The 50,369-nt window shown below is 73.6% G+C and carries 40 protein-coding genes; 11 read left to right on the plus strand and 29 right to left on the minus strand.

Going from position 1 to position 50,369, the window contains the following annotated elements; genetic code table 11:
- Positions 1-66 precede the first annotated feature (66 nt).
- The 19 genes from H9652_RS12975 to dacB form a co-directional block, all read right to left on the minus strand.
- Positions 67-402 (minus strand): histone-like nucleoid-structuring protein Lsr2, encoded by a 336-nt coding sequence (locus H9652_RS12975; RefSeq protein WP_030144065.1) that lies wholly within the window; start codon positions 400-402, stop codon positions 67-69.
- Between the two features lie 91 nt (positions 403-493).
- On the minus strand, positions 494-688 hold the full coding sequence (locus H9652_RS12980; protein WP_191796620.1) for a hypothetical protein: 195 nt from the start codon (positions 686-688) through the stop codon (positions 494-496).
- A gap of 115 nt (positions 689-803) precedes the next feature.
- Positions 804-2,315, minus strand: coding sequence for a lysine--tRNA ligase (gene lysS, locus H9652_RS12985; RefSeq protein WP_191796652.1), 1,512 nt, complete (start codon positions 2,313-2,315; stop codon positions 804-806).
- Positions 2,316-2,439: 124 nt separating this feature from the next.
- Positions 2,440-3,360, minus strand: a complete 921-nt coding sequence (gene nadC, locus H9652_RS12990) for a carboxylating nicotinate-nucleotide diphosphorylase (protein WP_404822026.1) — start codon at positions 3,358-3,360, stop codon at positions 2,440-2,442.
- Positions 3,361-3,525: 165 nt separating this feature from the next.
- Positions 3,526-5,289, minus strand: a complete 1,764-nt coding sequence (locus tag H9652_RS12995; RefSeq protein ID WP_191796621.1) for an L-aspartate oxidase — start codon at positions 5,287-5,289, stop codon at positions 3,526-3,528.
- Positions 5,286-5,714: an aspartate 1-decarboxylase gene (gene panD, locus H9652_RS13000; protein WP_030144060.1), complete on the minus strand. Its 429-nt coding sequence runs from the start codon at positions 5,712-5,714 to the stop codon at positions 5,286-5,288. Before panD ends, H9652_RS12995 begins: the two co-directional genes overlap by 4 nt.
- A 53-nt stretch (positions 5,715-5,767) precedes the next feature.
- A complete protein-coding gene (gene panC / locus H9652_RS13005) occupies positions 5,768-6,772 on the minus strand; it encodes a pantoate--beta-alanine ligase (protein WP_191796622.1) in 1,005 nt (334 codons plus the stop codon).
- A complete protein-coding gene (locus H9652_RS13010; RefSeq protein WP_191796623.1) occupies positions 6,772-7,740 on the minus strand; it encodes a Rossmann-like and DUF2520 domain-containing protein in 969 nt (322 codons plus the stop codon). Before H9652_RS13010 ends, panC begins: the two co-directional genes overlap by 1 nt.
- A complete protein-coding gene (locus tag H9652_RS13015) occupies positions 7,724-9,361 on the minus strand; it encodes a PH domain-containing protein (protein ID WP_191796624.1) in 1,638 nt (545 codons plus the stop codon). Before H9652_RS13015 ends, H9652_RS13010 begins: the two co-directional genes overlap by 17 nt.
- Positions 9,358-9,948 (minus strand): PH domain-containing protein, encoded by a 591-nt coding sequence (locus H9652_RS13020; protein WP_191796625.1) that lies wholly within the window; start codon positions 9,946-9,948, stop codon positions 9,358-9,360. The genes H9652_RS13015 and H9652_RS13020 overlap by 4 nt, the downstream gene beginning before the upstream one ends.
- 57 nt (positions 9,949-10,005) lie before the next feature.
- Positions 10,006-10,512 carry a DUF3180 domain-containing protein gene (locus H9652_RS13025; RefSeq protein WP_191796626.1) on the minus strand — a complete coding sequence of 169 codons (507 nt, stop codon included), beginning with the start codon at positions 10,510-10,512 and terminating at the stop codon, positions 10,006-10,008.
- Complete coding sequence (folK, locus tag H9652_RS19845) at positions 10,512-13,136, minus strand: 2-amino-4-hydroxy-6-hydroxymethyldihydropteridine diphosphokinase (protein ID WP_318244164.1); 2,625 nt, start codon at positions 13,134-13,136, stop codon at positions 10,512-10,514. The genes H9652_RS13025 and folK overlap by 1 nt, the downstream gene beginning before the upstream one ends.
- Positions 13,133-14,107 carry a dihydropteroate synthase gene (gene folP / locus H9652_RS13040; protein WP_225228211.1) on the minus strand — a complete coding sequence of 325 codons (975 nt, stop codon included), beginning with the start codon at positions 14,105-14,107 and terminating at the stop codon, positions 13,133-13,135. Before folP ends, folK begins: the two co-directional genes overlap by 4 nt.
- A 79-nt stretch (positions 14,108-14,186) precedes the next feature.
- Complete coding sequence (gene folE, locus H9652_RS13045) at positions 14,187-14,798, minus strand: GTP cyclohydrolase I FolE (protein ID WP_404822027.1); 612 nt, start codon at positions 14,796-14,798, stop codon at positions 14,187-14,189.
- Between the two features lies 1 nt (position 14,799).
- Entirely contained in the window at positions 14,800-16,854 is a 2,055-nt protein-coding gene (gene ftsH / locus H9652_RS13050) for an ATP-dependent zinc metalloprotease FtsH (RefSeq protein WP_191796627.1), read from the minus strand.
- Between the two features lie 234 nt (positions 16,855-17,088).
- A complete protein-coding gene (hpt, locus tag H9652_RS13055) occupies positions 17,089-17,643 on the minus strand; it encodes a hypoxanthine phosphoribosyltransferase (RefSeq protein WP_030144051.1) in 555 nt (184 codons plus the stop codon).
- A gap of 5 nt (positions 17,644-17,648) precedes the next feature.
- A complete protein-coding gene (gene tilS / locus H9652_RS13060; protein ID WP_191796628.1) occupies positions 17,649-18,809 on the minus strand; it encodes a tRNA lysidine(34) synthetase TilS in 1,161 nt (386 codons plus the stop codon).
- A gap of 7 nt (positions 18,810-18,816) precedes the next feature.
- A complete protein-coding gene (locus H9652_RS13065) occupies positions 18,817-19,938 on the minus strand; it encodes a zinc-dependent metalloprotease (RefSeq protein WP_191796629.1) in 1,122 nt (373 codons plus the stop codon).
- A gap of 123 nt (positions 19,939-20,061) precedes the next feature.
- Positions 20,062-21,468 carry a D-alanyl-D-alanine carboxypeptidase/D-alanyl-D-alanine endopeptidase gene (dacB, locus tag H9652_RS13070; RefSeq protein WP_191796630.1) on the minus strand — a complete coding sequence of 469 codons (1,407 nt, stop codon included), beginning with the start codon at positions 21,466-21,468 and terminating at the stop codon, positions 20,062-20,064.
- A gap of 274 nt (positions 21,469-21,742) precedes the next feature.
- Between dacB and H9652_RS13075 the strand changes: the two genes are divergently transcribed.
- Positions 21,743-22,246 carry an inorganic diphosphatase gene (locus H9652_RS13075; protein WP_056645206.1) on the plus strand — a complete coding sequence of 168 codons (504 nt, stop codon included), beginning with the start codon at positions 21,743-21,745 and terminating at the stop codon, positions 22,244-22,246.
- 105 nt (positions 22,247-22,351) lie between these two features.
- Here the strand turns inward: H9652_RS13075 and H9652_RS13080 are convergent, their stop codons facing one another.
- Entirely contained in the window at positions 22,352-23,791 is a 1,440-nt protein-coding gene (locus tag H9652_RS13080) for a C40 family peptidase (protein ID WP_191796631.1), read from the minus strand.
- Positions 23,792-24,240: 449 nt separating this feature from the next.
- Between H9652_RS13080 and H9652_RS13085 the strand changes: the two genes are divergently transcribed.
- The 6 genes from H9652_RS13085 (at position 24,241) to H9652_RS13110 (ending at position 30,377) form a co-directional block, all read left to right on the plus strand.
- A complete protein-coding gene (locus H9652_RS13085) occupies positions 24,241-25,605 on the plus strand; it encodes a bifunctional o-acetylhomoserine/o-acetylserine sulfhydrylase (RefSeq protein ID WP_191796632.1) in 1,365 nt (454 codons plus the stop codon).
- Between the two features lie 73 nt (positions 25,606-25,678).
- Entirely contained in the window at positions 25,679-26,890 is a 1,212-nt protein-coding gene (metX, locus tag H9652_RS13090; protein ID WP_225228198.1) for a homoserine O-acetyltransferase MetX, read from the plus strand.
- Between the two features lie 167 nt (positions 26,891-27,057).
- Entirely contained in the window at positions 27,058-27,771 is a 714-nt protein-coding gene (locus H9652_RS13095) for a maleylpyruvate isomerase N-terminal domain-containing protein (RefSeq protein ID WP_191796634.1), read from the plus strand.
- 151 nt (positions 27,772-27,922) lie between these two features.
- Positions 27,923-28,855: a 2-phospho-L-lactate transferase gene (cofD, locus tag H9652_RS13100; protein WP_318244165.1), complete on the plus strand. Its 933-nt coding sequence runs from the start codon at positions 27,923-27,925 to the stop codon at positions 28,853-28,855.
- Entirely contained in the window at positions 28,852-29,709 is an 858-nt protein-coding gene (gene cofC / locus H9652_RS13105; protein ID WP_191796635.1) for a 2-phospho-L-lactate guanylyltransferase, read from the plus strand. The genes cofD and cofC overlap by 4 nt, the downstream gene beginning before the upstream one ends.
- Before the next feature lie 95 nt (positions 29,710-29,804).
- Positions 29,805-30,377, plus strand: a complete 573-nt coding sequence (locus H9652_RS13110; protein WP_191796636.1) for a GNAT family N-acetyltransferase — start codon at positions 29,805-29,807, stop codon at positions 30,375-30,377.
- 9 nt (positions 30,378-30,386) lie between these two features.
- Here H9652_RS13110 and H9652_RS13115 read toward each other — a convergent pair whose 3' ends face one another.
- The gene (locus H9652_RS13115) at positions 30,387-31,148 is read right to left on the minus strand and encodes a nitroreductase family protein (protein ID WP_191796637.1); all 762 of its coding nucleotides are present in this window, start codon (positions 31,146-31,148) and stop codon (positions 30,387-30,389) included.
- 182 nt (positions 31,149-31,330) lie between these two features.
- Here H9652_RS13115 and gadC point away from each other — a divergent pair, with 182 nt between their 5' ends.
- Positions 31,331-32,848, plus strand: coding sequence for a putative glutamine/gamma-aminobutyrate antiporter GadC (gene gadC, locus H9652_RS13120; RefSeq protein ID WP_318244166.1), 1,518 nt, complete (start codon positions 31,331-31,333; stop codon positions 32,846-32,848).
- Here gadC and H9652_RS13125 read toward each other — a convergent pair.
- The 4 genes from H9652_RS13125 to H9652_RS13140 all read right to left on the minus strand — a co-directional run bounded on the left by H9652_RS13125 (position 32,845) and on the right by H9652_RS13140 (position 39,807).
- Entirely contained in the window at positions 32,845-35,697 is a 2,853-nt protein-coding gene (locus tag H9652_RS13125; RefSeq protein ID WP_191796657.1) for an FAD-binding and (Fe-S)-binding domain-containing protein, read from the minus strand. The two genes, gadC and H9652_RS13125, sit on opposite strands and share 4 nt — an antisense overlap.
- A 325-nt stretch (positions 35,698-36,022) precedes the next feature.
- On the minus strand, positions 36,023-36,586 hold the full coding sequence (locus tag H9652_RS13130; RefSeq protein WP_191796638.1) for a dihydrofolate reductase family protein: 564 nt from the start codon (positions 36,584-36,586) through the stop codon (positions 36,023-36,025).
- Positions 36,587-36,754: 168 nt separating this feature from the next.
- Positions 36,755-38,848 (minus strand): YhgE/Pip domain-containing protein, encoded by a 2,094-nt coding sequence (locus H9652_RS13135; protein ID WP_191796639.1) that lies wholly within the window; start codon positions 38,846-38,848, stop codon positions 36,755-36,757.
- Positions 38,845-39,807, minus strand: coding sequence for an ABC transporter ATP-binding protein (locus H9652_RS13140; protein WP_191796640.1), 963 nt, complete (start codon positions 39,805-39,807; stop codon positions 38,845-38,847). The genes H9652_RS13135 and H9652_RS13140 overlap by 4 nt, the downstream gene beginning before the upstream one ends.
- A gap of 205 nt (positions 39,808-40,012) precedes the next feature.
- Between H9652_RS13140 and H9652_RS13145 the strand changes: the two genes are divergently transcribed.
- A complete protein-coding gene (locus H9652_RS13145) occupies positions 40,013-41,053 on the plus strand; it encodes an NAD-dependent epimerase/dehydratase family protein (protein ID WP_191796641.1) in 1,041 nt (346 codons plus the stop codon).
- A gap of 13 nt (positions 41,054-41,066) precedes the next feature.
- Here the strand turns inward: H9652_RS13145 and H9652_RS13150 are convergent, their stop codons facing one another.
- From H9652_RS13150 to H9652_RS13160, 3 genes are all read right to left on the minus strand, one after another.
- Positions 41,067-41,507 carry an OsmC family peroxiredoxin gene (locus H9652_RS13150; protein ID WP_030144035.1) on the minus strand — a complete coding sequence of 147 codons (441 nt, stop codon included), beginning with the start codon at positions 41,505-41,507 and terminating at the stop codon, positions 41,067-41,069.
- 104 nt (positions 41,508-41,611) lie between these two features.
- Positions 41,612-42,244, minus strand: a complete 633-nt coding sequence (locus H9652_RS13155) for an amino acid kinase family protein (protein ID WP_191796642.1) — start codon at positions 42,242-42,244, stop codon at positions 41,612-41,614.
- A 113-nt stretch (positions 42,245-42,357) separates the two neighbouring features.
- The gene (locus tag H9652_RS13160) at positions 42,358-42,675 is read right to left on the minus strand and encodes a YbjQ family protein (RefSeq protein WP_030144034.1); all 318 of its coding nucleotides are present in this window, start codon (positions 42,673-42,675) and stop codon (positions 42,358-42,360) included.
- Positions 42,676-42,864: 189 nt separating this feature from the next.
- Here H9652_RS13160 and H9652_RS13165 point away from each other — a divergent pair, with 189 nt between their 5' ends.
- Positions 42,865-45,624: a cation-translocating P-type ATPase gene (locus H9652_RS13165; protein WP_225228199.1), complete on the plus strand. Its 2,760-nt coding sequence runs from the start codon at positions 42,865-42,867 to the stop codon at positions 45,622-45,624.
- A 69-nt stretch (positions 45,625-45,693) separates the two neighbouring features.
- On the opposite strand, the gene H9652_RS13170 is transcribed toward H9652_RS13165, so the two are convergent.
- The gene (locus H9652_RS13170) at positions 45,694-46,383 is read right to left on the minus strand and encodes a hypothetical protein (RefSeq protein WP_191796644.1); all 690 of its coding nucleotides are present in this window, start codon (positions 46,381-46,383) and stop codon (positions 45,694-45,696) included.
- 332 nt (positions 46,384-46,715) lie between these two features.
- Between H9652_RS13170 and H9652_RS13175 the strand changes: the two genes are divergently transcribed.
- Complete coding sequence (locus H9652_RS13175) at positions 46,716-50,345, plus strand: S8 family peptidase (protein ID WP_191796645.1); 3,630 nt, start codon at positions 46,716-46,718, stop codon at positions 50,343-50,345.
- Positions 50,346-50,369: the final 24 nt, after the last annotated feature.

The raw sequence follows: 50,369 nt of genomic DNA on the forward strand, positions 1-50,369 counted from the left end.
GTCCTGACCCGACCTCCGCGGTGCGGAGAACGGGTCAGGACGCCCCTGACGAGAAACGGCGAAGAATCAGTGCGCTGCGTCGTAGGCCTGCTGGACGTCGGCCGAGATGCGACCGCGCTCGCTGACCGTGTGACCGTTCGCGCGCGCCCATTCACGGATCTCCGTCGCCCGCGACGGACCCGCTGCGGAAGAACGCGCCTTGCGCGCTGCGGGACGAGCACCGCCGCGCGTGACCTTGCGTGCGTGACCGACCCACGACGCAAAAGCGTCACGCAATTCCTGGGCGTGAGCCGAGCTGAGGTCGATCTCGTAGGAGACGCCGTCGAGAGCGAACGTCACGGACTCGTCCGCCACTCCACCGTCGACGTCGTCGACGAGAATTACCTGGACCTTCTGTGCCACTGTGCTACCTCGCGTCTTCGAGAATTGTTGCTGGTATCTCGAAGTGTGCCATTACGAGGGAATGACGTCAAAGTCAAAGAGCGTGTCGCGGCTACGCAGAAGTCGGCGAAGAATCCCCCGCGGTCCGTGCAGCGATCTCGGCCTGCTCCGCCTGGGCGTCGAGCTCGGCCATGGCGAGGCGTTCGTTACGGTCGGCACGGATGATGGCGCGCATCGCGAAATAGAAGAGGATGCCGACCCCGATCGAGGGGATCAAGGCATAGACGGCCGGCCAGAAATCGCTCATGCGGGCCAGTCTACGACCGCCGGACGCGTGCGGGGTGCCGACCGTTCGGCCGGCACTCCGCACGCCGTCCGCACGGTCCGCGTCGGTGCTCCTCGGGCGGTGACCCGCCCACGGTTCACTGCGCGGGCTTGACCAGCGGGAAGAGGATGGTCTCGCGGATACCGTGGCCGGTCAGCGCCATGAGCAGGCGGTCGAGCCCCATCCCCATGCCACCTGACGGCGGCATCGCGTACTCCATCGCTGTGAGGAAGTCCTCGTCGAGACGCATCGCCTCGTCGTCGCCCGCCGCCGCGAGGACCGCCTGGGCCTCGAAACGCTGGCGCTGGATCACCGGGTCGACGAGCTCGGAATAGGCCGTCGCGAGCTCGAACCCACGCACGTAGAGGTCCCACTTCTCGACCTGCCCCTTGACCGCGCGGTGATCACGCGTCAAAGGAGAGGTCTCGACCGGGAAGTCGCGCACGAACGTCGGGGCATACAGGTGGTCGCCCACCAGGTGCTCCCAGATCTCCTCGACGAGCTTGCCGTGCCCGGCACGCTTGGTGTCGTAGGAGATTTCGAGACGTTCGGCAATCTTGGACAGGTGTTCCACAGATGTTTCCGGGGTGATCTCCTCCCCCAGCGCCTCCGACAAGGAGTCGTACATCTTGAGCTGTGCCCATTCGCCGCCGAGCTCGTACTGCTCGCCGTCCGGAAGCTCGACGGTCGTCGTTCCCAGCGCATCCTGGGCAGCACGCTGGACGAGGTTCTGGGTCAGCTCGGCCATGGTGTTGTAATCACCGTAGGCCTCGTACGCCTCGAGCATCGCGAATTCCGGCGAGTGCGTCGAGTCCGCGCCCTCGTTGCGGAAGTTGCGGTTGATCTCGAACACCCGCTCCACGCCACCGACGACCGCACGCTTGAGGAACAGCTCCGGCGCGATCCGCAGGTACAGCTCCATGTCGAACGCATTCATGTGCGTCGTGAACGGACGCGCCGCCGCACCACCGTGAATGGTCTGGAGCATCGGGGTCTCGACCTCGAGGTAGCCGCGCTCGTGGAAGTTCTCACGCAGCGACCGGACGACCGCAGCGCGCAGGCGGACCATGTCACGGGCCGCAGGACGCGCGATCAGGTCGACGTAGCGCTGACGGACACGGCTCTCCTCCGAGAGCTCCTTGTGCAGCACGGGCAGCGGGCGCAGCGACTTGGCCGCGATCCTCCACTCGTCCGCGAAGATGCTCAGCTCACCGCGACGCGAGCTGATGACCCGGCCGTGCGCGAACAGGTGGTCCCCCAGGTCGACGTCGGCCTTGAACGCCGCGAGCGACTCCTCGCCCACCACGGCCTGGCTCAGCATCACCTGGAGGCGGTTGCCCTCGCCGTCCTGCAACGTCACGAAGCAGAGCTTGCCCGTGTTGCGCAGGAACACGACACGGCCCGCCACGCCCACGACGTCGTCCGTCTCCTGGCCGCTCTCGAGGTGGTCGTACGCCGCGCGGACCTGGGCGATCGTGTGCGTGCGAGGCACCGAGACCGGGTACGCCTCCTCGCCCTGCGCCAGGAGACGCTCGCGCTTCTCGCGCCGGACCCGCAGCTGCTCGGGGAGGTCGTCCGTCTCCTCGACCTCCGCCGGGGCGGGGTTCACGACGGGAGCGGCATCGGCGGCGGGCACGGCGGCAGCAGCGGGATCGGGGGAAGTCACGCGACGATTCTACCGGGGCCCGGCGGGGCCGGTTCCGGCCGGCCCCGGCCTGGCCGGGGCCCGCGACTCAGCCGATCAGGTCGAGCGCGAGGTCGAGGATGGGTGCCGAGTGCGTGAGCGCCCCCACCGACAGGTAGTCCACGCCCGTCCCGGCGACCTCGCGCGCACGGTCGAGGGTCAGGTTGCCCGTCGCCTCGAGCTCGATCTTCACCGGGCCGCCCGGGGCACCCTCCCGCTCACGCACGAGCCGCACCGTCTCGGCGAGGACGGGCGTGGGCATGTTGTCGAGCAGCAGGAAGTCGGCACCCGCGTCGAGGGCCTCCAGGGCCTGGTCGGTCGTGTCGGCCTCGACCTGGATCAGGACGTCGGGGAACATCGCGCGGACGGCCTCGATCGCGCCGCTCACCGAACCGGCGGCGACGACGTGGTTGTCCTTGACCATGGCCACGTCGTAGAGCCCCATGCGCTTGTTCGTGCCGCCGCCGGCACGTACCGCGTACTTCTCCAGGGCCCGCAGGCCGGGGGTCGTCTTGCGGGTGTCGAGCACCTGCGCACCGGTGCCGTCGAGCTCGCGGGCCCAGGCCCTCGTCGCGGTCGCGACGCCGCTCGCACGGCTCGCGAGGTTGAGAAGGGTGCGCTCGGCGGTCAGGAGCACCTGGACGGGGCCCGTGAGGGCCGCCAGGACGCGCCCACGGGTCACTGCATCGCCGTCCTGGGCGGTGAACGTGACGGTCACGGGCGCCAGCCCGAAGCGCTCGGCCACCTGCCGGGTGACCTCCTCGACGACGACGAGGCCGGCCACGACCCCGTCGGCCCTCGCCACGAGGTGGGCGGTCCCCGTGCCCGACGGCGGCACGGTGGCCTGGGTGGTCACGTCCCGGCCGGGCGTGGGGCCGAGGTCCTCGTCGAGGGCGCGCGTGACGATGTCGGCGACCCACCGGGGGTCGAGACCGGGCTCGATGAGAGAGGGAGAGTTCACGGCGCTCACGCTACCGCCCGCCGAGGGTGACGGTGCTGCCCTCCGACCGTGACCACGCTGGTCGCCGAGGGTGAGGTCAACGAGCGCCGACGGTGACGGCGCGAAGGCCCGACGGTGACACCCACCCCGCATCTCCTGGTGGTCCTCGGCACGCACGTCACCCTCGGCGAGCGCTCAGACGACCCGCAGCTCGCCGTCGGCCCCCAACGTGATCTCGATCCGCCGCGCCCACGCCGGCTCGACCTCGGGGAAGTCCGTCCGGAAGTGGCCGCCGCGGCTCTCCTCGCGCAGGAGCGCGGCCTCGGTGAGCACCGTCGCGACCTGGTGGACGTTGGTCGTCTCCCACTCGGCCGTCTGCGGCGCGGCGACGACGTCCGTGGACCGGTGCGCGTCGGTGCGGACCGCCGCGAGCTTGTCGGCGGCGACGCGCAACCCCTCGCCGCTGCGGATCACGCCCGGTCCGGCCGACGAGACCGACTGGACCCGGGAGCGTGCCGCCGCCGGCACCAGGGCCGCCTCGCCGTCGCGCTCGACGGGCGTCCCGAGCGGGAGCTCGCCGGCCGCCACCCGGGCTGTGATCTCCTGGGCTGCGCGGTACGCGAAGACCAGTCCCTCCAGGAGCGAGTTCGACGCGAGCCGGTTCGCCCCGTGCACGCCGGTGCAGGCGACCTCGCCCACGGCGTACAGGCCGTCGAGCGTCGAGCGACCGTGGAGGTCGGTCACGACACCGCCCGAGTGGTAGTGCTGGGCGGGCGCAACCGGGATCGGCTCCTCGGTGAGGTCGATGCCCTGGTCGAGCAGCCGCTCCGTGATGGTCGGGAACCGCCGGCGCAGGAAGTCCGCACCGAGGTGGCGGGCGTCGAGCAGCACGTGGTCCGAGCCGGTCGCGGCCATCTGCCGCACGATCGCGTGCGCGACGACGTCGCGCGGCGCGAGCTCGGCCATGGGGTGCACGGCGGGCATGAACCGGTGCCCGTCGGTGTCGAGGAGGATCGCGCCCTCGCCCCGCACGGCCTCGGAGATGAGCGGGAGCTGTCCTTTGGCGCCCAGGCCGAGCCACAGCACGGTCGGGTGGAACTGGACGAACTCGACGTCGCCGAGCGTCGCCCCGGCGCGCAGCGCGGCGGCCATGCCGTCGCCCGTGGCCTGCGGCGGGTTGGTCGAGGAGCGGAAGACCTGCCCGATCCCGCCCGTCGCGAGGACGACCGCGCGGCCGAGGACGGCGCCGACGCCGTCGCGCGATCCCTGGCCGCGCACATGCAGCGTCACGCCGCAGGCGCGCGGACCGCCGGGCTCGTCCGGGGACGTGGTGAGGACGTCGAGCACGAGCGCGTTCTCGATGACCTCGATCCCGGGGTCGGCGAGGACGGCCTCGAGCTGGGCGACGAGCGCCCGGGAGATCTCGGCGCCCGTGGCGTCGCCGCCCGCGTGCGCGATGCGGTCGGCGTGGTGCCCGCCCTCGCGCGTCAGGGCGATGTCGCCGCCGGGCGCCAGGTCGAAGTTCGCGCCGCGCGAGACCAGCTCGCGCACCCGCTCGGGTCCCTCGGTCACGAGGACCTCGACCGCGGCCGGGTCGCACAGCCCGCCGCCCGCGGCGAGCGTGTCCTCGAGGTGTGCGGCCGGGGAGTCCGAGGGGTCGAGCGCTGCGGCGATGCCGCCCTGGGCCCAGACCGTGGACCCGGACGACAGCTCGCCCTTGGTCACGAGCAGGACGCGCGGCACCTGGGTGCGCAGCTCGAGCGCGGCCGTGAGGCCGGCGATGCCGGAGCCGACGACGATCGCGTCGACCGTCGTCGTCCAGCCGGGGGCCGGGGCGGCGAGCCGCCTGGCCAGGCGGCGGGGCGCACGCGCCCTGGTTGCTGCCTCGACGGGAGCGGTGCCGGGGGCCGCGGCAGGCGCCCCCTCGGTGGAGACGTGCGCCTCCGCGGCCTGGGTCATTCGGCCGTGGCGGACTGGAACGGCGCGATGGGCAGTCCGCTGGGCTCGAGGTCGTACCCCTCGGGCACGAGGCCGGGCTCCTCGCTGACCTCGACGATGCGGTTGTCCCCGTCGACGAACACGACGTTCGGCAGGAAGTGGCGCGCCTCGTGGTCGGCGATCATGCCGTAGGCGATGAGGATCACGGTGTCGCCGGGGTGCACGAGGTGCGCGGCGGCGCCGTTGATGCAGATCTTGCCCGAGCCGCGCTCGCCGGGGATCGCGTACGTCGTCAGGCGTGAGCCGTTGGTGACGTCGACGATGTCGACCTGCTGGCCGGAGATGATGTCGGCGGCCTCGAGGAGGTCCACGTCGACGGTCACGGACCCGACGTAGTGGAGGTCCGCCTGCGTCACGGTCGCGCGGTGGATCTTGCCGATCATCATGGGTCGTTGCAAGGAAGCGGGGCGGCGCGTGCCGGCCTGCGGTCCCGTCTGGGTCACTGCGTGCCTCCTGGGCGGGCCGTGCTCGGGGCGGGGTCTGCCACGTCCACGGCCAGGTTGTCGATCAGTCGGGTGGTGCCCACGCGTGCCGCCACGAGCAGCAGAGCGGGTCCCACGTACTCCGGTTCCAGGTCGTCCACGGTAGTCGGGTCGACCAGTGCGAGGTAATCGACCACAACGCCGGGGTGCTCGTTGAGCATTCCCGAGGCCACCTCGATGGCCGCTGCGGCGCCCTGTCCGGCCGCCGCTGCGGCCGCTCCGGCACGCAGGGCCTGGCTCAGCGCGAGGGCGTCGGCCCGCTCGGTCGCGGAGAGGTAGGCGTTGCGCGAGGACAGTGCGAGGCCGTCGCCGTCGCGCACGATGGGGACGCCGGCGACCTCGACGTCGACGTCCAGGTCGGCGACCATGCGGCGGATCGCGAGGAGCTGCTGCGCGTCCTTCTCGCCGAAGAACGCGACGTCGGGCCTGGTCAGGTGCATGAGCTTGAGCACGACCGTCAGGACGCCGTCGAAGTGGCCGGGGCGGAACGCGCCCTCGAGCACGGTGCCGATACGACCGGACGTGACGCGCACGATCGGGTCGCCGCCGGGGTACATCTCCTCGACGGGGGGCGCGAACACGAGGTCCACGGCAGGGCGGCCCGGCGCGGGCTCGGGGAGCCCCGCGAGGAGCGCCACGTCGGCGTCGAGGTCGCGGGGGTACCGGTCGAGGTCCTCGCCGGGGCCGAACTGCAGCGGGTTCACGAAGACGGTCACGACGACCTGCCCGGTCGGCCCCACGCGCCCGCGCGCCGCGCGCACGAGCTGCAGGTGGCCGTCGTGGAGTGCGCCCATGGTCATGACGACGGCCCGCTCGCGGGCCTCGATCCCCGGGCCCGACGGCGTCGCACCGGGAGGCGCGTCGGCGGCGGCGTCGGCCGGAGCAGCCAGGGCCTCGCGCAGCTCGTCGCGCGTGCGCACGACACGCGGCCGGGCCGCCGCGGGGAGTGTGGGCACGGACATCACTGGCCTTCCTCGAGGACGTCGAGCAGCTCCTGGGCCTGGCGGGCGTCGATCCGCCCGGCCGCCAGGGCACGACTGGTGGCTCCGCGGCTGAGCTCGCGGTAGGACGCGGGGACGTCGGTCGCGGCGACGCGCGGTGCGGTCTCCTGCACCGAGGTCACGGCCAGGGCGCGCAGCACCTCCAGGTGCTCCGCGACGGTCCCGACGTCTCCGCGGGACACCGGCCCCGTGAGTGCCGCGATGGCGCCCGGCCCCGCCCCTTCGGCGGCGTCGGCCGACCGGGTGGCGCCGTCGAGCGCCGCGGACAGCAGGGGGGCCAGCACGCGCCCCGGCTGCTCGATGCCCGCCGCCTCGAGGGCCTGCGCGGCCTGCGCGACGAGCACCACGAGGTGGTTCGCACCGTGCGCGAGGGCCGCGTGGTAGAGCCCGCGCGCCTCCTCCTCGACCACGACGGGCTCGCCGCCGATCTCGACGACGAGGGCCTGCCCGATGGGCTGGACGGGCGCCGGTCCCGTGACCGCGAACGTCGTGCCCTCGAGGCGCGACAGGTCGAGCGAGGTCCCGGAGAACGTCATCGCGGGGTGGATCGCGAGCGGGATGGCACCCTGGGCGCGCGCCGGGTCGAGCACGCGCGCGCCGTAGCGGCCCGACGTGTGCACGACGATCTGCCCGCCCTGCCACGCCCCGACCTCGGCGAGGCCCGAGACCAGGCCCGGGAGGGCGTCGTCGGGCACGGCGAGGAGGACCAGCTCCGAGCGTCGGACGACCTCCTCGACCTCCAGGACGGGGACGCCGGGCAGGAGGAGCTCGATGCGCTCGCGCGACGCCTCGGAGATGCCGCTCGCGCCGACGACCGCGTGGCCCGTGGCGCGCAGCGCGCTGCCCAGGACGGCGCCCACGCGCCCCGCGCCGACCACGCCCACGCCCAGGCGCCCCGGGCGCCGCCGCCCGTCACTCACGTGCGTCACCGATCTCGTCGTCCGGTGCTCCCGCGGCGGGCGGCGCCGTCTCGACGTACGGTGCCGTCTTCGCGTCGTCGTCCTCGATCGTCTCGACGACCGCCGCGACCTCGTCCCGCCGCATCCACAGCTCCGGCCCGGCGTGCGCACGGGCCTCGCGGGCGCGGCGCGCCTGCTCGTCCATGAGCGCTCCCGCGACGTGCTGATCGAGGTGCGGCACGGTCGGCGTGACCGGGCCGGGCACCGAGTGCATGGCGAACGTCGCGACGCCCAGGCGGCGCTGCCACGGCCCCTGCTGGAGCCCGAGCGACTGCGTGCGCTCGTGCGGCACGATCTCGACGCGGCGCACGAGGCGCCCCCGTCGCAGGACCAGGGCCCGGCCCGTGACCGTGAACCCGTTGCGGCGCCACGCGATCGGGTCGAGGACGCGGGTCCGGCGCGGTGCCGTGGTGAAGTGCTCGCCGGCGTCGATCCCGGACAGGGCCTCGTCGAGCAGGGCGCGTGGGTCGGCCGTGCCGAGGTCCGGCAGGACGAGCCACACGGCGCCCAGCGCCTCGTCGCGCGTGCCGACGGGCAGCAGGACGCTGTTGTTGGTCGTGCCGTCTGCGCTCAGGCCGTAGCCCGCGACGTTGACCTCGACGCGCCACCAGTCTGCGCTGCGCCACAGGAGCCCCTGCGTGAGCCGGATGGCCTGCACACGGCCCGGCGGGATGGTCTGCGAGCGCGTCTCGAGCAGGCCGTGGCGCAACCGGATGCCGTCGGGCGAGATCGCGCTGCGGAAGTTGAACTCGCGCGTGAACCGGCCGAACAGGTAGCCGCCGACACCCAGGACCAGCGGCAGCGCCGTGAACAGCGTGCCGATCTCGCGCGTACCGATCGCGACCCCGACCAGGCCGAGCACCGCCAGGACCAGGACGATCATCGCGACCGTGCGGACCAGCGACCAGACGAGGCGGCCCGGCGGGACCTCCATGACGGGCTGCTCGGGCGCCTCCGGGGCTCCCAGGTCGACGTGCCCGACGACGGCGCCCGGCTCCGCCGGCATCTCGCCGGCAGGGGGCTCGCCCGGGCCGCTCGCGGACCCTCCACCCGGGACGGCCGTCCGCGCCGGCGCGCTCCCGACACGAAGCCCTGCGGCGCGCGCGAGGAGCTCGGCACGCAGGTGGTTGGCGTCGTCGAGCTTGAGGAAGCCCAGCTTGATGCCCGAGTCCGAACCGCCCGCGACCTCCAGCTTGAGCTCGGCCAGCCCGAACAGGCGGGCGACGAGCGGCTGGACGATGTCCACGGCCTGGAGCCGGTCGAGCCGTGCCTTGCGCTGCTGACGGAACAGGACTCCCGTGTGGAGACGGACGGACTCGTCGTCGATCGCGTACGTCGTCATGCGCCAGGCGAGCGCGGAGTAGCCGAGGCCGATGAGACCGACGACGACGATCCCGCCCAGGATCTGCCACCAGCCGTCGCCGGCCAGCATGTTCTGACCCGCGGGCAGGCCGTCCAGGGTCTGGTTGCCGACGATGACGAGGAGGACCGCGATGACGGACCAGCCCCGGACCACCGGGGTCACGGGGTGGACGCGGTGCCAGGTGAGGTCGGTCGGTGGGGCGTCGGGCTGCGTGGTGCTCTCGCTCATAGCCCGGCCAACCGTGCCTCTCCACGAGAGGCGAGACGGTCGCGCAGGCGCTCGGCCTCCGCCGGCTCCAGGCCGTCGATCGACGCGTCCGTCGCGGGCGACGCCGTGTGGAGCTGGACCTGGGCGATGCGGAACCTGCGCGCGAGCGGGCCGGCCTGGACGTCCACGTACTGCATGCGGCCGTACGGCACGACGACGAGCGAGCGGAACATGACGCCCTTGCGGATCAGCAGGTCGTCGTCACGCTCGGCGTAGCCGATGGCCCGGACCTGGCGTGGCACGACGGCCACGCACCAGATCCCGATCACGAGCGCGACGGCCGGCACGATCCACAGCCAGACCAGGCTGAACACGAGCGCGAACACCGCCCCCAGCACGAACGGCACGAGCAGGAAGATGCCGACCGAGAGCAACCGCGCGGTGATCAACCGGCTCGACACGCCCTGCCAGTGCACGCCCGGTGGGTCGAAGGGTCCGCTGGGGACCTGGCCGGTCGGGGCCTGGGCGGCCGGGTCGGTCGCTGGGGTCTGGCCCGGTGCTGGGTCCTGGTCCGGTGCGGGGGCCAGGTCGAAGGCGTGGTCCGTCATGTCCCCATCTTCCCATCCGGGCGCGGCCCGCGCGTCGGCCGGAAGACCGACCTCGGGTCAGGCCGTGGCGCCGGCCTCGGGATCGGCCTCACCGGTGCGCGACCGTCCGCCGTTCGCGGGGTCGGTGTCGTCGGGCGGTACCTGGCAGAACTTCTCCACGACGAGCCCGACGACGGCGAGCACCACGGCGCACAGGGCCGCGACCCCCGCCGCGATCGCGCGGTCGCGCCGCGCCTCGATCGCGAGGTCCCCCAGCACGGCGACGACCTGCGCGAGGTACCAGCCCGCGAGCAACGAGCCGGTGAGAGCCGCCGCCTTGGCGAGCACGAGCGTCCGGGCCGCTCGCAAGGGGTCGAGCGACGGACGCCGCCCCTTGAGGTAGGACCGCACGGCCCAGCCCGCCCAGAACACGGCTGCGGCGAGCGCGACCAGGGCCACGTCGACGATCCAGGGCACGTGCGGCAGGTACGTGCCCCGACGCTCCAGCCCGACGACGACGAACCACCCGATCAGGGTCGTGGCGACCGTGACGAGCAGGAGCGTCGTGACCTTGGTGCGTTGCATCAGCTCGACGGACCGCGCAGGTCGGCCGGGAAGGACATGGGCACGCCCGTGATGGGGCCCTGCTGCGTCGGCGAGGCCGGCTGCGAGCCCTGCTGCTCAGAGGTCACCGGGGCCTGCTGCGGCTCGAACGGGCTCGGGGCCTGGTGCACGGGGTGGAACTGCGGGGTCACCGGCTCCTCGGACGCCGCAGGTGCCGGCGCGGCCGGCGCCGCCTGCGCAGGCACCGCCTGGGCCCGCTGCTCGACCGCCGGGGCGGACTGGGAGACGTCGGACCACAGCGGCGGGACCTGGGCGTGCGGCGGTTCCTGCCCGTCCTGCGGGTGCACGGGGTGGAAGGCCGGGACGAACGGTCCCGGTTCCTCCACGGCCCGCTCGGGGTGGGTCTGTGCCGGCGGGGCCTGCGGCGTCGGTTGCTGGACCGGCGCCGCAACGGGCTGCTCCGGCACGGACGGGTTCGCCGGTGCCTGCGCGGGCGTGTGCCCGGCGGGCGCGCCGGCGTCCTGCGGGGGCGCAGGTGGCGTCGCACCGCCGGGAGCGGGCGGCGGCGTGGAGGCCGTGGTCTGCTCGGGCACGACCGCGGCGCCCTGCGCCTCGGGGGCCGGCTCCGCCTGAGGCGTCGGCGCTGCCGCAGCGGGAGCCACCGGGGCCTCGTCGGTACGGGCCGCGACCGGGGCGGCCTCGGGCTCGGGCTCGGGCTCGGCGTCGGTCAGCCAGTCGAGAGCGAGCCAGCGGATGCCGCCGCGGTCCGGCGCCGTCGCGGCCAGCGCCGCAACGGGGCCGCCGCCCAGGCCGGGCAGCACGGCGTCGGGGGCGATCTGCGCCCACGGCTCCAGCACGAAAGCTCGCTCGTGCGCCCGTGGGTGGGGCAGCTCGAGGTCCTCCGTGAACTCGGTGACCGTGCCGAAGACGATCAGGTCGACGTCGAGCGTGCGCGGTCCGTTGCGCTCGGCACGGACCCGCCCGTGGGCGTTCTCGACCCCCTGGATGGCGTGCAGGAGCGCACGCGGCGCCAGGGTGGTCCGGGCCAGCAGGATCGCGTTGAGGTAGTCGGGCTGCTCGGGTCCCCCGACGGCCGCGGTCCGCGCGAGCGGCGACACGTCGGTGATCTCGAGGCCGGAGATCCGGTCGAGGTCCGTCACGGCGTCGCGCAACGTCTGCTGGGCGTCCCCGAGGTTCGCGCCCAGCGCCAGCACGACCGGCACGAAGCCCGTGGGGGCCTCGTCGAGCCGGTCGAGCACAGGGGCCGGTACGGGCTCCGGCTCGGGAGCAGCCGGCGCCGCGGCGGGTGCCTGCTCGGCCGGCGCCGCTGCGGCCCCCATGGCGGCCGGTGCCTGGGTGGCTTCCGGAGCGGCGCGCACCGGCAGCGGTACGGGGGCAGCGAGTGGCTCCGGCAGCGGCGGGACCGGTCCCGTGTCGACGTTCGACGCCTCGGCGGCGAACTGCGCTGCCGGGGGTGCATCGTGCCCGGACGTCGGGAGGGGCTCGACCGGGACCGGTACGGCGATCGGCTGCACCTGGTCGTCCGGGACCTGCTCGGCCGGAGCGGGCTCGGCGGCGACCTGGTGCGTGACGGGTGCGACGTCGTCGGGCAGGGCGTGGGCACCGGACGCATCCGGACCGTCGACCGCGGGCGCCTCGCGCTCCGTGGGCGCGTCCGGTGCTGCGGGTACGGCGAGGGGGGCAGGGGTCGCGGGGGCGTCCGGCACCGCAGGCTGTGCGGCGGGGGCGGGAGTCTCCACGGCGGGTGCGGCGGCCGGTTCCACGACCTCCGACGACGCCGCGACGGCCTCGTGGAAGGACACCTCGGCAAGGGGTGCCGGCTCGACGGCGGCCTCGGGGGCCGACGCGTCGGGCTGAGCGGCGGGCTCCTCCACGACGGGCTCGAAGGTCTCCGCCGGGGCGCTCAACGCGTCCTCGGGAGCGCTGTAGAACGAGTCGAGGGCGTCGACGAACTCCTGGTCGGACACCCCGCCCGTGTGCGGCGCCTCGTCGGCGGCCGGACCGAGGTCCTCGGCGGTGGCAGCGAACACGCCCTGGTCCGGTGAGCGGTCCGGTGCCGGTGCGGGAGACACTGGCGGGATCGACGGCGGCATGACGACGTGCTGGTCCTGCGGCGCGGCTGGCTCCGTGACGGCGACGTTCCCGAGCACGGCCGGGGTGATCGACCCGACCGGGATGGGCACGACGCGGGGGACCTCGTCGGCCACGACCGGGACCTTGACGCGGTCACGACGGACGACGACCTCGACGTCGTCGAAGGGCACGGCGATGGGCGCCTGCGGCTTGTGCACCGCCACGTCGACCGCGACGACCGCCGGGTGGCGCAGCGCGACCGCGGCGACCCGTTCGGCGACCGTCTCGATGAGGTCGGCGGGCGAACCGGCGAGCACCGCGACGACGTCCTCGGCGACGACCGCGTAGCTCACGGTGTCCGCGAGGTCGTCACCGGCCGCGGCCGGGCGCGTGTCGAGGTGCAGCACCACGTCTGCACGGAAGAGCTGCCCCTCCAGGCGCTCGTGCTCGAACACGCCGTGGTGGCCCGTCGCGCTGAGCCCCGTGAGCCGGATCTGGTCGAGCGGGCGCCCGTCGGTCCCCTGCACCGCCCCTGCGAACGCTGTGCTCACGTCGTACTCCTGTCGTCGCTGTCGTTCGTTCCGTGGTCGTCCGTGCTCTGCCCCGCCTGCCCCACGTGGTCCGTCGTCGCAGGCCAGGAGCCGTGACCGGCGCCGCCTGCCCCCGCGGGGGCCCGGAGGGACGACGTCATGACGACCGATCCCCCGCTGGCATCCTCCCCTGTCCGACCGGCCCGAGTCCACGCGGCAGCGACCCGCACGGCATCGGCCGAGGCCCGGACCGCGTGCACGCGCACGCACCAGGCCCCTTCCGCGGCGGCGAGGGCCGTGATCGCGGCGGTCGCCGCGTCCCGCTCGAGCGGCGGGGCGGGCGTGCCGTCCCGCCCGGCGAGCAGGTGTCCCAGGAAGCGCTTGCGAGACGCGCCCACCAGCACCGGGAACCCGAGCTCGCGCAGGGCGCCCAGGTGCGTCAGGAGGGGCCAGTTCGTGGAGCCCGCCTTGGAGAAGCCGAGGCCCGGGTCCAGGACGATCCGGTCGTCGCGCACGCCTGCCGCGCGCAGCGCCTCGACGCGCGCGGCGAGCTCGTCCCGGACGTCGGTCACGACGTCGTCGTACACCTCGAGGTCGTCCATGACGTCCGCGTGACCGCGCCAGTGCATGGCCACGAAGACTGCACCGGTCCGGGCGGCGACCGCGGCCATCTCCGGGTCCGCGAGGCCGCCCGAGACGTCGTTGATGATCTGGGCGCCCGCGGCGACCGCCTGCTCGGCGACCGCGGCCCGCGTCGTGTCGACGCTCACCACGGCTCCCCGGTCCGCGAGGGCCGAGATCACGGGCAGCACCCGGGCGAGCTCCTCCTCGACCGGCACGCGCCCCGCGCCCGGGCGTGTGGACTCGCCCCCGACGTCGAGGACGTCCGCCCCCTCGGCCAGCAGCTCGAGGCCGTGCTCGATCGCCGCGCGCGGCTCGAACCACTCGCCGCCGTCGGAGAAGGAGTCGGGCGTGACGTTGACGACTCCCATGACGAGCGTCCGGCCGATCCCCGCGAAGGGCGGACCGGGGAGCGCGCCGTCGTGCTGTGTGTACCGCACTGCTGCGTGCCTACCGTCCCAGGATCAGGCTCATGGCCTCGGCGCGCGTGGCGCCGTCGCGCATCTGGCCGCGCACCGCCGACGTCACCGTCCGCGAACCCGGCTTGCGGACGCCCCGCATGGACATGCACAGGTGCTCGCACTCGACCACGACGATCACGCCGCGCGGCTCGAGGTGCTCGACCAGGGCGTCGGCGATCTGCGTCGTGAGGCGCTCCTGCACCTGGGGGCGGCGCGCGTAGACGTCGACCAGCCGGGCCAGCTTGGACAGGCCCGTGATGCGGCCGTCGGCGTTCGGGATGTACCCCACGTGAGCGACGCCGTGGAAGGGCACCAGGTGGTGCTCGCACGTCGAGTAGACCTCGATGTCCTTGACCAGCACCATCTCCTCGTGGCCGAGGTCGAACATGGTGGTCAGGACGTCGCCGGGCTCCTGGCGCAGTCCCGCGAAGATCTCGCGGTAGGCGCGGGCGACCCGGGCGGGGGTCTCCTGGAGGCCCTCTCGGTCCGGGTCCTCCCCCACGGCGAGGAGGAGCTCGCGCACCGCGGTGCGCGCCCGCTCCTCGTCGTACTCGGGGACGTCGGCCGCGGCCCGCAGGCCCTGCTCGGCCCGTGCTGTCACGTCAGACCTGCCCGTCGTCGACCATGCGGTCCGCGGGGACCTCGCCGATGCGCTCGGGCGGGAGCTCGTCGTTCGCGGCCGCAGCCTCGTCCTGCGGGACGACGATCGGCTCGCCCAGCGGGTCCTTGGGCATGGCGGCCTTCTCGGCGTCGGTCAGGACCGGAGGACGGTGCGAGACGGCGCGCTGCTCGCTCGAGAGCCAGACCTCGCGGGGGTCGCGCTTGACGACCGGGGCGAAGATCTGCGCGAGCTCGGCCTGGTTCAGGGTCTCCTTCTCGAGGAGCTCCAGGACCAGGTGGTCCAGGACGTCGCGGTACTGGACGAGCACCTCCCAGGCCTCGTCGTGCGCGGCCTCGACGAACCGACGCACCTCGTGGTCGACCGTGCCCGCGACCGACTCGGAGTAGTCACGCGTGTGGCCCATGTCGCGGCCCATGAAGGGCTCGCCGGCGCCGGTGCCGAGCTTGATCGCCCCGACGCGCTCGCTCATGCCGTACTCGGTGACCATCTTCTTGGCGATCGCGGTCGCCTTCTCGATGTCGTTCGAGGCGCCCGTGGTCGGGTCGTGGAACACGAGCTCCTCGGCGACACGGCCACCCATCGCGTAGGCGAGCTGGTCGAGCAGCTCGTTGCGCGTCGTGGAGTACTTGTCCTCGAGCGGCATGACCATGGTGTAGCCCAGGGCGCGACCGCGCGGCAGGATCGTCACCTTGGTCACGGGGTCCGTGTAGCGCATGGCCGCGGCGACCAGGGCGTGACCGCCCTCGTGGTACGCCGTGATCTTCTGCTCCTTGACGTTCATCACGCGGGTCCGCTTCTGCGGGCCGGCGATGACGCGGTCGATGGCCTCGTCGAGGGCGCGGTCGTCGATGAGCTGGGCGCCCGAGCGCGCGGTGAGCAGCGCGGCCTCGTTGAGGACGTTGGCCAGGTCGGCTCCCGTGAAGCCGGGGGTCCGGCGGGCGACGGCGGCCAGGTCGATCTCGGGGACGATCGGCTTGCCCTGCGCGTGCACCGAGAGGATCGCCTCTCGGCCCTTGAGGTCGGGGGCCTCGACCGCGATCTGCCGGTCGAAGCGCCCCGGACGCAGCAGCGCGGGGTCGAGGATGTCGGGGCGGTTCGTCGCGGCGATGAGGATGACGTTGGTCTTGACGTCGAACCCGTCCATCTCGACGAGGAGCTGGTTCAGGGTCTGCTCGCGCTCGTCGTGCCCGCCGCCCATGCCGGCACCGCGGTGACGGCCCACCGCGTCGATCTCGTCGACGAAGATGATCGCCGGCGAGTTCTCCTTGGCCTGCTGGAACAGGTCACGCACGCGGCTCGCGCCGACGCCGACGAACATCTCGACGAAGTCGGAACCCGAGATCGTGTAGAACGGCACGCCGGCCTCGCCCGCGACCGCGCGCGCCAGGAGCGTCTTGCCGGTCCCGGGAGGCCCGTAGAGCAGCACGCCCTTGGGGATCTTGGCGCCCACGGCCTGGAACTTGTCGGGCTCAGCGAGGAACTCCTTGATCTCGTGGAGCTCCTCGACGGCCTCGTCCGCACCCGCGACGTCGGCGAACGTCACCTGCGGGGTGTCCTTGGACGCGAGCTTGGCCTTGGACTTGCCGAAGCCCATGACCTTCGAGCCGCCGCCCTGCATGCGGGACAGCAGGAACCAGAAGACGAGGCCGATGATGAGGAACGGCAGGATGAGCGAGAGGGCCGACGCGAGGAACGAGGGACGCGCGATCTCGGAGTTGTAGCCCTTCGGGGGGTCCGCCTCCGTGACGGCGTTCACGACGGCCTCGCCCTGGGGCGCGACGTAGAAGAACTCCACGCTCTTGCCCTGGGACTTGCCGTCGACCTCGTAGTCCTCGGTGAGCGTCAGCTGGACACGCTGGTCGCCGTCGACGATGAGGGCCTGCTCGACCTTGCCGTCCTTGAGGAGCTCGAGGCCCGTCGAGGTGTCGACACGGTGGACGCTGGGCCCGGACAGCGCCATGAAGGCGATCCCGAGGATCGCCAGGCCCACGACGATCCAGATGATCGGTCCGCTGAGAATCTTCTTGATGTTCATCGGCGACGGGGACGATCCCCCGTATCCCTCCACTCGCGCAATGGTTCCGCCAGTGAAGTTACACGCACAACCTGGCAGTTGGCTGGTCTGTTCGCCCAGGGCGTTGCTTCGACGAGCGACGTCCGCAACGGGTGGCGGCCGGGGCCGCGGGCGGCCCGCGGGTGACGCGAGGAGGGCGCACGGCGACGAGCCGTGGTCCCCTCCCCCGTCACCGCGCGGGCACGGTGGAGCGCGTCAGGACGAGTAGACGTGCGGGGCGAGCGTGCCCACGAACGGCAGGTTGCGGTACTTCTCCGCGTAGTCCAGGCCGTAGCCCACGACGAACTCGTTGGGGATGTCGAAGCCGATGTAGCGCACGTCGACCTCGGTCTTCGCGGCGTCGGGCTTGCGGAGCATCGCGGCGACCTCGACCGAGGCAGGGCCACGGCTGCGCAGGTTCGACAGCAGCCACGACAGCGTCAGGCCCGAGTCGATGATGTCCTCGACGATGAGCACGTGACGGCCTGTGAGGTCGGCGTCGAGGTCCTTGAGGATGCGCACGACGCCCGAGGACTTGGTGCCCGACCCGTACGACGAGACGGCCATCCAGTCCATCTCGACGTCGTGGTGCAGCAGGCGCGCAAGGTCCGCCATGACCATGACGGCGCCCTTGAGCACGCCGACGAGGAGGAGGTCCTTGCCCGCGTAGTCGCGGTCGATCTGCTCGGCGAGCTCCACCAGCCTCCCGCGGAGCTGGTCCTCGGTGAGGAGGATGTTCTCGAGGTCGTTGCCGACGTCGGATGAGTCCACGGGTTTCACTCCTGTGCTGGTTCTGCTGGGGTCTCGGCGGGCACGGTTCGCTCCTGCGAGGGGGTACGCGCGGGCCGTAGGAAGAGTCTCCCACGGGTCCGCAGTGCCCGGAGGTCGCCCGGCAGGTGAGCGGGCCCCTGGCCGCGCCAGTCGGTGATCATCGCGTCGAGCGTCGCGACGTGGCTCGCGAAGAGAGACCCGGCGGGGCTCCCGGCCTCGGCCGCGGCGCGTCGCAGCGCCCGACGGCGGAGCGCGGCCGGGGCGGACCGCAGCACCTCGGTGTCGAGCACCACAGGGGCGAGGCCCGGGCGAGGCTCCGCGTCGGCAGGGTCGACGACGCGCGCCTCGTCGAGGAGCCGGCCTGCGAGCTCGTCGAGGAGGTCGGCGTCCTCGCGGAGCAGGTCGGCGGTCCGGGCGAGCGTGACCGCGACGCCCGGTCCGAGCACGTCCTCGAGGACGGGGAGGACACGCGCACGCACCTGCGAGCGCAGCGGCAGGGGCGCGGCGGGCTCTTCCTCCAGCGCGCTCGCGGCCGGCGCGGCACCCGAGATCGTCGCGCCCCTCGGGTCCGCCGGGCGGCCCGGGGACGGCACGCCGTTCGTGGGATCGGTCCACCAGGTCAGGCCGTTCGCGGTGCACACGTCCTCGGTGTCGGTCCGCCGCAACCCCAGGAACGGACGACGGTAGGTCCCACGGACGGCGGCCATGCCCGCGAGGGACCGGGCCCCGGACCCGCGCGCGAGCCCGAGCAGGACGGACTCGGCCTGGTCGTCGAGGGTGTGCCCCAGCAGGACCGCCGCGGCCCCCGTCCGGTGAGCGACGTCGTCGAGCACGGCGTAGCGCGCGTGGCGTGCCGCCGCCTCGAGCCCGCCCGCGCCCGTGACCTCGACCCGCCGGACCTCGACCGGGTCGAGCCCGAGCGCACGGCACTGCGCCGCCGCGACGGCCGCGACCTCCGCGCTGCCGTGCTGGAGCCCGTGGTCGACCACGACGGCCCCGGCGCGCAGCCCGTCGCGCGAGGCGACGAAAGCCGTCGCGGCCGCGAGCGCGAGCGAGTCCGCACCGCCCGAGCAGGCCACGAGCACGAGCGAACCGGGGACGAGGTCCCGGAGAGCGCTGCGCACGGCGCGACGCGCTGCCGCCTCGGCAGGACGAGGACCGACCACCGGCGCGTCAGCCGTGGACCCGGCGCACCCAGGCCCCGGGGTCGGCGATCTCGCGGGCGGAGGGCAGGTGCTCCGGGGTCGACCAGACCGCGTTGAGCCCGTCACGCCCCACCTGCTTCTCGACCGCGCGCACGAACGCCGCACCGTCGCGGTACTGGGCGAGCTTGGCGTCCATGCCGAGGAAGCGGCGCAGGACCGTGTCGAGCGTGCTGCTGCCCTGCCCGTCGCGGCGCGCCTCGAACTGCGCCCGGATACGGCGCACCGTGGGGACGGTCGCACGCCCGACGGCGTCCATCATGACGTCGGCATGCCCTTCCAGGAGGGCCATGACCGCCGACACCTCCGCGAGCGAACGCTGCTGGTCGGACGTGAGCAACCCGTGGGCGACCCCGCCCTCCTGCCCGCGAACGGCCCGCAGGACGACCCGGCCGGCCGTCGTGAGCTTGTCGCGCAGACGCGCCTCGGCGAGCTGCCGCGAGGACTCCGAGAGGCCGACGAGCAGCTCACGGGCCGAGGCCCGGAGGTGCTCCGCGAGCCACGGGGCCGCGGCGAACTGGAGCGCGTGGGTCTGTTCGTGCAGGCACACCCACAGGCGGAAGTCCGCGGGGACCAGGTCGAGGTCGCGCTCGAGCTGCAGGACGTTCGGAGCAACCAGGAGCAGGCGTCCGGGAGCTGCCGAGCCGTGCGCGCTGTACGGGTCGAACTGGCCCAGGACACGGCTCGAGAGCGCCGCGAGGACCGCTCCCACCTGTGCCGCCCCGACGAGCGCCGTGGTCGCCGACACGGGCTTGTCGCCCGGGCCGGTGAGCGACTCCGCGACGCCGTCCGTCAGGCTCGCCATGACCTCGGTGTTGGCCCGGGCCCACCGCGACCGGTCGACGACGAAGACCTCCGAGAGGGCCGCGGTCGGGTCCTCGCCCGCCTCGGCGTGCGAGACGCTCCTGCTCGGCGCCATGCGCGTGACGCGCAGGACGTGCGGCACCGCGGCGGACGCCGCCTCGCGCAGCCCCTCCACGAGGACGGCGAGCTCGTCGCGCGAGGCGGTCGGCCCGGGGGGTGCGACCCGGGCGGCGATCTGCGCGGCAGAGGTCCAGTCGACGAGCGGCGCGCCGACCACGGAAGACGTCATCGCCCCACCGTAGCCGGTGCGCGGGACCGGGCGACGGTCACCGTCGGGCTGCGGCCGCGTCACCCTCGGCGGGCGGCCACGTCACCCTCGGCAGGCAACGCGGTCACCCTCGGCGGGCGGGCGTCAGTCCTTCGGACCTACCAGGCTTCCGACGAACCCGTCCATGAGCTGACGCGCGCCGTAGGTGCCGCCCTCGGGCAAGGCGTCCGCGAGGAGCACGAACACGAGCTGACGGTCCTGCTCCGTGACGACCGTCCCCGCGAGCGACGTGACGTTCGGCAGGCTCCCCGTCTTGGCACGGACCACGCCCCTGCCGGGCGAGGAGAGGTAGCGGTCGTCGAGCGTGCCGGACAGACCCGCGACGGGCAGCCCGACCGCGCCCGCGCGCAGGCCCGGCTGCTCAGGGTCGGCCAGGAGCTCGACGACCGCCGCGAGCTGCGCGGCCGAGACCGCGGACCCGTCGCCGAGCCCCGAGCAGTCGGCCAGGACGGCCCCCGTCAGGTCCACCCCGAGGCGCGAGACGCTCGCGCTCACCGCCTGCGTGGCGCCGTCGAACGTCGCGGGCAGCCCCGCGTCGATCGCGACCAGGCGACCCACGACCTCGGTGATGGTGTTGTCCGAGTGCTGGAGGAAGTACGCGACGATCTCGCTCAGCGGCGCGGACTCGACCGACCCGAGCACCTTGGCCGTCGAGGCGGACTCGCCCCGCGAGGGAGCACCCTCGACCGTGATGCCCAGCTCGGTGAGGCGCGCCGCGAGCACCTCCGCCGCGGCGAGCGACGGGTCGGCGCTGCGCTTGGCGTACTCCGCGTCGCTCAGGCGGGCGATGTCGACCGCGACCGAGGTCACGGGGGCGATGTAGCCCGCCGCCACGTTGCCGGGGAACACCGCGGGGCTGACCGTGGGACCGGCGAAGTAGCGGTCGTCGACCACGAGGCGCACGGTCGTCCTCCCGGTGAGCGTGAGCTCGCCCGCGACCTGCGTCGCCAGGTCCGCCATCCCCGCCCGGCCGTTGACGACCAACGGGTCGCCCGCACCCGCCGCGAGCATCATGTCGCCGCCACCGACCAGGGCGATCGTGCCGGCGTCGACCTCGACGACCTTCGTGGTGAGCGTCACCTCGGGCCCCGGGGAGGCGAGGGCCGCAGCCGCCGTGAAGACCTTCTGGGTCGAGGCCGGGACCATGAGGGTGTCGGCGCCGCTCTGCGCGAGCACCTCACCCGTGATCCGGTCCATCACGACGCCGCCCACCCGGCTGCCGAGCCGTGGGTCCTCGACCAGCGCGTCGAGCGAGGCGGAGATCGCCGCGGCGTCGGGCAGCGGAGCCGACTCGTCGAGGACCGGGAGCGTCTGTGCAGGTGAGGCGGAGTCGACGGCACCGGGAGGGCTCGGGAAGGGCGCGGCAGGGGCGACCGCGGGAGCCGTCGTCAGGACGCCGGGAACCACGTCGTACGCGTCCGCCGTGAGGTAGCCGCCCGCGAGCACCACCACGATCCCAGCCGTGATCCCGGTGCGTGCAGCCCAACCCATCTCGTCCCTCTTCCCTCCTGCCGTCGACGCCCAGGGGGGCACCGCTCACGTGCGCATTATCACCCAGGAACCACGGAGTCCCCCGGGTCCGGCCACCGCCGTCCCAGGCCGTTCGTGTCACACTAGAGGGCGCATGCTGGCCTGGAACCTCGTGGTCCACACCGCCCGGCCGGGTTCACCGGTCGGAACGGCCGGGGCCGCGTGCGCACGACAGCCGATTCACGACCGCCACACCGCGACCGAGCGGGTGAGCCGGTTCAACTGGAGGAGAACAGTGGAGTTCGACGTCACGATCGAGATCCCGAAGGGCCAGCGCAACAAGTACGAGGTCGACCACGCGACAGGTCGCATCCGCCTTGACCGCATGCTGTTCACCTCGACGCGCTACCCGGACGACTACGGCTTCATCGAGGGCACCCTCGGTGAGGACGGCGACCCGCTGGACGCCCTGGTCCTCCTCGAGGAGCCCACGTTCCCCGGCTGCCTGATCCGTTGCCGCGCGCTCGGCATGTTCCGCATGCGCGACGAGGCCGGTGGCGACGACAAGGTCCTGTGCGTGCCCACGGGCGACCAGCGCGCTGCCTGGCGCCAGGACATCGACGACGTGTCGGACTTCCACCGTCTCGAGATCCAGCACTTCTTCGAGGTCTACAAGGACCTCGAGCCGGGCAAGTCCGTCGAGGGCGCCCACTGGACCGGCCGCACCGAGGCCGAGGCCGAGATCGAGCGGTCCATCCAGCGCGCGATCGACAGCGGGTACCACACCCCCGGTCACTGACGACGCCGCTCGTCGGACGCACCACGCCGACGACGACAGAAGGCCCGGACCCCCTCGCGGGGGTCCGGGCCATCTGTCGTGGCGGCTCGTGGTGGTGTGCGCCGGTCAGGGGCGGCCCGCGTACGGCATGGTGTTCGTCCAGCGCACCGGGGTGATCCGGACGGGCACCCCGGGCTGCGAGGCCTCGATCATCTGACCGCCGCCCGCGTAGATCGCGACGTGCCAGATCGTGCTCGGGTCCTGCGTGTTCCTGCCGTAGAAGATGAGGTCACCGGGACGGAGCTGGTCGTAGCCGACCTTCGCCACCTTCGCGTACTGCGAGCGAGAGGTCCGGGTGATGTTGACGCCCACGCTCGACCACGCCTGCGACGTGAGCCCCGAGCAGTCGTACGCGGGGCCGTTGCCGCCCCAGAGGTAGTCGGCGCCGATCTTGGTCCGCGCCCAGTCGACCGCGGCCTGGCCCTTGGCGGCACCCGATCCCGGGGGCGTCACGGGCGGCGTGACCGGGGGCGTCACGGGCGGCGTGACCGGCGGGGTCACCGGCGGCGTGACCGGCGGGGTCACCGGGGGCGTCACGGGTGGCGTGACCGGGGGCGTCACGGGTGGCGTGACGGGCGGGGTCACCGGGGGCGCGACGCTCCCCCCGCCCGACGGCGGGGCCGTCGGGGTTCCGCCCGTGCCCGGAGACGGCACGTTCTGGCCTCCACGGTCCCCCTGCGCCTGCTCCTCGGCCGCCCGCCGACGCTCGGCGTCCAGGGCGTCCTGGCGTGCGCGTTCCTCCTCGACGGTCGTGGCCCGTGCCGCCGCGAGGTCCGCGAGGAGCTCGTCACGGCGCGCCGTCGCGGCCCGCACCGCACCGTCGATCCCCTGCTGCGCCTGCAGGGCCGTGGCCAAGGTCTGGTCGGCGCGCTCGCTGGCGGCGGCACGTTCCTCCTGGGCCGCGACCGACCGTGCCCGTGCGGAGTCCGCCAGGGCGCGCGCCGTGCGGTGCCCGTCGGCGACCGCCTGGACCTTGCGACCCGTGAGCCGCTGCGCCTGCTCGGACGCGACGATCTGGTCGAGCTCGTCGGCGTCGAGCACGACGCGCAGCGTGTCGAGGGAGCCACCGGACTGACGCGACGCGCGGTACGTGGCCCCCATGGCGGACCGCGCTCCGGCCTCCCCGGCCTCGGCCTCGTCGAGCGCAGCCTGCGCAGCCTCGACCTCGGCCTTCGCCGCGTCGAGCTCCATCTGCGCGTCGGTCGCGTCCTCGGCCGCGAGGCCCGCGCGCATCCAGGCGTCGTCCTGCTGTCCTGCGAGGACCGCGAGGTCGGCCTCGATCTGGGCCACACGCTGGTTCACCGAGCGTTCGTCCTGCTGGGCCGAGCGGGCGTCGTCGTCGGACGGGTCGGCCTCCGCGATCGGGGCGACCCCACCGGTGAGCGCGAGGGCCAGGGTCGCGACGACCGCGAGGCGTCCAGCGCCCCGGGGCGCCCCGGTCTCCTGGGGTGCGCGGCGCCGTCGGGCGGGTGTCGCCTGCTGGGGGGAAGGCTGCGAGAGCGTCACGCTCCTCCTATGCGTCGTCGGGACTGTCGGCCGCACCGGCGGCCGTGGGGCCGCGGTGGCCGCCGACGTCCAGTCTCTCCGGCGCCCCGCGGGGAGGCGACTCGGTACACGGGTGAACAGAGGCCGCCCCTGGGTGAATGTCGACCCTGCTGGTCTCGCATGGCGAGATGGGGGTATCGCCGGATGAGATGCCGACCTACTCTCGGGGCATGACCTGCCGCCGAATGTGTAGCTGACCCCCAGCGCACGTTCGCCTGCCCTGCGGGCGGCACCCGGACGCACCTCGGACCGGCGACCTGACGACGACCGTCAGCCGCAGCCCCCGACCTCCGGCCGGACCCGCCCACCGCGTGCGCACCAGTCCCCTCACTGCCCCGCCGCGGACCGCCCCGGAACCAGGCCACCGGACGCACCTGCGGCTCCCTCCCCCGCACCCCCAAGGAGCCACCATGAGCACCGAGCCCCGCTGGTCCTTCGAGACCCGCCAGATCCACGCCGGCCAGACGCCCGACCCCACCACCGGGGCCCGCGCGCTGCCGATCTACCAGACCACGTCGTTCGTCTTCCCCGACGCAGGCGTCGCCGCCGACCGCTTCGCCCTCAAGGACCTCGGCCCCATCTACACGCGCATCGGCAACCCGACCGCCGAGGTCGTCGAGAACCGCATCGCCAACCTCGAGGGCGGCGTCGGTGCGCTGCTCCTCGCGTCCGGCCAGGCCGCGACGACGTTCGCGATCCTCAACGTCGCCGAGGCCGGCGACCACGTCGTCGCGAGCCCCTCGCTGTACGGGGGCACGTACAACCTGCTCCAGTACTCGCTCGCCAAGCTCGGCGTCGAGACCACCTGGGTGACCGACCCGCACGACCCGCAGGCGTGGCGCGACGCGGCCCGCCCCAACACCAAGGCGTTCTTCGCCGAGACCATCCCCAACCCCAAGGCGGACGTCCTCGACATCGAGGCCGTCGCCGCCGCGGCGCACGAGGTCGGTGTCCCGCTCATCGTCGACAACACCGTCGCGACGCCCTACCTGCTGCGTCCCATCGAGTTCGGCGCGGACATCGTCATCCACTCCGCGACCAAGTACCTCGGCGGGCACGGCTCGGCGATCGGCGGCGTGATCGTCGACTCCGGGAACTTCGACTTCTCGAAGGACCCTGAGCGGTTCGCGAACTTCAACACCCCCGACCCCAGCTACAACGGGATCGTGTACGCCCGTGACCTCGGCGTGGACGGCATCCTCGGCGCGAACCTCGCCTACATCCTCAAGGCGCGCGTCCAGCTCCTGCGGGACCTGGGGTCGGCCATCTCGCCGTTCAACGCGTTCCTCATCGCCCAGGGCATCGAGACCCTGTCGCTGCGCGTCGAGCGCCACGTCGAGAACGCCAAGACGGTCGCGGCGTGGCTCGAGTCGCGCGACGACGTCGTGTCCGTGGGTTACGCGGGCCTCCCGTCGAGCCCCTGGTACGCCAACGCGCAGAAGTACACGCCGCGCGGAGCGGGCGCGATCGTCACGTTCGAGCTCGACGGCGGCGCCGACGCCGGGCAGGCGTTCGTGTCCGCGCTCACGCTCCACTCGAACGTCGCCAACATCGGCGACGTCCGCTCGCTCGTCATCCACCCGGCGTCCACGACGCACGCGCAGCTCAGCCCCGAGGAGCAGGTCAAGGCCGGCGTGACGCCGGGCCTCGTCCGCCTGTCCGTCGGGATCGAGCACGTCGACGACATCCTCGCGGACCTCGAGGCGGGGTTCACCGCCGCGAAGGCCGCGCTGGGGTCCGACGCCGCGACCGCTGCCTCGGTCGCGGCGGAGTAGGACGCCGGGACACGCGATGACGATTCTGGACGGCCGGGGCGCGCCCGGTGCCCCGGCCGTACAGTGGACGGCGATGACCTCTCCGGCTCCCTCCGCGTCCCCGCGCCCGCTGCGCGGCTCGGACTCGCGCGCCCGGGCCAAGTCGCCGGTCCCGGCCTCGGCCGCGTGGCGCGAGGGGGACGACGCCGGGGACCGCCTCTTCGCCGACGTCGGCACGTTCGACCTCGAGGCCGGGGGCAGGCTCCCGGACGTGCGCGTCGCGTACGAGACCTGGGGCACGCTCGCGCCCGACGGCTCCAACGCCGTCCTCGTGCTGCACGCGCTGACCGGGGACTCGCACGTCGTCGGCCCGACCGGACCCGGCCACCTGTCCGCGGGCTGGTGGGAGGCGATGGTCGGGCCGGGCGCCCCCATCGACACCGACCGGTACTTCGTCGTCGCGCCCAACGTGCTCGGCGGCTGCCAGGGCACCACGGGCCCCGCGTCGGACGGACCGGACGGCCGCCCCTGGGGCGGGCGCTTCCCGCGCGTGACGACCCGCGACCAGGTCGCCGTCGAGATCGAGCTCGCCCGCACCCTGGGCATCTCGTCGTGGGAGCTCGTGATCGGCGCGTCCATGGGCGGGCTGCGCGTCCTCGAGTGGGCGATCCTCGGGCCCGAGGCCGGCATCACGGTCGAGTCGGTCGCGGTCATCGCGTCAGGTGCCCAGACGTCGGGCGACCAGATCGCGTGGGCGCACCCGCAGCTCGGCGCGATCCGTGCCGACCCGCAGTACCGCGGCGGCGACTACTACGACGTGCCCGACGACCAGGGCCCCCACGTGGGCCTCGGCATCGCGCGGCAGATCGCGCACGCGACCTACCGCAGCGCACGCGAGCTCGACGAGCGCTTCGGCCGCCTGCCGCAGGGCGGCGAGGACCCGTTCACGGACGGCCGCTACGCCGTCCAGTCCTACCTGGACCACCACGGCGACAAGCTCTCGCGCCGCTTCGACGCGAACTCCTACGTCGTGCTGACCGAGTCCATGCTGACGCACGACCTGGGCCGCGACCGCGGCGGCGTCGACGCGGCCCTGGGCCAGATCACGGCCCGCGCGCTCGTCGTGGCCGTCGACACCGACCGCCTGTTCCTCCCCGAGCACTCCGCACGGATCGCCCAGGGCATCCCGGGCGCGCAGCCGCTGCGTCTCCTGCACTCGGAGTTCGGGCACGACGGGTTCCTCATCGAGTTCGACCAGCTCGGGCCCATGGTCACGCAGTTCCTCGGGGAGCGCGCGCAGGTCTGAGGGCGCTGCGGCGGGCCGCGGCTCCGCGGCTGGTTCGTCGAGCGTGCAGTTCGGGTCGTCCGTGCGCACCGGCGGCGCCCCGCACGGTACACTCGGCGGCCCGCCCCCGGACGTCCACCCTGCGCACCGCGCGTGACGCCGCGCCCCGCACCCGGCACGATGTCCCCATGACCGCAGACCTGGCCGAGGCCACCGCAGCCCTCCGTACACAGTGGGACCGCCTCGAGAGGTGGCTCGGGTCGCTCGACGACACCCTGGACGACGCGGTCGACCAGCCCAGCGTCCTGGTGGGCTGGACCGTGGGTGAGCTCGTGTCCCACCTGGGCCGCGCCATGGACGCGCTCGTGGCCGCAGGGCCGGTCGCCCCCGGCACCAACCCGCTCACGCTCGCCGAGTACCTCGGCACCTACCCCGAGCGCGCCGAGCAGATCGCCGAGGTGACCCGCGCCCTCGACGAGGAGATCGCGGCGGACCGGCTGGCCGCCGTCACCGGGTACGCCCGTCGCGCGTTCGCACGCCTCGACGAGCTCGCCCCCACCGAGACCGTGGTCCAGGCCCGCCGCGGCCCCATCACGCTGCGCGACATGGTGATCTCGCGCCTCGTCGAGCTCGTCGTGCACGCCGACGACCTGGAGCGCAGCCTGCCCGGCGTCGCCGAGAAGGCCGTCGACCGCGGCGCCCTGGACATGGTCGCCGCCGAGCTGCTGCGCATCGTCGTGACGCGCGGCGGCTGGAGCCTCGAGGTCGTCGACCCGCGCCTGTGGGTCCGCCTCGCGACGGGCCGCATCCCTTACGACGTCGACGTCCTGGCCCGTGCGCTCGCGCCGCTCCACACCTCGGACTCGGTGCCGGACCTGGGGCGCATGCTGCCGCTGCTCTGAGCGCACCGCCGCGCCACGGGCGCGAGACGGGTGGTCGTGCACGAGACGGGTCCCTGGGACCTCTGCGCCACCACCCGTCTCGTGCAGACGGACCCCTCCCACCGGACAGCGGCGGGTCCGCCGTGCCAGGCCACCCAACTATGCTCGACCGGTGGTGAACGACGTGCGGGTGACGGTCCTGGCAGGCGGTGTGGGTGGCGCGAAGCTCGCCCACGGCATGGAGCTCGCGGGGGCCGACCTCACGGTCGTGGTCAACACGGCCGACGACGTCGAGCTGCACGGCCTCGCGATCAGCCCGGACCTCGACACCGTGACGTACACGCTCGCGGGCCTCGCCGACGACGTGCGCGGCTGGGGACTGGCCGGGGAGACCTACGCGACGCTCGACGCCATGCGGCGCCTGGGCGAGGACACCTGGTTCACGCTGGGCGACAAGGACCTCGCGACCCACGTGGTGCGCACGGCTCGCCTGCGGGCGGGGGCGAGCCTGACCGAGGTCACGGCCCAGCTCACGGCCTCGCTCGGCGTGCGCTCGCGCCTGCTCCCCATGACGGACGACCTCGTGGCGACCGTCGTGGAGACGGCCGACGGGTCGCTGGGCTTCCAGGAGTACTTCGTCGCCCGCCAGCACCGCGACGAGGTCCTGGGGCTGACGTTCGTGGGCGCCGCGCAGGCGACCCCGGCTCCGGGCGTGCTCGACGCGGTCTCGGGCGCGGACCTGCTGGTCGTCGCGCCGTCGAACCCGTTCCTGTCGATCGAGCCGATCCTGAGCGTGCCGGGCGTGCGCGACGCCCTCGCGTCCTCGACGGCCCGTCGCGTCGCGGTGAGCCCGATCGTCGGCGGCCGCGCGCTCAAGGGCCCGGCGGCGTCGGTGCTCGCGAGCCTCGGGCACGACGTCTCGGCGCTCGGCGTCGCGCGCCTGTACGTGGGGCTGGTCGACGTCATGTGCATCGACGAGACCGACCGCGACCTCGCGCCGGCGATCGAGGACCTGGGCCTCGAGGTCCTCGTGACGGACACGGTCATGGGTGGGGCGCAGGGCCGCGAGCGCCTGGCGCGCGAGCTGCTCGCGGCCTCGGCATGACGCCCGACGGCGCCGCCCACCCTGCGGGCACGGGTGCGGCGGGTGCGTCCCCGGCCCGGCAGCGGGTGGTGGCCGTGGTGCCGCTGCGCGACGGCTCGTCGGGCAAGTCGCGGCTCGCGACCGTGCTCGACCCGGCCGAGCGCAGCCGGTTGATCGCGACGCTCGCGCGGCACGTGGTCGGGACGCTGCTGACGAGCGAGGCCGTGGAGCGGGTGCTCGTGGTGACGTCGGACCCTCGTTTCACGTGGCGCGCGCTGGGGAGCCTGGTCGAGCCGGTGCCGGTGCCGCCGCCGATGGACGACGCCCCGCCGACGGTGACCGACACGTCCGCCGACGGTGACGGCGACAGCGCCGAGGGCGACGGTCCCGGCCGCCTCCAGATCGTCCTGCAGCCCGCGAGCCGTCCGGGTCTGAACGCCGCGCTCGACGTCGGGCGGGAGATCGTCGCGAGCCTCGCCGACCCGGCGCGCGAGGGCGCCGCGGCCCCGGCCGCGCGACCCGTCCGGCTCCTCGTCGCCCACGCCGACCTCCCTGCGCTCACGGCCGACGACGTCGAGGCCCTGCTCGCCGAGGACGCACCGGTCGTCGTCGCGACCGACCGGACGCGCTCGGGCACCAACCTCCTGGTGCTCGACGCCGACGCACCGTTCGCGTTCCGCTTCGGCGTCGGGAGCCTCGGGGCGCACCTGGCCGAGGCCGGGCTGCGGGGCGTGCGCGCCGCCGTCGTGCAGCGGACCGGGACCGCGGTGGACCTCGACACGCTCGACGACTGGTCCGAGCTTCCCGCGGACGTGCGGGCGCGCGACGAGCTGTCCGAGCTGCACCGGGCCATGGACCGGGCCCACCGGAGCTGACCCCTCCACTCCGCCAGGCGGTCAGAACACGCGAGCACCGGAGGCCACGCTCGTCCTGACAAGCAGGCGAGGGCACCCGATGGCATCGTGGCCGCATGACGATCGAGGTGCGGCCCGCGACGGTGTTCGCCGACGTGCACACGATGGTCGGGCCCAAGCGGCCCGACGCCAACGTGTGCTGGTGCCTGAGCTACCGCCTGCCCTCGAAGGAGAACGTCGCGCTCGTCGGCCCCGAGCGGGGCGAGATCGTGCGCAGGCTCTGCCGCCAGGACCCGCCGCCCGGCGTGCTCGCGTACGAGGGCGACGAGGTCGTGGGCTGGGCCGCGGTGCACCCGCGGGCCGACACGAGCTTCGCGCGCAACCGCAAGATCCCGCACGTCGACGACCTCGACGTGTGGTCGGTGTGGTGCGTGCGGGTGCGCCCCGGTCACCGGGGGTCGGGCATCTCGCACCACCTGCTGAAGGGCGCGGTCGCCTTCGCGCGGGAGCAGGGCGCACCGGCCGTCGAGGGGTACCCGCTCGACAACCAGGGGAAGAAGGTCGACCTGACCATGGCCTACGCGGGCACCAAGAAGCTCTTCGAGGACGCCGGGTTCACGCAGGCCGCGACGACCGGCTCGGTGCTCAACGGTTTCCCACGCGTGCTCATGCGGCTCGACCTGCGCTGACGACGCCGCTCACCACCCGCCGCGGTGCACCACGTGCTCGAGCGGTCGGCGCGGGCGCCGCGTCGGCGATCCGCCCGACGGCGAAGCGCCGGCCCCAGGTCCCCCCGCACCCTCCCGAGGGGCCGGGTCCGCCGCATGCCCGACGGCGACCACCCCGGTCACCAGGAACTCGTCCGGTACCTCGAACGCCTCCCGCAACGCCTCGACCTGCCCCGGCGGCACCCCGAAGAAGCACGCGCCCAGCCCCTCGTCGACCGCGGTCTGGAGCATGAGCAGCGACGCCATGCCCGCGTCGACGTGCCAGTACGGCACGTCCCACGGCGCGTCCCCGTCGCCCGCGGCCTGGGCCGACGCGCGCGCCTTGTCGTCCTCGGCGTACCGCCGCAGGTACGCCTCGCGCGACGTCAGGACCACGACGACCACGGGGGCAGTCCGCATCCCGGTGAGCCACCGGTTCTCTCGGGCCCCGCCAGCCGCCTCGGCAGCGGCCCCCGCCTCGGCAGCGGCCCCCGGGTCACCCTCGCCCGCGCCCCCGGCAGCACCCACGCCGTCGGCCCCCGCCCCGGCCACCGCGCGGGGCGAGGTCGCGGACCAGAAGCGCGCGACGCCGTCGGGCGTGTCGAGGACGACGAACGCCCACCCCTGCGTGAAGCCCGCGTTGGGTGCGCGGACCGCGTTGCGCAGCATGCGGTCCACGGCCTGCGGCGGGACGGGCTCGTCCGTGAAGCGTCGGACCATGCGGCGGCGGCGGACGACGTCCTGGAACTCCATGCCGACCATGCTGCCAGTCCCCGGCCGCCCCGAGCACACGAGCGAGCACACGTCCCCACGCCGCACCCGTGCGCCCCGCAGCCGCGCCCTCCCCGCGCGCCACCGCTCCCCCGGTGCCACGATGCGTGAGTCGCGCCGTCGGCCACGACCCCGCACCAGACCGCCGCAGGAAGGCCCAGCACGTGAGCGAAGCACGCAGGACGCCCGGGGCGGGGACCATCACGGTCGCCGCGCTCGCCGTCATGAACATCGTCGCGGTCGTGAGCCTGCGCGGGCTGCCGGCCGAGGCCGAGTACGGGCTCGCCTCGACGTTCTACTACCTGTTCGCGGCACTGTTCTTCCTGGCTCCCGTGGGGCTGGTCGCGGCCGAGCTCGCCACCGGCTGGCCCGAGGAGGGCGGCATGTTCCGCTGGGTCGGCGAGGCGTTCGGCAGCCGGTGGGGGTTCCTCGCGATCTCCATGGTGTTCATCGAGGGCTGCATCTGGTTCCCCACGATCCTCACGTTCGCCGCGGTCACGCTCGCCTACACGGGCGATGCCGCGGCGGCACCGCAGGTGTCGAGCGACAATGTGTTCGTGCTCGCGGTCGTCCTCGGGGTGTTCTGGCTCGCGACGCTCATCGCGCTGCGGGGCGTGAAGTCGTTCTCCCAGGTCGCGAAGTGGGGCGGCATCGTGGGGACGCTCGTGCCGGCCGCGCTGCTGATCGGGCTGGCCGCGGCGTACCTGGCGAGCGGCAACCCGTCGCAGGTCGAGCTCTCGTGGGGGGCGTTCGTGCCCGACCTGTCGAAGTTCTCCAACATCGTGCTGGCCGCGGGCATCTTCCTGTTCTACGCGGGCATGGAGATGAACGCGGTGCACGTGCGCTCGATCCGGAACCCGGTCCGGAACTACCCGATCGCGATCCTCGTGGCGGCGCTCGGTGCCGTCGTCGTGCTCGTGCTGGGGACCCTCGCGATCGCCGTGGTGATCCCGACGGGGCAGATCGACCTGACGCAGAGCCTGCTCACGGCCTTCAACACGCTCCTCGCCTGGGCGGGCATCGGGTGGGCCGGGCCGGTCCTCGCGGCGATGCTCGCCGTCGGGGTCCTCGCGGGCGTCGTGACCTGGGTCGCAGGCCCTGCGACGGGTCTGCTGTCGGTCGCGCGCGCGGGCTACCTGCCGCGCTGGTTCCACCGCACGAACCGGGCAGGCATGCCGTCTCGCATCCTGCTGGTCCAGGCCGCGGTCGTGACGGTCCTGTCGGTCATGTTCGTGATCCTGCCGTCGGTGCAGGCCGCCTACCAGCTCCTGAGCCAGCTCACCGTGATCCTGTACCTCGTCGCGTACGTGCTGATGTTCGCGGCCGTGATCGCCCTGCGCTACTCCCAGCCAGGCCGACCGCGGCGCTACCGCGTGCCTGGCGGCGTCGTGGGCGTGTGGGTCATCGGCGGCTGCGGGCTGCTCGCGGCGACGCTCGCCCTGGTCGTGAGCTTCGTGCCGCCCGCGCAGGTCGAGGTGGGCAGCCCGACGACGTACGTGGGTCTGCTGGTCGGCCTCAGCGTGGTCTTCGTGGCGCTGCCGTTCTGGGCGTACGCCGCGCGCAGGGCGTCGTGGCGCGACGAGACGCTCGACTTCGCGCCGTTCACGTGGCAGGTCGCCGACCAGGAGCCTGCCCCGGAGACCCGCGCCGCGCAGGCCGCACCCCCCGAGGCGCCGTCCTAGAGCCGCTCGGCGAGCAGCTCGACGAGCGCCTTGCCCTGCACGCCGCCGAGCTGGTCGGCCTGGGTGCGGCACGAGAACCCGTCGGCGAGGAAGATGTCGTTCGGCCCGGCCTTGCGCAGCGCGGGCAGGAGCGCGTTCTCCGCGACCTGCACCGACACGTCGTAGTGGCCCTTCTCCATGCCGAAGTTCCCGGCGAGGCCGCAGCAGCCGGCGAGCGTGTCGATCGTGGCGCCGGCCCCACGCAGGAGCTTCTCGTCGGCCGCGAAGCCCATGACGGAGTGCTGGTGGCAGTGCGGCTGGACGACGGCCGTGACGTCGGACAGGTCGGGGACCTGCCAGGTCTCGGGCGCGGGCCGGGTCTCGGGGCGCGTGAGGAGCTCCGCGACCGTGTTGGTGGCGCCCGCGACGGCCTTCGCGCGTGGGTCGTCGGGGAAGAGGTCGAGCAGGTCGGAGCGCAGCACCGCCGTGCACGAGGGCTCGAGCCCGACGATCGGGATCCCGTTGACCGCGAACGGCCCCAGGACCTGGAGCAGGTTCTCGAGGCGCTTGCGGGCGCCGTCGAGCTGGCCCGTGCTGATCCAGGTGAGGCCGCAGCAGGCCTGCTGGTCGGGCACGATCACGTCGTAGCCCGCGGCGTCGAGCACCGCGACCGCGGACTGCGGCACCGAGGGGGCGAGCGCGTCGCTGAACGAGTCGGTCCACAGCACGACCTGCGGCCTCTTGCCGGCCTGGGGCCGCCCGGGCGTCTGCCCGACGGCGAGCCCCGGTACCCCGTTCGTCGCGCCCCCGCGCTTCCACCACGTGCGGAAGGGGACCTCGGCGAACTTCGGCACCTCGCGACGCGGGTCCATGCCGCCGAGGCTGAGCACGAGCCTCGCGAGCGGCCGGATGCCGAGCACCGCGTTGATGACGCGCGGCATCATGCCCGCGAGGCGCGCCCAGCGCGGCAGCCAGCCCAGCGCGTAGTGGTTCATGGGGCGCAGCTTGCCCTGGTAGGTGCGGTGCAGGACCTCGGCCTTGTACTGGGCCATGTCGACGCCCGCGGGGCAGTCGGCCGAGCACGCCTTGCACGACAGGCACAGGTCGAGCGAGTCGCGCACCTCGGGCGAGGTGAGGCCGCCCACGAGCGTGCCGTTGATCGCGTCCTGGAGCACGCGCGCACGTCCGCGCGTGACGTCCTTCTCGTCCTTGGTCGCCTGGTAGGACGGGCACATGAACCCGCCCGACGCCGACGAGTCCGCACGGCACTTGCCGACACCGACGCAGCGGTGCACGGCCTGGGTCATGTCGCCGTGGTCGTGGCTGAACGAGAAGCCGCCCTTGGTCGGCAGCACGGGCAGCGCCTTGGGCCGGCGCAGGTCCGCGTCGACCGCGTTGGGCCGCACGATCACCCCGGGGTTGAGGACGTCCTGCGGGTCGAACAGCGCCTTGACCTGCTCGAACAGCGAGATGGCCTCGGGCGAGTACATGACGGGCAGCAGCTCCGAGCGTGCGCGGCCGTCGCCGTGCTCGCCGGACAGCGAGCCGCCGTACTTGGCCACGAGCTCGGCCGCCTCGGTCATGAAGGTGCGCAGCACCGAGCCCGACGTCTCGAGCGGGATGTCGATGCGCAGGTGCACGCACCCGTCACCGAAGTGCCCGTACGGCAGGCCGTCGACGCCGTAGCGCGCCATGAGCGCGTCGAGGTCGCGCAGGTAGGCGCCCAGCTTCTCCGGCGGGACCGCGGAGTCCTCCCAGCCCGGCCACGCCTGCTCGCCCGCGGGCGTGCGCCCGGCCAGACCGGCGCCGTCGGCCCGGATCTGCCACATGGCCGTGGCGTCTGGACCCGCGGGCAGGATGCGCGTGGACGTCGACGCGGAGGCCGCGACGATCGCCTCGGCGTTCGCGTACGCCTCCTCGGGCGTCGCTCCCCCGACCTCGACCATCATCCACCCCGCCCCCGGCGGGAGCTCGGGGACCGAGTCGGCACCCTTGGCGCGGCGCACCACGTCGACGAGGCGCGCGTCGAGGCCCTCGACCGCGAGCGGGCTCAGCGAGAGGAGGGCGGGGACGTCGTCGGCCGCGGTCGGCATGTCCTCGTAGGCGAGGACGACGAGCGTGGGCGCGCTCGGGACCGGGACCAGGGAGACCGTGGCCTCGAGGATCGTGACGAGCGTCCCCTCGCTGCCCACGAGGAACTTCGCGAGGTCCGAGCCGTTCTCCGGCAGCAGGTGCTCGACCGAGTACCCCGAGACCTGGCGACCGAACCGCCCGAACTCGGTGCGGATGAGCGCCATGTTGTCCTTGACGATCCGTGCGAGCCCCGGGACCGCGGCGAACGTCGGGTCGCCCTTGCCCGCGGTGAAGCGTCGGCCGGTGCCGTCGACCACGTCGAGCTCGACCACGTTGTCCGCGGTGCGCCCGTACGCGACCGCGTGCGGACCGCACGCGTTGTTGCCGATCATGCCGCCGAGCGTCGCGCGGTTCTGCGTCGACGGGTCGGGGCCGAAGCGCAGGCCGTGCGGGGCCGCGGCCTTCTGGAGCGTCGACATGACGACACCCGGCTCGATGCGTGCCGTGCGCGCCTCCGGGTCGACCGCCAGGACCCGGTTCACGTGCCGCGAGAAGTCGATCACGACGCCCGGGCCGATCGAGTTGCCCGCGACCGACGTCCCCGCGCCGCGCGCAGTGAGCGGCACGCCCAGCTCGCGCGTCACGTCGAGCGTCGCCACGACGTCGTCGGTCGAGACCGGGAAGACGACCATCTCGGGGACCACGCGGTAGTTCGACGCGTCGGTCGAGTACTCGGCCCGGCGCCGCGTCGAGGAGTCGACGATGCCGCGCGTCGTGGTGCGCAGCGCGGCCGCGATCGCCTCCCGCGCCGCATCCGCCGCACGCTCGGCCTCGCTGAGGGCCGCGGACCGCGCGGCCTTCTCGGCGGCGGCCGCCTTCGCGGCGTGCTGGGCGTCCGCCTCCGTGCGCTCGGGCGGGACGGGGGCTCCTGCGGCGTCGAGTTCAGCAGTCACGTCGGCGATTCTCCCACCACTCCCGCGGGCTGCGGACGTGCGTCCGGGGAGTGTCCGGGATCGGCGGTCCCGCGTGGGACGGGGACCCGCAGCATGCCCGACGGCGGGACACGGGTGGCCGGACGACGCGCGGCTCGCGGCACCTGGCTGCACGGGCGACCGGCGGGACCTAGCGCCTGGTCTCGTACCTGGTCAGGAGCACACCGCCGGGAAACGTCCGGGTCTCCACGAGGTCCAGGTCCACCCAGGCGTCCAAGGGTGCGAAGAACGGCGTGCCGCCGCCCACCAGGACCGGGTGGGTGACGATCGCGTACTCGTCGATCAGCCCGGCCCGCATGACCGCCGCGGCGAGGGTGGCTCCGCCGACGTCCAGGGGACCGTCCTCCTCGGCCTTGAGCCGGGCGATCTCGGTGACGGCGTCCCCGCTGAACAGACGGGCGTTCCAGTCGACCTCGCTGATCGTCGAGGAGAACACCACCTTCGGCATGTCGCGCCAGCGACGCGCGAACTCGGCGTGCGCCGGTGTGACGCCGGGCTGCTGGTCGGCGGTCGGCCAGTGGGACCTCATGGCCTCCCACAGGACGCGCCCGTGCAGCGACAGGCCCGTCGCTCCCACGCGGTCGGACCACCACTGGAACAGCTCGTCGCTCGGCACGCTCCAGCCGAGGTCGCCGCCGGGCGCGGAGACGTATCCGTCCAGGCTCGTGCTCATGGCAAACGTCAGCTTCCCCATGGTGTCGTCCTCCCGGTCGGTGGTTGGTGTACTACAGACCATCACAGCGCGGAGAAGTCATCGACGTCCGCGCCACGAACCTGTCCCGGCCTGACGAACCCGTCGCAAGGTCGCCGCCCGGTGTCAGGACGAGCGAGCACTCCAGGCCACGCTCGTTCTGACACGGTCCTAGAGCACCAGCTCCGGCTGCAGCCTCGTCGGGCTCCACACCCGCTGCCGGTGCGCGGCGAACGTCGTGGCCGCGAGCGCGACCGCGAGGACCACGAGCAGCACCCCCACGTCCCGCGCGACGGTCGCGAGGTCTCCGCCGTAGAGGAGCTGCCGGAGTCCCTCGACCGTGTAGGACATGGGCAGGAAGCGGTGCAGCGCGCGCAGCGGCTCGGGGATCGTCTGCCAGGGGAACGTCCCGCCCGCGGTGACGAGCTGGACGAGCATGAGCACGAGCCCCAGGAACTGGCCGACCGCACCCAGGTACACGTTGAGCGCCTGGAGGATCGCGACGAACGTCGCCGACGCGAGCACGAGCAGCACCGCGGTCCCGACCGCGTACACGGGGTCGATGTCGAGCGCGAACTTCACGACCGTGAACATGAGCGCGACCTGGGCCACGCCGATCACGGCCGGCGGGATCCAGCCGCCGAGCGCGGTCTGCCAGGCGGGTCGCCCGGCCGCGAGCGACCGGGCCGACAGCGGCCGCACGAGCAGGAACAGCACGTACGCGCCGATCCACGCCGCGAGCGACAGGAAGAACGGCGCGAGACCGGCCCCGTACGTGCCCGCGTTGGCGATCGTGTCCTTCTGCACCGCGACCGGGTTGCCGAGCGTCTTCGCCGTGTCCTCCTGCGTCTGCTCGTCGACGTCGGGGATGCGTCCCAGGCCAGCCGCGAGGCCGTCGTGGAGCTGGGTCGTGCCGGACTGCAGCTCGGCCGTCCCGTCGCGCAGCGTCACGCTCGACGACGCGAGCTCGGCTGCGCCGTCGGACACCTGGGACGTGCCCGAGGCGAGCGCCTCCGCGCCGCTCGCGAGCGTGCCCGCCCCGTCGTCGAGCTCTGCCGCGCCCGCCGCGAGCCGGTCCCCGCCCGACGCCGCCGTCGCGATGCCCTGCGTGAGCGCGGGCGTGGCGCCTGCGAGCGTCGCCGCCCCCGCCGCGACCTGCGCCGAGCCCGCGCCGAGCTCGCCCAGCTTCCCGGCGGCTCCCTCGACCGTGGCGGCGGCCTCCTCGACCGGGCCGCGCGCGTCCTCGAGGACCTGCGTGACGGCGTCGGCCTCCTCCTGGGTGATGACGCCGGTCGCGACGAGCTCCGCGAGGCGCGCCTCGAGGTCGACGCGCGCGGTGTCGAGGCGCCCGACGACGTCCCTCGCCGCCGCGGCCGCGTCCTGCCCGTAGCCCGCGACCAGGGCGTTGCCGTCCGCGACCTGCTGCGCGCCGTCGGCCAGCTCCTGGGTCTGCGCCGGGAGGTTCGCGGTCCTGCTGCGCAGCGTGTCGAGCCCGTCCGACAGGGTGGCCGCGCCCGAGGCGAGCGTGCCGGTAGCGGTCGACAGCTCGTCGGCCCCGTCCGCGAGGCGGGCAGCGCCGCTCGCGGCCTCGCTCGCCCCCGTCGCGAGCCGGGCCGTGCCGTCCACGAGCTGCGCGGTCCCGTCGGAGAGCTGTGTGGCGCCGTCGACCAGCTGCTGCGCGCCCTCGACGCCGCTCGCGAGGTTCGTGTGGATCGACGCGAACCCCTTGAGGAACGTGTCCGCGGCCTCGGTCCCGACCTGCTCGGCGATCGCGTCGCGGACGGTGCCCACGATCGTGTCGGCGATGGTCGCGACGAGGTAGTTGTTGGCGTCGTTGGTGATGAGGACCAGGCTCGCCTGCTGCGGCTCGAACCTCCCCGACGACGCGAGGTCCTGCGAGAACGTCGGACCGATGACGAGCGCCGCGTCGAAGCGCCCCGACCGCACACCGGCCTCGGCGTCCGACTGGGTCGTCTCGACCCAGCCGAACCCGCCGTCACCGTCGACGAGCTGCTTCGCGACCTCCTCGCCGAAGTTCTTCTCGGTCGAGGTGCCGTCGACCGAGTCCTCGACGGTCGTGCCGCGGTCCTGGACGACGAGCGCGGCCGGGACCTCGGCGAGCTTGTCGTACGGGTCCTCGTTCGCGAACAGGTACAGGCCCGAGTACAGCGTGGGGATGACGATCATGGCCAGGATCGCGAGCTTGGGCAGGGTGCCGGCGCTGATGCGCCGGAGCTCGGAGATGCCGAGGCGGACGGCGGTCATCGGTCGACCTCCTCGTCGGGGGCGGGATCCGGGTCAGGCTCCGGCTCGGGTTCCTGCTCCGGGCCCCGCCCGGCGTCGCGTCCGGCGGCGCGTCCGGCGGCGCGTCCGGGGTCCGGTCCGTCGGGCGGCCCGGCCGCCGCCTCGGGCTCCGGGACGGCCTCCGCCCGGTGGCGCCCCGGCTCGGCCCGGTCGAACAACGTGGTCGGGTCGGTCGTCTCGACGGGCTCGGGTGGTCCGACTGCCGCGGCCTCGTCGGCCGGCTGCTCGTCCGGAACCGCGGCGGGCGCGGGCCGCGTCCGCAGGGCCTCGACGGGCGCCGCCCGCAGCGCGTCGTCGCCGCGCGCGGGCGGCAGGTCGGCGCCGAGGTCGCGGGCCGAGGAGCGCGTGCACTGCACGAGCACGCCGTAGCCGAGCGCCGCGAGCGACTCCGCGACGGCCCACCAGCCCGACGGTTCGCCCCCGTGCCGGTCGGGCAGCGTCAGGACCAGGAACCGCACGTCCGCGCGCTCGGACGCGAGGGAGGTCAGCAAGGCGGTCCGCAGCGTGCCGTGCAGCTCGTCGACGCGGTCGCCGCGACGGTCGAGCAGGTCGTGCGCGTCGAGCCACTTCTTGGCGTCCCCCGGCAGGGACCGCTGCCCGGCGAGCGAGAGCTCCTCGGCGACGACGTCCCCGACCGTGAGCGCCTCGTCGGGCTCGGAGATCCCGGGGACGTCGACCACGGCCGTGACGCGGCGCAGGTCGGCGGTCGCGGTCGTGGTGGTGCCGTCGTCGCCGACGAGCGTGACGGTCCCGGTGAACGGGGCGAGGCGGCCGGTCGCGACCAGCGCGAGCGCGGTGTGCCCGTGGCCGGGCTCGCCCGCGAGGAGGACGCACTCCCCCGAGGCGAGCGTCAGGGTGGTGGCCTCGAGCATCGGCGCACGCCGACCCTCGACCTGGACGTCGTCCATCGCGATCTGCACCTTCAGGTCCTCTCGTGGCGAGCCCCGTGCGGATGGGCCGCGACGGAGCCTCCCGTCGATCTTCCGTTGGACCCCGCGGGGGTGCACCTTGTCGGGTGTGCACCTCGGCGTCCCGCCCGTCCCGGGGGGGTGAAGGTCCGCGTTGCCCCGGCCGGGTCGACGCCGGGTCGGTAGCCTGGGGAAACGGGCGTCGAGAGGAGACTTCATGCGTGTCGTGGTCGTCGGGGCGAGCGGGAACGTGGGCTCGGCCCTGCTGCGCAGGCTCGCGGGTGACCCCGTGGTCACCTCGGTCGTCGGGGTCGCGAGCCGGGTGCCACGCGCGGACGGGTCGAGCACCGTCGTGCCGCCGTTCGACACCGCCGAGTGGGCCCGCTGCGACCTCACGGACCCCGAGGAGGTCGTGGCGTCGCGCCTCGCGGGCGCGTTCGTGGGTGCCGACGCCGTGGTCCACCTCGCGTGGGCGATCGACCCCGCGCACGACCGCGAGGAGCTCGCGCGCGTCAACGTCGAGGGGACGCGGCGCGTCGCTGCGGCGGCGGCCAGGGCCGGGGTCGGGCACCTGGTGGTCGCGTCGTGCGCGAGCGCGTGCTCGCCCGCGTTCGACGACACGCCCCGGGACGAGTACTGGCCGACCGCGGGGATCGCGGGGTCCGTCTCGAGCGCGCAGAAGGCCGAGGTCGAGGAGATCCTCGACCGGTTCTCGGCCGAGCATCCCGGGGTCGTGGTGACGCGCGTGCGCGCGCCGTTCACGTTCCAGCGCGACGCCGCGAGCGAGGTGTCGCGGTTGTTCTTCGGCAGGCTGCTGCCGGCGCCGCTGCGTCGCAAGGGGCATCTGCCGACGCTCGTGTGGCCGCGCGGCATGCGCCTGCAGGTCGTCCACGCCGACGACCTCGCGGACGCCTACCGCGAGATCCTCGTGGGCCGGCACCCGGGCACGTTCAACGTCGCCGCGCCGGGCGTCCTCACAGGACCCGACGTCGCCGCGATCGTCTCGCAGGGACGCCTGCGGGAGGTGTCGCCCGGGTCCCTGCGGCGCATGGTCGCCCTGGCCTGGGCGGCCCGGTTGGTCCCGCTCGACCCGGGCTGGTTCGACGTCGCGCTCGCGGTGCCGGTGCTCGACACGTCACGGGCGCGGCGGTTGCTGCGGTGGGCTCCGGTGCACGACGCCCGGGCCACGGTCACCGAGGTCGTCGGTGGCCTCGTCGAGGGCGCGGGCACGCAGAGCCCACCGCTGCTGCCGTCCTAGGGACGCCGGGCCGCTACGACTCCAGGGCGGCGTCCAGCGTGATCGTCGCGCCGGTCAGCGCCTTGGACACCGGGCACGTCGCCTTGGCGTTCTCGGCCGCCGCGAGGAAGCCTGCCTCGTCGAGGCCCTCGACCTCGCCGCGGACCGTGAGCGCGACCGCCGAGATGCGCAGACCACCGGCCGGGTCCGGCGACAGCGTGACGTCGGCCTTGACCTCGAGGGCGACAGGCGTCCCGCCGGCCTCGCCGATCACCCCGGAGAGCTGCATCGCGTAGCAGGAGGAGTGCGCGGCCCCGATGAGCTCCTCGGGGCTCGTGATGCCCTCGGCCTCGTCGGCCGTGCGGCGCGGGAAGCTGACGTCGAACGTGCCGGTCCCCGAGCTCGTGAGCTCGACCTGACCGGTGCCCTCCATGAGCGTGCCGTTCCACGCGGTGCGGGCGGTGCGGACTGCCATGATGTGGCTCCTTCGTGCGGGGTTCGGGGTACGAGACCGTAGCCGTCGGCTACCTGTCGACCGTAACCCGGAGGTCGCGGGCCCGCAGCGGCGTCCCACGACGCTCAGCGCGACGCGGCGACCTCCACCTCGACCGGGAACCCGACCTCGGCCGTGAGCCGTGCGGCGAGCGTGAGCGGGTTGGGCTCGACGCCGACCTGGACGACGATCGACGAGAGGTCGTCGCGGACGTGGACCGCGCGGACCTGCGGCCAGCGGTCGTCCCCGAGGAGCGACTCCGCGAGCCCCTGGAGCTCTCCCGGCAGCACGTCGAGCGGCTCGACCCGCACCAGGACGTCGGGGTAGGCCTCCGCGACCGCGGCCAACGCCTCCTGGGGTGGGTCGCCGTGCCACGCGAGGAGGACCGTCCCGCTGCCGTCGAGCCGGACCGCGCCGAACCGCTCGTCGTCCGTCAGGAGCCCGCCCAGGAGCGATGCGGCGCCGGTGGGCCCCGGGAGCCGTTCGGCGACCGTCGACCCGTCCGGGCGGAGCGGGCCCACGAGGAGGTCGCGTGATCTCGGGCTCGCGGAGTCCACGGACCCGTCCGAGCGGAGCGGGACCTCGCTCGGGCCGGTCTCCTCCGGCACGACGATCGTCAGGGTCGCCTCCCCGAGCGGCGTCTCCTGCGGCACGGGCGCCGCCGTGCACCCGCCCACCACCACACCGACGGCCACCAGGCCCGCGATCCCTCGCCTCATCACGCATCCCCCCTCGCGCACCCTAGCGAAGGCCCACGGCCCGGCGGAGGGGCGTCCGGGCGCCGTCAAGCCCCCGGCGCCGGGCCGCGGCACCGTCGGAGCCCCGCGGCCCGTCAGGGTGCGAGCACCACGGCCGTCCCGTACGCCACGATCTCCTGGTAGCCGTTGCCGACCTCGTCGCTGTCGTAGCGCATCGCGAGGATCGCGTTGGCCCCCTGCGCGGTGGCCTCCTCGACCATGCGGGCGACGGCCTCGTCGCGCGACTGCTGGAGCTGCTTGGTGAGCCCCTTGAGCTCGCCGCCGACGATCGACTTGAGCCCTGCGCCGATCTGGGCCCCGACGTTGCGCGACCGGACGGTCAGTCCGGTCACCTCGCCGACGACCTGCTGCACGGTCCGGCCCGGGACATCGTTCATGGTGGAGACCAGCACGGTACGTCCTCCTCACGGCCACGCACCGTGCGCGGCCACTCCTCACGGTAGGAGGACCTCGGGGCCCGCGCCCGGCGTGCACGTCCCCGGCGACGTCGGACCGCCCCGCGGCCGGGCAGGATGGAACGGTTCGTCCCACCCGGGCGCCTCGCCGGGTGCTCGACCACGAGCGGGCGTTGAATGAGAGCCATGACAGCCTCGGACACCCCTCTCGTCCCCGCGACTGCCGACCCGACGCCCTGGGCGCTCCCGCCGCAGGCCGTGCTCGCCGTGGTCGGGTCGAGCGACGTCGGCCTCACGGCCGAGCAGGCGCGGACCCGGCTCGCCGAGGTCGGCCCCAACCGGTTGGCCCCGGCCGCGCGCACCCCGTGGTGGCGTCGCGTGCTCTCCCAGTTCGACGACGTCCTCATCTACATCCTGCTCGTGTCCGCGGTCCTCAAGGCGATCGTGGGCGACTGGATCGACTTCACCGTGATCCTCGCGGTCGCGGTCATCAACGCGGCGATCGGGCTGATCCAGGAGGGGCGCGCCGAGAAGGCCCTCGACGGCATCCGGGGCATGCTCTCGGTCCACGCCCAGGTCCGCCGCGACGGCGCGTGGGCCCAGGTCGACGCCGACGACCTCGTGCCCGGCGACGTCGTGCGGGTGCGCTCGGGCGACCGCGTGCCCGCCGACCTGCGCCTGCTCACGGGCGTCAACCTCAGGGTCGACGAGTCGGCCCTCACGGGCGAGTCCGTGCCCGCGTCCAAGTCGGTCGACGCGGTGCCCGCCGAGGCCGGCGTGGGCGACCGGTCGAGCATGCTGTTCTCGGGCACGCTCGTCTCCGCCGGCACCGGGACGGGGGTCGTCGTCGAGACGGGCGAGACGACCGAGATCGGCCGCATCCAGACCCTCATCTCCGAGGTCCACTCGCTCGAGACCCCGCTGTCGCGCACGCTCGACGCGTTCGGGAAGAAGCTCGCGGTCCTCATCCTTGTCATGGCCGTGGTCATGGTCGTGATCGGGCGCGTGTTCCACGGGTTCGAGACCCCCGAGCTCGTGTCCGCGGCGATCGGGTTCGCGGTCGCGGCCGTCCCCGAGGGCCTGCCGGCCCTCGTGACGATCACGCTCGCCCTGGGTGTGCAGCAGATGGCCCGACGACGGGCGATCACGCGTCGCCTGCCCGCCGTCGAGACGCTCGGCTCGGTGACCACGATCTGCTCGGACAAGACCGGGACGCTGACCAGGAACGAGATGACGGCCCGCACCGTGCGCACCGCCGGGCACGAGTACGCGGTGACCGGGATCGGCTACGCCCCGGACGGCGACGTCAGCCTCGACGGGTCCCCCGCGCTGCTGCCCGAGCACCCCGACCTGCGGCGCCTGACCGAGGTCATGATGCTGTGCAACGACGCGCGCATCGTCCACGAGCCCGCCGGGGAGGGCGACGGCTGGCGCCTGGTGGGCGAACCGACCGAGGGCGCGCTGCGGACCCTGGGCCTCAAGGCGGGCCTGGACCCGGCCGGGTGGCGGAGCGTCGCGCTCGTCCCGTTCGAGTCCGAGAACAAGTACATGGCGACCCTCACCGAGGACCCCGAGGGAGGCCTCCACGTGCTCGTCAAGGGGGCACCCGACCGGGTGCTCGACCGTTGCTCGGCCCAGACCGGGCCCGACGGACGTCCCGAGCCGCTCGACCGTGACTTCTGGTCGGCCCAGATCGACGAGATCGGCGCGCAGGGCCTGCGCGTGCTGGCCGCGGCCCGGGCGTCGGCAGCACCGGGGAGCACGGACCTGGCGCCGGAGAACGTGGACGCCGGCCTCGAGCTGGTCGGCCTGGTCGGGATCGTCGACCCTCCTCGCCCCGAGGCCGTCGAGGCCATCGCGCAGTGCCAGGACGCCGGGATCACGGTCAAGATGATCACGGGCGACCACTCGGGCACCGCGCTCGCGATCGCACGGGAGATGGGCATCGTCCGTGACGGTGCCGGGCAGGCCGGGGCCACCGAGCACACGGCCGCGGCCACCAAGGTCCTCACGGGCGCCGAGCTCGAGGCCATGAGCACCGAGGAGCTGCGCGCGGTCGTCGAGGACGTCGACGTCTACGCGCGCACGAGCCCCGAGCACAAGATCAGGATCGTGTCGGCGCTCCAGTCCCACGGGCAGGTCGTGGCGATGACGGGGGACGGCGTGAACGACGCCCCGGCGCTGACGCAGGCCGACGTGGGCGTCGCGATGGGGATCAAGGGGACCGAGGCGACCAAGGAGGCCGCCGAGGTCGTCCTCGCCGACGACAACTTCGCCACGATCGAGCGTGCGGTCGAGGAGGGGCGACGGATCTACGACAACCTGCGCAAGTCGGTGCTGTTCCTGCTGCCGACCAACGGCGCGCAGTCGCTCGTGATCCTGGTCGCGGTGCTGCTCGGGTGGGCGCTGCCCCTCCAGCCGGTGCAGGTGCTGTGGATCAACATGGTCACGGCCGTGACGCTGTCGCTCGCCCTGGCCAACGAGCGCGCCGAGCCCGACATCATGTCCCGCGCTCCCCGTGACGCCAAGGCCTCGATCCTCACCGCGGCGTACCTGCGTCGCATCCTGCTGGTCTCGGTCCTCATCGGCGGCGCGACCATGGCGGTGTACTTCATCGAGCGCGACCAGGGCATGGGCGTGGCCGAGGCGCAGACGACGGCCGTGACGATGCTCGCCCTCGGCCAGCTCGCGTACCTGTTCAACTGCCGGTTCCTGGACCGTTCGTCGATCACGCCCGCGGTGCTCCAGGGCAACCGGGCGATCTGGTACTCGGCCGGCTCGCTGCTCGCCCTCCAGGCAGTGTTCGTCTACGCACCCTTCATGCACTCGTGGTTCGGCTCCGCGCCGATCGGGCCGCGCGAGTGGGGCATCACGCTCTTGCTCGCGATCGTGGTCTTCCTGCTCGTCGAGGCGGCCAAGGCGCTCGGTCGGGCCCGCCAGCGCTGAGGCCCGGCGCGCCGTCGGGCACGCCGCCCCCGGAGCGAGGTCCCCGACGGACGCGAGCGAGGGCAGGTGTCAGTCGATGCCGCTGCCTGCGGGACGGAAGACGATCGAGGACGCGCGGTCGTTCATCGACCCGAGCGTCGCGCAGAAGGGGACGCAGTTCGTCGAGGCGCCCTTGACGTAGTTCTCGAGGTCGTAGAGGGTCGCCCAGCACTCGGCGTACGCGTTCAACGAGCTGATGTTGTTGTTCATCAGGTAGGGCGACAGCTTGGGGAACCCGTACGTGTTGCCCGTCATGCAGCCGTAGCCGCCGTTGCTCCAGAAGACCTTGTTGCCCCCGGTGTGGTTGGCGCCCTTGTACGCGACACCCAGCATCATGGTCGTACCCGGCGCGGCGGCCCTCGAGTCCGGACCGGCCGAGCGGGACTGTGCCTGGGCGGCCTGGTCCTGGGCGAAGGCACGCAGGGCCGCGGGCTCCCCTGCCTCGACGGCGGGGTCGGTCACGGGCACGCCCGTGGCGGACTCGATGGCCTCGCCGAACGTGTCGAAGCACTGGACGGTGGGCGCGGGTGTGAAGGCGACGTCCTGGCCCGCGGGGGTGGGCTGGGCGATGACCGAACAGACCTCATCCTCAGCACTGAACGACTTCGAGGTGAGGTCGGGGCCTTCGGGGCCGTCGGCGAGCGCGGGCGTCGCGCTCAACACCCCGGCGACGAGGATCGCCGCGGAGACGGCTGCGATGCGGGTCGTACGACGTGACATGTGGTGCTCCTTCACAGCGTGGGCCGGGTCGACCGCTGCCCGCGGACGACGTCGACACGTGGGTGAGGACCGTCTGCGAAACCCCGGTGTTCCGCGCCCCCGGACCGATCGTAAGGGGCGGAGCACGTCCTGTCCTGGTTTGTCCCGGCTGCCTCGGTCCGGGGCCCCTGACCGGTCGGTCCTGGTTCGGTGACGTTCGCGCAGCGCGCGGGCGTCGGACTTCACCTATAGCGTGCAGGCACGGTCGTCTGCACACAGCCGTCGGCGACCACCACGGGGGAACCACCACGCACCTTCAACGCCACCGGTCCGTACCGGGGAAATGAGTGTCGATGAAGCACCGTTCGTTGTTAGCTGCTCTCTCAGGACTGGCGGTGGTCGCAGCATCGACGCTGCCCGCCGCGTCCTTGCCGTCCGATCCCGCCGGCCCGTCCGGCCCCGACCTCACGTCGAAGTCCGCCAGCTCGTTGTCCCCCACGGAGAGCGAGGCGGGCAAGGTCGCCCCCTCGCTCGCCGACTCCTCGGGGACCGTGACCGCGTTCGTCCAGCTCGACACCCCGTCCGGTGCGGACCTCGCTGACCAGGGCGCGAGCCCGGCGCAGGTCGAGGACAACCAGGCCGTCGTCGAGCGCCTCGCGGACACCGTCGTCCCCGCGCAGACGAACGCCCGCAGTGCTCGCGCCGCGGGCGCGCCCCAGCAGCTGTCGGTCACGAGCAAGCTCGTCCCCGGCGTCGTCGTGACGGGTGACGCCGAGCAGGTGCGGGCCCTGGCCGCCGACGACAAGGTCGTCACGGTCTACCGCATCATCCCCAAGACACCCTCGAACAAGGGCACCGACGCGTTCACCCGCGCCCTCGAGGCCTGGCAGAGCACGGGCTACACGGGACAGGGCGTCCGGATCGGGATCATCGACACGGGCATCGACTACACGCACGCCGGCTTCGGCGGTCCGGGCACGCAGGCCGCGTACGACGAGGCATACGGCGTCAAGGGTCAGGGCCCCGTCCCCGCGGGGACGTTCGACGACGCCAAGTACCTCGGCGGGTACGACTTCGCGGGGTACGACTACGACGCGTCGGGCACCGTGCCGGGCACGTCGCTGATCCCGACGCCGGACGAGAACCCGATCGACTCGCTCGACTCGATCGGCTCGGGTCACGGCTCGCACGTCGCGGGCACGACGGGCGGCTACGGAGTCCTGGCCGACGGGACGACGTTCGACGGCGACTACACGACCCTCACGGACATCTCCGACTGGACGGTCGGGCCGGGCTCGGCACCCGAGTCGGGCCTGTACGCGCTCAAGGTCTTCGGTGACCTGGGCGGCTCGACGAACGTCGTGGTCGACGCGCTCGAGTTCGCGGCCGACCCCGACGGTGACGGCGACCTGTCCGACCGTCTCGACATCGTCAACCTGTCGCTCGGCTCGGACAACAGCCCGGCCGACGACCCGGAGAACCTGTTCATCGACCAGCTCTCGCGGCTGGGCACGCTCGCGGTCGTCGCGTCGGGCAACGCGGGCGACGTGACCGACGTCGGTGGCTCGCCCGGCAACGCACGCACCTCTCTCACGGTCGCGAACTCGGTGGGCAACACCCAGACGTTCGACGGCGTCGAGGTCACGGCCCCTGCGGGCGTCGCGGGCTCCTACCCCGCGCAGAACTCGCAGAGCTACACGGGTTCGGTCGACGTGACCGCGGAGGTCGCGTTCCTGGGCGCCACGGTCAGCGGGTGCACGCCCCTGACCCCGGCCCAGGCCGCCGCCACGGCGGGCAAGATCGCGTTCCTCTACTGGGACGACAACGACGCCACGCGGGCGTGCGGGAGCGCGGCGCGCTTCAACAACGCTCAGGCCGCGGGCGCGGTCGGCGTCCTGCTGTCGTCCGAGCTCGAGGTCTTCGCGGCCGGGATCGCGGGCAACGCGGGCATCCCGGGCGCGCAGCTCACGGGCCCGAGCCACGACGCGCTGCGTCCGGCGATCGAGGCGGGCGGCGTCGTCCTGACGCTCGGCCCGTCGCTCGCGAACTCGTCGTTCGTCGAGATCCCCGCGATCGGGGACACGCTCAACGCGGGGTCGTCGCGCGGGGTGCACGGCTCGCTGGGCGTCGTGAAGCCCGATGTCGCCGCACCGGGCACGGGGATCTCCTCCGTGGCCTCGGGCCGTCTCACGCAGCCCGGCATCAAGTCGGGCACGTCCATGGCCACCCCGCACGTCGCGGGCATCGCGGCGCTCGTCAAGGAGGCCCACCCGGGCTGGAGCGCGCAGCAGGTCAAGACGGCCGTCATGAACACGGCCTCGCACGACGTGTGGACGGGCCAGGGCGGCACGGGCACGGCGTACGGCCCCGAGCGGGTCGGGTCCGGTCGCGTGGACGCGGTCGACGCGGTGAAGAACTCGACCCTCGCGTTCTCGGCGCAGGACAAGGAGCTCGTCTCGGTGTCGTACGGGCTCGTGCCCGTGGCGGACAAGACCGTCAAGGAGCGCCGCACGGTCGACGTGCAGAACACGGGTTCGCAGGCCGTGAAGTACGCGGCGGCGTTCACGACGTCGAGCACCGCGGGGGGCGCGACCGTCACGGTCTCGCCCGCGAACCTCACGATCCCCGCGGGGCAGACCCGGACGGTCACGCTGACCCTGACGGCCGACCCGGCGACGCTCGCGAAGCAGCTCGACCCGACGTCGGCCGAGACCACCTCGGGCGTGCCGCGCGACTTCGTCGGCATGCTCACGGGTCGCCTGGTCCTGACGCCGGAGTCGGGCAGCGAGCTGCGCGTCCCGGTCCAGGCCGCGCCGAAGCTCGTGAGCGACCTGACGGGCAAGGACGTCACGTTCCTGAACCAGGACACGTCGGCCGAGCTCGACCTCGACGGACGCGGCGTGGCCTCGGGCGGCTGGACGTCTCTCGTGGCGCCGTTCGAGCTCAAGGCGACGAGCCCGCGGCTCGAGGCGGACGCTGCCGAGGGCTCGTCGGCCTCGGCGGTCGCGTCGGGCGACATCCGCGCGGTCGGCTTCACGTCGAGCGCACCGCAGTACGCGGCCGCGGGCGACGAGCCGGGCGACGGCCGGATCGGCATCGGCGTGGCCATGGACGGCGACTGGGCCTCGCTCGGCGCGGTCATGTTCCCGTCGGTCGAGACCGACGTGGACGGCGACGGATCGGCCGAGTTCGAGACCGTGGTCCGCAAGTACAACGAGTCGGACCTGACCCTGGCGACCACGTACACGCTCAAGGACTGGACCGGTCCCGACGGCGAGGAGTACGGGGCGGGCGAGGGCGTGCTGCTCGAGCCGGTCAACTCGGTCTGGGCGGACGTCGACACGTCGGTCTTCGACAGCAACGTGCTCGTGGTGCCGGTCGCGATCGGCGAGCTCGGCATCGAGCCGGGCACGGTGCCCTCGTTCACGGTCGCGACGTACTCGTACTACGGGACGCAGCCCGACCAGTCGATCGACCGGGTGGGCCCGTTCACGGGCGACCCGTACGACCCCGCGTACTGGTTCAGCGGTGGTGGTCAGCTCCTGTTCGTGGGCGCCGACGACGCCCCGGTCACGGTCAACCGGTCCGCTGCCGCGGCCGAGGCCGGGACGGGCGAGCTGCTCCTGCTGCACCTGCACAACGCGAGCGCGGGCAAGCGCTGGCAGACGGTCGGGGTGTCGAACCTGGACGCGTCGGTCGAGCTCACGGTCACGGCGCAGTCGCGCTGCGTCGCGGGCAAGGCCCAGGTCGCGGTCCGGGCGGTGAACGACGGCGACGTGAAGGCCGACGTCGTGGTCGAGACACCGTTCGGTACCAAGACGTTCAAGAACGTCGCGCCGGGCAAGTCGGCCTCGCAGTCGTTCAGCTCGCGGGCGACCGCGATCGGCGCCGGTGCGGCGACGGTCACGGGTACCGCGGTCGTCGAGGGCGTCACGGTCACGACGCCCTATGAAGCCGGGTACGAGGCGATCAGCTGCGGCTGACGCCTCGACCAGCCGGGCCTCGGG

Source organism: Oerskovia rustica (assembly GCF_014836555.1).
Taxonomy (GTDB): Bacteria; Actinomycetota; Actinomycetes; order Actinomycetales; family Cellulomonadaceae; genus Oerskovia; species Oerskovia rustica.

Coding starts and splice junctions, on each gene's coding strand:
- H9652_RS12980 (WP_191796620.1), bottom strand. CDS start 688: ATGAGCGATTTCTGGCCGGCCGTCTATGCCTTGATCCCCTCGATCGGG.
- H9652_RS12995 (WP_191796621.1), bottom strand. CDS start 5,289: ATGACCCAGGCCGCGGAGGCGCACGTCTCCACCGAGGGGGCGCCTGCC.
- panD (WP_030144060.1), bottom strand. CDS start 5,714: ATGATGATCGGCAAGATCCACCGCGCGACCGTGACGCAGGCGGACCTC.
- panC (WP_191796622.1), bottom strand. CDS start 6,772: ATGTCCGTGCCCACACTCCCCGCGGCGGCCCGGCCGCGTGTCGTGCGC.
- H9652_RS13015 (WP_191796624.1), bottom strand. CDS start 9,361: ATGAGCGAGAGCACCACGCAGCCCGACGCCCCACCGACCGACCTCACC.
- H9652_RS13020 (WP_191796625.1), bottom strand. CDS start 9,948: ATGACGGACCACGCCTTCGACCTGGCCCCCGCACCGGACCAGGACCCA.
- H9652_RS13025 (WP_191796626.1), bottom strand. CDS start 10,512: ATGCAACGCACCAAGGTCACGACGCTCCTGCTCGTCACGGTCGCCACG.
- folP (WP_225228211.1), bottom strand. CDS start 14,107: ATGGGAGTCGTCAACGTCACGCCCGACTCCTTCTCCGACGGCGGCGAG.
- ftsH (WP_191796627.1), bottom strand. CDS start 16,854: ATGAACATCAAGAAGATTCTCAGCGGACCGATCATCTGGATCGTCGTG.
- H9652_RS13065 (WP_191796629.1), bottom strand. CDS start 19,938: ATGACGTCTTCCGTGGTCGGCGCGCCGCTCGTCGACTGGACCTCTGCC.
- dacB (WP_191796630.1), bottom strand. CDS start 21,468: ATGGGTTGGGCTGCACGCACCGGGATCACGGCTGGGATCGTGGTGGTG.
- H9652_RS13085 (WP_191796632.1), top strand. CDS start 24,241: ATGAGCACCGAGCCCCGCTGGTCCTTCGAGACCCGCCAGATCCACGCC.
- metX (WP_225228198.1), top strand. CDS start 25,679: ATGACCTCTCCGGCTCCCTCCGCGTCCCCGCGCCCGCTGCGCGGCTCG.
- H9652_RS13095 (WP_191796634.1), top strand. CDS start 27,058: ATGACCGCAGACCTGGCCGAGGCCACCGCAGCCCTCCGTACACAGTGG.
- cofC (WP_191796635.1), top strand. CDS start 28,852: ATGACGCCCGACGGCGCCGCCCACCCTGCGGGCACGGGTGCGGCGGGT.
- H9652_RS13110 (WP_191796636.1), top strand. CDS start 29,805: ATGACGATCGAGGTGCGGCCCGCGACGGTGTTCGCCGACGTGCACACG.
- H9652_RS13115 (WP_191796637.1), bottom strand. CDS start 31,148: ATGGAGTTCCAGGACGTCGTCCGCCGCCGCCGCATGGTCCGACGCTTC.
- H9652_RS13130 (WP_191796638.1), bottom strand. CDS start 36,586: ATGGGGAAGCTGACGTTTGCCATGAGCACGAGCCTGGACGGATACGTC.
- H9652_RS13135 (WP_191796639.1), bottom strand. CDS start 38,848: ATGACCGCCGTCCGCCTCGGCATCTCCGAGCTCCGGCGCATCAGCGCC.
- H9652_RS13145 (WP_191796641.1), top strand. CDS start 40,013: ATGCGTGTCGTGGTCGTCGGGGCGAGCGGGAACGTGGGCTCGGCCCTG.
- H9652_RS13150 (WP_030144035.1), bottom strand. CDS start 41,507: ATGGCAGTCCGCACCGCCCGCACCGCGTGGAACGGCACGCTCATGGAG.
- H9652_RS13155 (WP_191796642.1), bottom strand. CDS start 42,244: ATGAGGCGAGGGATCGCGGGCCTGGTGGCCGTCGGTGTGGTGGTGGGC.
- H9652_RS13165 (WP_225228199.1), top strand. CDS start 42,865: ATGACAGCCTCGGACACCCCTCTCGTCCCCGCGACTGCCGACCCGACG.
- H9652_RS13170 (WP_191796644.1), bottom strand. CDS start 46,383: ATGTCACGTCGTACGACCCGCATCGCAGCCGTCTCCGCGGCGATCCTC.
- H9652_RS13175 (WP_191796645.1), top strand. CDS start 46,716: ATGAAGCACCGTTCGTTGTTAGCTGCTCTCTCAGGACTGGCGGTGGTC.